The organism is Clostridium budayi (assembly GCF_055396605.1).
Window position 1 is genome coordinate 2,200,486 of record NZ_AP042456.1, and the last position, 57,671, is coordinate 2,258,156.

Annotated in this window: 56 protein-coding genes and 1 other annotated feature (2 of these 57 only partly in view); of the genes, 21 read left to right on the top strand and 35 right to left on the bottom strand. The window is 27.9% G+C overall.

Going from position 1 to position 57,671, the window contains the following annotated elements; genetic code table 11:
* Positions 1-326, bottom strand: partial view of an ABC transporter permease gene (locus ACZ5TJ_RS10555; RefSeq protein WP_464199494.1) — the 5' portion only. It extends 436 nt beyond the left edge of the window; the window shows 326 of its 762 coding nt (coding positions 1-326); its start codon is at positions 324-326; the stop codon falls past the left edge of the window.
* Positions 301-1,281 carry an ABC transporter substrate-binding protein gene (locus tag ACZ5TJ_RS10560; protein WP_464199496.1) on the bottom strand — a complete coding sequence of 327 codons (981 nt, stop codon included), beginning with the start codon at positions 1,279-1,281 and terminating at the stop codon, positions 301-303. Before ACZ5TJ_RS10560 ends, ACZ5TJ_RS10555 begins: the two co-directional genes overlap by 26 nt.
* 222 nt (positions 1,282-1,503) lie before the next feature.
* On the opposite strand from ACZ5TJ_RS10560, the gene ACZ5TJ_RS10565 reads away from it, so the two are divergent.
* Entirely contained in the window at positions 1,504-4,110 is a 2,607-nt protein-coding gene (locus tag ACZ5TJ_RS10565) for a cation-translocating P-type ATPase (RefSeq protein WP_464199498.1), read from the top strand.
* A gap of 98 nt (positions 4,111-4,208) precedes the next feature.
* On the opposite strand, the gene ACZ5TJ_RS10570 is transcribed toward ACZ5TJ_RS10565, so the two are convergent.
* Both ACZ5TJ_RS10570 and ACZ5TJ_RS10575 read right to left on the bottom strand, forming a co-directional pair.
* Positions 4,209-5,036, bottom strand: a complete 828-nt coding sequence (locus ACZ5TJ_RS10570) for a CvfB family protein (protein ID WP_464199500.1) — start codon at positions 5,034-5,036, stop codon at positions 4,209-4,211.
* A gap of 15 nt (positions 5,037-5,051) precedes the next feature.
* Positions 5,052-5,552 carry a gamma carbonic anhydrase family protein gene (locus tag ACZ5TJ_RS10575; RefSeq protein WP_464199502.1) on the bottom strand — a complete coding sequence of 167 codons (501 nt, stop codon included), beginning with the start codon at positions 5,550-5,552 and terminating at the stop codon, positions 5,052-5,054.
* Positions 5,553-5,673: 121 nt separating this feature from the next.
* On the opposite strand from ACZ5TJ_RS10575, the gene ACZ5TJ_RS10580 reads away from it, so the two are divergent.
* Positions 5,674-6,681: a histidinol phosphatase gene (locus ACZ5TJ_RS10580; RefSeq protein ID WP_464199504.1), complete on the top strand. Its 1,008-nt coding sequence runs from the start codon at positions 5,674-5,676 to the stop codon at positions 6,679-6,681.
* A gap of 61 nt (positions 6,682-6,742) precedes the next feature.
* Here the strand turns inward: ACZ5TJ_RS10580 and ACZ5TJ_RS10585 are convergent, their stop codons facing one another.
* Positions 6,743-7,066, bottom strand: coding sequence for a hypothetical protein (locus ACZ5TJ_RS10585; RefSeq protein WP_464199506.1), 324 nt, complete (start codon positions 7,064-7,066; stop codon positions 6,743-6,745).
* A 261-nt stretch (positions 7,067-7,327) separates the two neighbouring features.
* Between ACZ5TJ_RS10585 and ACZ5TJ_RS10590 the strand changes: the two genes are divergently transcribed.
* From ACZ5TJ_RS10590 to ACZ5TJ_RS10600, 3 genes are all read left to right on the top strand, one after another.
* Positions 7,328-7,795, top strand: a complete 468-nt coding sequence (locus ACZ5TJ_RS10590; protein WP_464199508.1) for an Lrp/AsnC ligand binding domain-containing protein — start codon at positions 7,328-7,330, stop codon at positions 7,793-7,795.
* A 69-nt stretch (positions 7,796-7,864) separates the two neighbouring features.
* Positions 7,865-8,068 carry a DUF378 domain-containing protein gene (locus ACZ5TJ_RS10595; RefSeq protein ID WP_464199510.1) on the top strand — a complete coding sequence of 68 codons (204 nt, stop codon included), beginning with the start codon at positions 7,865-7,867 and terminating at the stop codon, positions 8,066-8,068.
* 57 nt (positions 8,069-8,125) lie between these two features.
* Positions 8,126-8,674 carry a putative ABC transporter permease gene (locus tag ACZ5TJ_RS10600; protein ID WP_464199512.1) on the top strand — a complete coding sequence of 183 codons (549 nt, stop codon included), beginning with the start codon at positions 8,126-8,128 and terminating at the stop codon, positions 8,672-8,674.
* A gap of 25 nt (positions 8,675-8,699) precedes the next feature.
* On the opposite strand, the gene ACZ5TJ_RS10605 is transcribed toward ACZ5TJ_RS10600, so the two are convergent.
* Together ACZ5TJ_RS10605 and ACZ5TJ_RS10610 are read right to left on the bottom strand one after the other, a co-directional pair.
* On the bottom strand, positions 8,700-10,451 hold the full coding sequence (locus ACZ5TJ_RS10605; RefSeq protein ID WP_464199514.1) for a phosphoenolpyruvate carboxykinase (ATP): 1,752 nt from the start codon (positions 10,449-10,451) through the stop codon (positions 8,700-8,702).
* 328 nt (positions 10,452-10,779) lie between these two features.
* Positions 10,780-11,490, bottom strand: a complete 711-nt coding sequence (locus tag ACZ5TJ_RS10610) for a lysophospholipid acyltransferase family protein (protein WP_464199516.1) — start codon at positions 11,488-11,490, stop codon at positions 10,780-10,782.
* A 112-nt stretch (positions 11,491-11,602) separates the two neighbouring features.
* Here ACZ5TJ_RS10610 and ACZ5TJ_RS10615 point away from each other — a divergent pair, with 112 nt between their 5' ends.
* Positions 11,603-12,469 carry a ComEC/Rec2 family competence protein gene (locus ACZ5TJ_RS10615; RefSeq protein ID WP_464199518.1) on the top strand — a complete coding sequence of 289 codons (867 nt, stop codon included), beginning with the start codon at positions 11,603-11,605 and terminating at the stop codon, positions 12,467-12,469.
* Between the two features lie 104 nt (positions 12,470-12,573).
* Here the strand turns inward: ACZ5TJ_RS10615 and ACZ5TJ_RS10620 are convergent, their stop codons facing one another.
* Both ACZ5TJ_RS10620 and ACZ5TJ_RS10625 read right to left on the bottom strand, forming a co-directional pair.
* Complete coding sequence (locus tag ACZ5TJ_RS10620; protein ID WP_464199520.1) at positions 12,574-13,359, bottom strand: ribonuclease H-like domain-containing protein; 786 nt, start codon at positions 13,357-13,359, stop codon at positions 12,574-12,576.
* A gap of 14 nt (positions 13,360-13,373) precedes the next feature.
* A complete protein-coding gene (locus tag ACZ5TJ_RS10625) occupies positions 13,374-14,105 on the bottom strand; it encodes an HAD-IB family hydrolase (protein ID WP_055207183.1) in 732 nt (243 codons plus the stop codon).
* Positions 14,106-14,317: 212 nt separating this feature from the next.
* Here ACZ5TJ_RS10625 and ACZ5TJ_RS10630 point away from each other — a divergent pair, with 212 nt between their 5' ends.
* From ACZ5TJ_RS10630 to ACZ5TJ_RS10640, 3 genes are read left to right on the top strand one after another with little or no spacing between them, the layout of a single operon-like run.
* Positions 14,318-14,539: a FeoA family protein gene (locus ACZ5TJ_RS10630; protein ID WP_464199523.1), complete on the top strand. Its 222-nt coding sequence runs from the start codon at positions 14,318-14,320 to the stop codon at positions 14,537-14,539.
* A 12-nt stretch (positions 14,540-14,551) separates the two neighbouring features.
* Positions 14,552-16,315, top strand: coding sequence for a ferrous iron transport protein B (feoB, locus tag ACZ5TJ_RS10635; RefSeq protein WP_464199525.1), 1,764 nt, complete (start codon positions 14,552-14,554; stop codon positions 16,313-16,315).
* Positions 16,316-16,331: 16 nt separating this feature from the next.
* Positions 16,332-16,463 (top strand): FeoB-associated Cys-rich membrane protein, encoded by a 132-nt coding sequence (locus tag ACZ5TJ_RS10640; RefSeq protein WP_077229529.1) that lies wholly within the window; start codon positions 16,332-16,334, stop codon positions 16,461-16,463.
* Positions 16,464-16,511: 48 nt separating this feature from the next.
* On the opposite strand, the gene ACZ5TJ_RS10645 is transcribed toward ACZ5TJ_RS10640, so the two are convergent.
* Together ACZ5TJ_RS10645 and argS are read right to left on the bottom strand one after the other, a co-directional pair.
* On the bottom strand, positions 16,512-17,654 hold the full coding sequence (locus tag ACZ5TJ_RS10645) for an AI-2E family transporter (protein ID WP_464199528.1): 1,143 nt from the start codon (positions 17,652-17,654) through the stop codon (positions 16,512-16,514).
* A 599-nt stretch (positions 17,655-18,253) separates the two neighbouring features.
* Positions 18,254-19,948, bottom strand: coding sequence for an arginine--tRNA ligase (gene argS, locus ACZ5TJ_RS10650; RefSeq protein WP_464199530.1), 1,695 nt, complete (start codon positions 19,946-19,948; stop codon positions 18,254-18,256).
* Between the two features lie 76 nt (positions 19,949-20,024).
* Positions 20,025-20,248 (bottom strand) — a binding site (T-box leader).
* A 148-nt stretch (positions 20,249-20,396) separates the two neighbouring features.
* Here argS and ACZ5TJ_RS10655 point away from each other — a divergent pair.
* Positions 20,397-21,905, top strand: coding sequence for a Ppx/GppA phosphatase family protein (locus tag ACZ5TJ_RS10655; protein WP_464199532.1), 1,509 nt, complete (start codon positions 20,397-20,399; stop codon positions 21,903-21,905).
* 39 nt (positions 21,906-21,944) lie between these two features.
* Here the strand turns inward: ACZ5TJ_RS10655 and ACZ5TJ_RS10660 are convergent, their stop codons facing one another.
* The 4 genes from ACZ5TJ_RS10660 to ACZ5TJ_RS10675 form a co-directional block, all read right to left on the bottom strand.
* Positions 21,945-22,589, bottom strand: coding sequence for a site-2 protease family protein (locus ACZ5TJ_RS10660; RefSeq protein WP_464199534.1), 645 nt, complete (start codon positions 22,587-22,589; stop codon positions 21,945-21,947).
* 85 nt (positions 22,590-22,674) lie between these two features.
* Positions 22,675-24,174 carry an LCP family protein gene (locus ACZ5TJ_RS10665; RefSeq protein WP_464199536.1) on the bottom strand — a complete coding sequence of 500 codons (1,500 nt, stop codon included), beginning with the start codon at positions 24,172-24,174 and terminating at the stop codon, positions 22,675-22,677.
* Between the two features lie 347 nt (positions 24,175-24,521).
* The gene (gene asnA, locus ACZ5TJ_RS10670; RefSeq protein WP_039314432.1) at positions 24,522-25,535 is read right to left on the bottom strand and encodes an aspartate--ammonia ligase; all 1,014 of its coding nucleotides are present in this window, start codon (positions 25,533-25,535) and stop codon (positions 24,522-24,524) included.
* 110 nt (positions 25,536-25,645) lie between these two features.
* Positions 25,646-26,596, bottom strand: coding sequence for an L-lactate dehydrogenase (locus ACZ5TJ_RS10675; RefSeq protein WP_039314429.1), 951 nt, complete (start codon positions 26,594-26,596; stop codon positions 25,646-25,648).
* Between the two features lie 243 nt (positions 26,597-26,839).
* Between ACZ5TJ_RS10675 and ACZ5TJ_RS10680 the strand changes: the two genes are divergently transcribed.
* The gene (locus tag ACZ5TJ_RS10680; RefSeq protein ID WP_039314426.1) at positions 26,840-27,457 is read left to right on the top strand and encodes a 3'-5' exonuclease; all 618 of its coding nucleotides are present in this window, start codon (positions 26,840-26,842) and stop codon (positions 27,455-27,457) included.
* A 96-nt stretch (positions 27,458-27,553) separates the two neighbouring features.
* The gene (locus ACZ5TJ_RS10685; RefSeq protein ID WP_464199540.1) at positions 27,554-27,826 is read left to right on the top strand and encodes a hypothetical protein; all 273 of its coding nucleotides are present in this window, start codon (positions 27,554-27,556) and stop codon (positions 27,824-27,826) included.
* 37 nt (positions 27,827-27,863) lie between these two features.
* Here the strand turns inward: ACZ5TJ_RS10685 and pflA are convergent, their stop codons facing one another.
* The 15 genes from pflA to ACZ5TJ_RS10760 form a co-directional block, all read right to left on the bottom strand.
* Entirely contained in the window at positions 27,864-28,574 is a 711-nt protein-coding gene (gene pflA / locus ACZ5TJ_RS10690) for a pyruvate formate-lyase-activating protein (RefSeq protein ID WP_464199542.1), read from the bottom strand.
* A gap of 167 nt (positions 28,575-28,741) precedes the next feature.
* The gene (pflB, locus tag ACZ5TJ_RS10695) at positions 28,742-30,973 is read right to left on the bottom strand and encodes a formate C-acetyltransferase (RefSeq protein WP_464199544.1); all 2,232 of its coding nucleotides are present in this window, start codon (positions 30,971-30,973) and stop codon (positions 28,742-28,744) included.
* A 231-nt stretch (positions 30,974-31,204) separates the two neighbouring features.
* Positions 31,205-31,882 carry an orotate phosphoribosyltransferase gene (gene pyrE / locus ACZ5TJ_RS10700; protein WP_464199546.1) on the bottom strand — a complete coding sequence of 226 codons (678 nt, stop codon included), beginning with the start codon at positions 31,880-31,882 and terminating at the stop codon, positions 31,205-31,207.
* A 25-nt stretch (positions 31,883-31,907) separates the two neighbouring features.
* Positions 31,908-32,804, bottom strand: coding sequence for a dihydroorotate dehydrogenase (locus ACZ5TJ_RS10705; RefSeq protein ID WP_464199548.1), 897 nt, complete (start codon positions 32,802-32,804; stop codon positions 31,908-31,910).
* An 11-nt stretch (positions 32,805-32,815) separates the two neighbouring features.
* Positions 32,816-33,556, bottom strand: a complete 741-nt coding sequence (locus ACZ5TJ_RS10710; RefSeq protein ID WP_464199550.1) for a dihydroorotate dehydrogenase electron transfer subunit — start codon at positions 33,554-33,556, stop codon at positions 32,816-32,818.
* 11 nt (positions 33,557-33,567) lie between these two features.
* Positions 33,568-34,437: an orotidine-5'-phosphate decarboxylase gene (pyrF, locus tag ACZ5TJ_RS10715; protein ID WP_464199552.1), complete on the bottom strand. Its 870-nt coding sequence runs from the start codon at positions 34,435-34,437 to the stop codon at positions 33,568-33,570.
* 13 nt (positions 34,438-34,450) lie between these two features.
* Entirely contained in the window at positions 34,451-35,647 is a 1,197-nt protein-coding gene (locus ACZ5TJ_RS10720) for a dihydroorotase (RefSeq protein WP_464199554.1), read from the bottom strand.
* Positions 35,648-35,667: 20 nt separating this feature from the next.
* Positions 35,668-36,093, bottom strand: coding sequence for an aspartate carbamoyltransferase regulatory subunit (locus ACZ5TJ_RS10725; RefSeq protein WP_464199556.1), 426 nt, complete (start codon positions 36,091-36,093; stop codon positions 35,668-35,670).
* A 1-nt stretch (position 36,094) separates the two neighbouring features.
* Complete coding sequence (gene pyrB / locus ACZ5TJ_RS10730) at positions 36,095-37,018, bottom strand: aspartate carbamoyltransferase (protein ID WP_464199558.1); 924 nt, start codon at positions 37,016-37,018, stop codon at positions 36,095-36,097.
* Positions 37,019-37,360: 342 nt separating this feature from the next.
* Positions 37,361-38,344: a linear amide C-N hydrolase gene (locus ACZ5TJ_RS10735; RefSeq protein ID WP_464199560.1), complete on the bottom strand. Its 984-nt coding sequence runs from the start codon at positions 38,342-38,344 to the stop codon at positions 37,361-37,363.
* Positions 38,345-38,789: 445 nt separating this feature from the next.
* Positions 38,790-39,569 carry a serine hydrolase gene (locus ACZ5TJ_RS10740; RefSeq protein WP_464199562.1) on the bottom strand — a complete coding sequence of 260 codons (780 nt, stop codon included), beginning with the start codon at positions 39,567-39,569 and terminating at the stop codon, positions 38,790-38,792.
* Between the two features lie 142 nt (positions 39,570-39,711).
* Positions 39,712-40,812, bottom strand: coding sequence for a 6-phosphofructokinase (locus ACZ5TJ_RS10745; protein ID WP_079286456.1), 1,101 nt, complete (start codon positions 40,810-40,812; stop codon positions 39,712-39,714).
* A gap of 282 nt (positions 40,813-41,094) precedes the next feature.
* Entirely contained in the window at positions 41,095-41,955 is an 861-nt protein-coding gene (locus ACZ5TJ_RS10750) for an undecaprenyl-diphosphate phosphatase (RefSeq protein WP_079286455.1), read from the bottom strand.
* 156 nt (positions 41,956-42,111) lie between these two features.
* Complete coding sequence (gene manA, locus ACZ5TJ_RS10755) at positions 42,112-43,092, bottom strand: mannose-6-phosphate isomerase, class I (protein WP_464199565.1); 981 nt, start codon at positions 43,090-43,092, stop codon at positions 42,112-42,114.
* Between the two features lie 31 nt (positions 43,093-43,123).
* A complete protein-coding gene (locus tag ACZ5TJ_RS10760; protein ID WP_464199567.1) occupies positions 43,124-44,851 on the bottom strand; it encodes a tetratricopeptide repeat protein in 1,728 nt (575 codons plus the stop codon).
* 300 nt (positions 44,852-45,151) lie between these two features.
* On the opposite strand from ACZ5TJ_RS10760, the gene ACZ5TJ_RS10765 reads away from it, so the two are divergent.
* Both ACZ5TJ_RS10765 and ACZ5TJ_RS10770 read left to right on the top strand, forming a co-directional pair.
* Positions 45,152-46,510, top strand: coding sequence for a MurT ligase domain-containing protein (locus tag ACZ5TJ_RS10765; RefSeq protein WP_464202319.1), 1,359 nt, complete (start codon positions 45,152-45,154; stop codon positions 46,508-46,510).
* 15 nt (positions 46,511-46,525) lie between these two features.
* Positions 46,526-47,257, top strand: coding sequence for a type 1 glutamine amidotransferase (locus ACZ5TJ_RS10770; RefSeq protein WP_464199569.1), 732 nt, complete (start codon positions 46,526-46,528; stop codon positions 47,255-47,257).
* A gap of 39 nt (positions 47,258-47,296) precedes the next feature.
* Here ACZ5TJ_RS10770 and ACZ5TJ_RS10775 read toward each other — a convergent pair whose 3' ends face one another.
* Entirely contained in the window at positions 47,297-48,049 is a 753-nt protein-coding gene (locus tag ACZ5TJ_RS10775; protein WP_464202320.1) for a polysaccharide deacetylase family protein, read from the bottom strand.
* Positions 48,050-48,223: 174 nt separating this feature from the next.
* Between ACZ5TJ_RS10775 and ACZ5TJ_RS10780 the strand changes: the two genes are divergently transcribed.
* Positions 48,224-49,516 carry a D-alanyl-D-alanine carboxypeptidase family protein gene (locus ACZ5TJ_RS10780; RefSeq protein ID WP_464199571.1) on the top strand — a complete coding sequence of 431 codons (1,293 nt, stop codon included), beginning with the start codon at positions 48,224-48,226 and terminating at the stop codon, positions 49,514-49,516.
* Positions 49,517-49,549: 33 nt separating this feature from the next.
* Here ACZ5TJ_RS10780 and ACZ5TJ_RS10785 read toward each other — a convergent pair whose 3' ends face one another.
* The 3 genes from ACZ5TJ_RS10785 to ppaX are packed head-to-tail and all read right to left on the bottom strand — an operon-like array spanning position 49,550 to position 51,207.
* Positions 49,550-50,206 carry a flavin reductase family protein gene (locus ACZ5TJ_RS10785; protein ID WP_464199573.1) on the bottom strand — a complete coding sequence of 219 codons (657 nt, stop codon included), beginning with the start codon at positions 50,204-50,206 and terminating at the stop codon, positions 49,550-49,552.
* 7 nt (positions 50,207-50,213) lie between these two features.
* Positions 50,214-50,552 carry an arsenate reductase family protein gene (locus tag ACZ5TJ_RS10790; protein WP_464199575.1) on the bottom strand — a complete coding sequence of 113 codons (339 nt, stop codon included), beginning with the start codon at positions 50,550-50,552 and terminating at the stop codon, positions 50,214-50,216.
* Between the two features lie 19 nt (positions 50,553-50,571).
* The gene (gene ppaX / locus ACZ5TJ_RS10795; protein ID WP_464199577.1) at positions 50,572-51,207 is read right to left on the bottom strand and encodes a pyrophosphatase PpaX; all 636 of its coding nucleotides are present in this window, start codon (positions 51,205-51,207) and stop codon (positions 50,572-50,574) included.
* A gap of 167 nt (positions 51,208-51,374) precedes the next feature.
* Between ppaX and ACZ5TJ_RS10800 the strand changes: the two genes are divergently transcribed.
* The 6 genes from ACZ5TJ_RS10800 to ACZ5TJ_RS10825 all read left to right on the top strand — a co-directional run bounded on the left by ACZ5TJ_RS10800 (position 51,375) and on the right by ACZ5TJ_RS10825 (position 56,420).
* Positions 51,375-52,352, top strand: a complete 978-nt coding sequence (locus tag ACZ5TJ_RS10800) for an acyltransferase family protein (RefSeq protein ID WP_464199579.1) — start codon at positions 51,375-51,377, stop codon at positions 52,350-52,352.
* A 137-nt stretch (positions 52,353-52,489) separates the two neighbouring features.
* Positions 52,490-53,521, top strand: coding sequence for an ABC transporter substrate-binding protein (locus ACZ5TJ_RS10805; protein ID WP_464199581.1), 1,032 nt, complete (start codon positions 52,490-52,492; stop codon positions 53,519-53,521).
* Positions 53,522-53,602: 81 nt separating this feature from the next.
* A complete protein-coding gene (locus ACZ5TJ_RS10810; protein WP_464199583.1) occupies positions 53,603-54,370 on the top strand; it encodes an ABC transporter ATP-binding protein in 768 nt (255 codons plus the stop codon).
* Positions 54,363-55,148, top strand: a complete 786-nt coding sequence (locus ACZ5TJ_RS10815; RefSeq protein ID WP_464202322.1) for an ABC transporter permease — start codon at positions 54,363-54,365, stop codon at positions 55,146-55,148. The genes ACZ5TJ_RS10810 and ACZ5TJ_RS10815 overlap by 8 nt, the downstream gene beginning before the upstream one ends.
* Positions 55,149-55,333: 185 nt before the next feature.
* On the top strand, positions 55,334-55,720 hold the full coding sequence (locus ACZ5TJ_RS10820; RefSeq protein WP_464199585.1) for a CidA/LrgA family protein: 387 nt from the start codon (positions 55,334-55,336) through the stop codon (positions 55,718-55,720).
* Complete coding sequence (locus tag ACZ5TJ_RS10825) at positions 55,704-56,420, top strand: LrgB family protein (RefSeq protein ID WP_464199587.1); 717 nt, start codon at positions 55,704-55,706, stop codon at positions 56,418-56,420. Before ACZ5TJ_RS10820 ends, ACZ5TJ_RS10825 begins: the two co-directional genes overlap by 17 nt.
* Positions 56,421-56,547: 127 nt before the next feature.
* Here ACZ5TJ_RS10825 and ACZ5TJ_RS10830 read toward each other — a convergent pair whose 3' ends face one another.
* Positions 56,548-57,671, bottom strand: partial view of a type IA DNA topoisomerase gene (locus ACZ5TJ_RS10830; protein WP_464199589.1) — the 3' portion only. Its footprint extends 1,036 nt past the window's final position; 1,124 of the gene's 2,160 nt are visible here — the last part of the coding sequence; its start codon lies off the right edge, out of view — the gene reads right to left on this strand; the stop codon is at positions 56,548-56,550.

Consider the following 57,671-nt stretch of genomic DNA (forward strand, 5'->3'; position numbering starts at 1 on the left):
AATACTAATGTGGGAATTGTTTTACCTATAGAATTCAAAGGTTTTAAAAGATTATTTATAAAGGGGTACAAACTAGATAGTACCCCTATTATAGTTGCTAAAAGAAGTGCAATAGAAAAACTTACTAAACTTCTATAAAAACTACTTAGTACAGTTTTTACAAAATCTTTTCCTGTTACTATTTCAACTAGTGAATTATACACTTCTTGAAGCTTTGGAATATATATATCATTATTTATTTTATATGCAACAAGTTGCCATATAACTAATAATAAAATACATCCTAATATTATCTGTATTTTATTGTTCCATGTAGATTCCTTCATTTGGAATCTTTCCTCCTACTGATTTTTTATCAAAATCATATAACTTTTTAAAGTAAGTATTATATTCGTTCTTTGAATCCTTGATTGGTACATATTTTAAATTAGCTTTTTCCATAGCTTTTCCTATTATATCTTTATTTGCTGATACTCCTATTTTGCTACAGATTTCACCTATCTTATCTTTATTATCTACTGCAAAGTTTACACTTTCTTTTAATTCATCTAAGAATTTATCTACAAATTCTTTATTATTTTTAATTAAATCTTCTTTAACTATTACTGTTGCTTGAGGGAATCCATATTCTGTTTTATTTAACTTCTTCCACTCATCATTTATGTTCATAACTATATTTAAATTTGGTTTTTTAGCTAATACTTGACTTAAAGCTGGTTCTGGTATAACTGCAAACTTAGCTTTTCCTGAAAGAATAGTAGGTGCAAGTTCTGTTACTCCATTTAAGTAGCTAAATGTTACATCTTTGTTAGTATCTAATCCAAGTTTATTTAATACATCCCTTGTAACTATGTCTGGTGTAAGTCCTTTACCTATGTTATATATATCTTTTCCTTTTAATTCTTTTATATTATTTATCTTTTCAGTTGATACTAAATAGAATGATCCCCAACCTGTTGTTGCAGCGATTTTATATCCTGCTCCCTTATTATATTGAGTTGCAGCAACATTTGAAGGTACTATTGCAATATCAGCATCACCTTTCATAACATCCGTTACAAGTGTTTCAGGCGTCTTCTCTATTGTATAGTTTACCTTTATTCCTTTTTCAATTTCTTTATTATCATTTATAAGTTTAGCTGCAGACATTGCAGGTAATCCATCTGGAACAATTACTTTAATTTCTTTTGCAGGTTCTTCTGCTTTCTTTTCTGTTCCACATCCAATTAGTGTGAAAACTGAAAGCATAACAATTAAAATACTTGCTATTTTCTTTTTCATAATATCTCCTCCTTATATTTCTACATATATTATTGTGTTATTAAACTGAAAAAATGTATATAGTATATAGACTTACTAATTTTTTCTTTATATTAAATTATATCAAAAAAATTTATATATCTCTATAAATTTACCATGTATTTAATTGCACTATTATGATTACTCTATATTTTAGTAGGTATATTAAATTTTATAATATTTTTGTATTGAGGTGATAAGTTTATGTATAACAAAAGTATTGATACTGTATTAAAAGAAGTTTCCTCTGATTCTATTAATGGTCTTACTAAAACTGAAGCAAATAATAGGCTTCAAAAAAATGGACCAAATAAATTATTAACGGCTAAACCTAAAACATTACTTAGTATATTCTTTGCACAAATAAATGATGCAATGATTTATATACTAATTGGTGCTGCAATTATTTCTGCTATTATGGGTGAATTTAGTGATTCTATAATAATTTTAATAGTCATATTTATTAATGCAATAATTGGTGTAGTTCAAGAATCTAAAGCTGAAAAAGCTCTATCTGCCCTTAAAAGTTTATCTACACCTAAAGCTCTTGTAAAACGTGATGGAGAAATTATTGAAATTCCATCTGAAGACGTAGTAATTGGTGATATTGTCGTAATAGATGCTGGTAGATATATACCTTGTGATCTTAGATTAATAGAAACTGCAAATTTAAAGATTGAAGAATCCGCATTTACTGGTGAATCTATACCATCAGATAAAGATGCTAATATAATTATAGAAGATGCTGATGTTCCTATAGGCGATAGAAAAAATATGGCTTATATGTCTACTCTTGCAACCTACGGAAGAGGACTAGGTGTCTGCGTTGGAACTTCAATGAATACTGAAATTGGTAAGATAGCTAAAATGTTAGATGAAGAAAAAGAAGATTTAACTCCACTTCAAAAGAAGTTATCTTCTCTTGGAAAAACTCTTGGTATTGCTGCTGTATTAATATGTGCTTTAATACTTATAATTGGTGTAATACAAGGAAGAGACTTATTTGAAATGCTACTTACTTCTATAAGTTTAGCTGTTGCTGCAATTCCAGAAGGACTTCCTGCAATAGTTGCTATAGTTCTTGCACTTGGGGTTCAAAGAATGATTAAACAAAATGCAATTGTAAAAAAACTACCTGCGGTTGAAACTCTAGGTTCAGTAAATATAATATGTTCAGATAAAACAGGTACACTAACTCTTAATAAAATGACAGTTAGAAAAATTTATGATAATGAAGATATTTATTCTGTATCAGATGTTAAGGAACTAAATTTAAATTCTAAAATTTTATTTGAAACTATGATTCTTTGTAATGATGCAACCTCTTCAGATAAGGGTGCAACTGGTGATCCAACTGAAGTTGCTCTTTTAGATGTTGGAGTAAGATTTAATCTTTTTAAAGATGATTTAAATTCAAAATATAATAGAGTTAATGAAGTACCTTTTGATTCTGACAGAAAACTTATGAGTACATTAAATGAGTATGAAAATGGATATAGAGTTCATACAAAAGGTGCCATTGATTCATTATTTAATGTATGTAATTCAATACTATTAAATGGAGAAGTTGTTCCTTTAACAACTGAAATAAAGAATGAATTATTATCTAAAGCAAATAGTATGTCTGATGATGCTCTAAGAGTACTTGGAGGGGCTTATAAAGATTTATCTTCTAAAGATATTGCTGTAGATCATATAGAAAAAGATCTTATCTTTGTTGGACTTATGGGTATGATAGATCCACCAAGAGAAGAAGTTAAAGATTCAATAGCACTTTGCAAAAAAGCTGGTATAAGAACAATTATGATAACTGGTGACCATAAAAATACTGCTTATGCAATAGGTCATGAACTTGGTATTTCTGATAATTTTGATGAATGTATTGAAGGTAGTGAAATAAATAAATTAAGTGATGAAGAGCTTACTAAGAATATAAATAAATATAGAATATTTGCTAGAGTTTCCCCTGAGCATAAAGTTAAAATTGTTAAAGCATTTAAATCTTATGATAATATTGTCTCTATGACTGGAGATGGTGTAAATGATGCACCTTCCCTTAAGAGTGCTGATATAGGTGTTGCTATGGGTATAACAGGTACTGATGTAGCAAAAGGTGCAGCTGATATGATTTTAACTGATGATAACTTTACAACAATTGTAGGTGCTGTAGAAGAAGGACGTAATATATATACTAATATAAAGAAAGCTATTACTTTCCTTTTATCTTGTAATTTTGGAGAAATAATCGCCTTATTTGTTGCAATACTTTTAAATTGGGCAGCTCCATTACTACCTATACACATATTATGGGTAAATTTAATAACAGATAGTTTCCCTGCACTTTCTCTTGGAGTTGATCCATCTGATAAAGGTGTTATGGATGATCCACCTAGAAGTCCAAAAGAAAAAATATTTAATAAAGAAAATACTTTTATTTTAATTTTAAATGGAATAGTAATTGGTGCTGTTACGCTTATAGCTTTCCAAGTTGGACTTAATTACTATAATGACTCATTAATCCATGCTCAAACTATGGCATTTGTAGTTCTTAGTGTTTCACAACTTTTCTTATCACTTTCTATGAGAAGTTTAAGAAAATCAGTATTTAAAGTTGGTATATTTAAAAATAAATATTTATTACTTTCAATACTATTAGGAATTGCACTACAAATTATAATAATTTCAGTTCCATTTTTAGCATCAGTATTTAAAGTTTATCCTCTTAATATTGGAGATTTTGAATTTGTCTTCTTAATCTCACTTGTTCCATTTGCAGTAAATGAAATAGTAAAACTTTTTATAAAAGATTAGAAAAATATTAAATATATTTCTTTAATTAATAAGAGCTATATAATAAACTAAATTGGATTTTTTAAGAATCCTAAAAGTTTATTATATAGCTCTTTATATTACTTTAATTTTGTTCCTTTTTCATTTTGCTCAATTAAGCCTTCCTTCATTAAGCCACCAAGTGCCATCTTGAAGTAATTTTTACTTACGTTAAAAGTTTCTCTTATTTCTTCTGGTGTTGATTTATCGTTATATGGCATAACTCCACCATTTGATTTTAGATAATTCATTATATCGTTTTTGATTTCTTCTCTTGCATCTAGTCTTTTCTTTCTAGTTGATAGTCCTATTGTACCATCTTCATATATTCTTTTAACTCTAGCTTCTACTTCTTCTCCTGGATATATAGTTTCAAAATGCTCATTACCAAGTATTATCCCTCTATATTTCCCATCTATTGCAACCTTTATTGTAGTTGAAGTTCCTTTTCCATATGAAATTGCCTTAACCATTTGGTCTACTTCAAATCCTTCACCTTGATCTAAGTATCCATCTACATCTGTTGTTGCTGCAAGTCTTCCTGTCTTATCTAAGTAAGCATAAAATAAATATTTCTTACCAACTAGCATCTTAAATCTTTGTTCTTTAATTGGAACAAATAAATCTCTTTCAAGTCCCATATCACAAAATGCACCAAAATCATTTTGATGAACTACTTCTAAATATGCAACTTTACCTACTTCTATTAGAGGCTTTTTCATTGTAGCTACTGGTCTGTTTTTTGAGTCTAAGTATATAAATACTGTAACTTCATCTCCAACTTCTATCTCATTACCATCTAATAATGCTTTTGGAAGTAATATTTCTTCCCTTTTGTCTCCTACAAAGAAACCAAAGTCTCTTTCTTTTAAAACTTCTAGTGTGTTATATTCACCTATTTTTATCATTTTTCCTCCTGTATTTTAAGCATACTCCTTGCTTAAACTTATGTAATGTTTAGCTGATTCTTTTATGCTATCTATTTCTTCTTGTTTTAATTTTCTAACAGCCTTTGCTGGATTTCCAAGTATTAATACTCCTTCTTCAAATTCTTTATTTTGAGTAACTAATGCTCCTGCTCCAACAATTGAATTTTTCCCTATTTTTGCACCATTTAATATTATTGAACCCATACCGATTAATACATTGTCTGAAATAGTACATCCATGTACTATAGCACCATGTCCTACAGTTACACCTTCTCCAATAATAGTTTCATAATCATCATCTACATGAACAACAGAATTTTCTTGTATATTAGTTCCCTTTTTAATCACTATTTTATTCATGTCCCCTCTAAGTCTTGCTCCAAACCATATGTTGCAATCTTCTTCTATTAATACATCACCTATTATTGACGTATCTTCAGAAATATATGCCTTTTCACTAATTACTGGTGTACTTTCTTTAAATTTTTTAATCATAATCCTCATCTCCAAGTTTAAATTCTCCTATTATTTTATCATTTAAATAAATTATTGTCATTATTTTATACTCTTTACTACTATATATAAATAATAGCAATTTTAAAGGAACATTAATTGTATGGGTAAACATGATAAATGTAGTATGAATATTTTCAATTTAAAAGATATCAATATATATTATGGCATTCCAAGCTGTTATACAAGTTACTCTAACGGCGCTGGAAATCCTTATGAAGCCTTTTCACATGGATATCATAATAAATTGGATTTTTTATTTATTACAGATATTAATGACTATCTAGTAAAAAATATATCTTATAACTCTAAAACCTTATCTAGATGGAACTTATCATCATATTTTTGCAGAAGGTTTTCAAGAAAAAAAGAAAACTTTGTGCCACTAATTGGTTTTGAAACAAAAACAACTCCTTATGGTGATATTAATATTATTAATTCTAAAACTTTCTTTGTTGGAGATGTTACTAATATAGACCTACTAATTATATGGATGTTAAATAATAAGGACGCTTTTGCCATTTTAAAACATCCATTAAAAAATACTTTGTCACTTCCTTACAATGATGTATTAAATAAAATACTAACTTCCGTTGAAGTTTGTTACGGCTCTTTTGGCGGTAGATATATAAGAAGAGATAAGTTTTTCTTTAAATTATTAGATAATGGATGGAAGCTTGGAACAATAAACAGTCAAAATAATCTAAAGATGGATTTTGGAGATTATGATAATATTACAGGTGTTATTGCATCAAAGTTATCAAAACAAAACATAATACACAGTTTTCGCAATAGACTTACTTTTTCTTCGGAATCTAGAAGCTTAAAATTATGCTTTTTTGCTAATAATCTTATTATGGGTAGTATACTTCCTAAAGAAACTTCTTCAATAAAATTTTCTATATTAATTGAGGATAAGTATTATTCAATAATTAAAATTGAAATAATCTCAAACGGAGGCAAAGTAATACATTCCATAGATAACTTAAATTTAAATAGAATAAAGTATATTTATGAACACACTGTTACCGAAAATCAAAACTGGTTTTTAATTAAAATTTATCAATCTTCTGATAAAATAGCTTTAAGTTCTCCTATTTTTATAGAATAAAAAAGAAATCCAAAAGGGATGGCTATATTATATGTTGCTATCACACTTTGGATTTCTTTATTTATTTTTTTAAATGCTTGGCTCTATTTGGCTTAGCTTTTGGCTTTATAACAATCTTCTTTTCAGCCTTCTTTGGTCCACCAGTTTGTTGTATATCCATAAACCATAAGAAAGATAAAACTATAACTGGAGTTGCTATCATTCCAACAATTGAATTTGGCATTTTACCAGTCATTTGTATAATAAGTAATATTACCGCTACTGCAAGTGGTATATATTTATTAATACGCACCTTTGGAAATACATATTTTTTAAGTAAAAAGTACAGCCCAGTTACTATAGCTAGCATTACTAAAAAAGAAAATATAGTAATTAATATACCCATATAAAGTCCTCCTAATTAGATTTATATAATTAATATTAATTTAAATTGCTAATCTTTTCAAGTAAAATAAGTAAAAGATTAATTTTTTTTGAATTCTACAAGTATTATATTGACTTTCCTCTCATTTACTGTAAACTTTATTAAACTAATAATATTTGTGAATATTTTTAAACATTTCACATTACATCCTTTAATTAATAAGGATCTTTTGATAAAATATATGTTGATTTATAAATTTATTAAATTCATAGAGGTGATTTAATGGCTGTAAACCCTAATTTACAATTAGATGATTTAGATCTTCAAATATTAGATTTATTAATAAAAGATTGTAGAACACCATACTTAGAAATAGCTAGAATATGCCATGTAAGTGGTGGTACAATCCATGTAAGAATGAAAAAGATGGAGGATATGGGTATCATAAAAGGAACTCGTATAATATTAAATCTTCCAAAACTAGGTTATGACGTTTGTTGTTTCGTTGGTGTCTTTGTTGACAAGACATCTTCATTTGAATACGTTATTGAGGAACTTCAAAAAATAAAAGAAGTTGTTGAATTACACGTTACAACTGGAACATATTCAATATTTACAAAAGTTATCTGTAAAAATATTGCTGACTTACAAGAATTATTAATGAATAAAATAAATACTATAACAGGTATTCAAAGAACAGATACAATAATATCATTATCACAACCAATAAATAGAAATATAACACTATAATACAATGCATAATACTTTCTTAAGATGTTAATAATAAGTCATGAAAATATTTTAAGGAAGTGTTTTTTTATGAAATTTATCGACAAAATAGCATTATTGTTAGTAGTTATTGGTGCAATAAACTGGGGAATGATTGGAATATTTGATTTTGATTTAGTAGCTATGCTTTTCGGTGAAATGAGTACAGTTAGTAGAATTGTTTATACACTTGTAGGTATTGCTGGACTTTATTCTATATCATTCTTTGCTAGAAATAGTGCTGTAAATGATTAATTAAATAATATATTCAGTATATCTTCTATACTAAATATATAAATTTGGAGGGATTTAATGAGTTTTTCAAATCTCATGATTTTATTTACTATATATTCTTTTTTAGGCTGGTGCGCCGAAGTAATATATCAGTATTTTACTCAAAAGAAATTTATAAATAGAGGATTTTTATACGGTCCATTTTGTCCTATATATGGGATATGTATTTTATTAGTTATTCACTTATTAGAAGGTTTTAGTGGAAATTTATTTATTCTTTTTATTGTATCAACTATATTAATATCATTTATAGAATATGTAACAAGTTATATTTTAGAAAAGCTTTTCCATCTTAAATGGTGGGATTATACAGATGATCCTTTAAATTTACACGGAAGAATTTGTTTTCACTTTTCACTAGGCTGGGGACTTGCAACTATTTTTGCAATAAAAATCGTACATCCACTTCTTACAGGTTTTACTGAACTTATTTCTGAACATTCAGCTAAATTAATATCAATTATTTTATTATGTTACTTTGTATTTGATTTATTAGTTACACTTGGTAAATTACTTGTACCTAATAAAACTTATTCACATTTTAAAGATTATTTAAAAAGAGGATGATTTAAATCATCCTCTTTTTTATAAACTATAGCTTTTTAATTTCTTCAAATAATTCTAATGCTGCATTTCTTGGTCCTACTTTTTCTTGTCCTTTTACCCCAAGACATGTTCTTAATTGTCCAACTTTAACAGTTCCATCAAACATAGCATTAAAGTATTTATCTAATAACTTATCTGTTTCTTCCTGCTTTTGAGCAGGTCCGAAAGGATTTGCAAAATATGATTCTACTAAACCTTTTTCTGATGTTGTTCCTTTAGCCATTCTAGCACCTGATTTAAATACTTTAATTGCATCTTTAGCATTTTCAAAATAGCTAATTGAGTTTCCACCTTCTTCTACTTCATCATAATTGTTTGCATAGTAGAATAAATCTATTTCGTATCCTTTAATTATTTCATTATAAGGTGCAACTGGCATTACTAATCTTGCATTTGTTTTGTCTGGATTCATAAATATACTTCTATCCATTTCTTTAAATGCATATCCTTGATCTAAGTCATCTAATCTTACAAATGCACCTGTTTCTGTTCCATATCCAAATATTTTACCGTCTTTAAGTTTAAATGTTCCCATATCATCAAATATAATAGTCATATTTGAAATATGCTCTTCTCCAAGTGTTCTAAATGCTTCTAAGCTTTCTGATTTTCCAGCTCCGCTATCTCCCATTATAGCAACATTTGCAGTTTTTCCATCTTTAAGAGTAATATTTACCATAGCCCCATGTATTGGTAAGTTACCTCTCTTAATCATTATTAAATTGTGAAGAGTTAATGTCATCTTCTTCATGTAACCAAAGTAATCAATCTCTTCTGAATGATTTACATATCCTAGCATAATGTCATTTTCTTTATCATCATAGAAAACAGTTTTTAATCCTTCATCTCCATCTTCATCATTTGCTCCAAATACATATATCATATCTGGTTTTCTTCCTCTACACTCTTCTTTTCTTGCCATTTCAAAAAGATTACATAATGTAATTCCGTGAGCCATATAATCTCTATGGAAGTAAATATATGCTAAAAGTTCTCCAACCTTTGCAGGATAACAGAACCAATGATCTTCATTTATATTTGCATATTTTAATGGATTTTCATAAACTTCACTAAACATACCTGTTCTTGTATTTCTCTTTGGATATGTTATAAATGGAGTTTCAAGAAGTATGCTATCGATAAATGGTATATTTTCTAAAGCTTCATACCCATTTGGTATTGGCCAAAGTATTTTATTTATCATAATACATGAATTTCCACCTGCTGGTATTTGTCTAAATACTTTAGGCTGCTTATCTAATATATTTTTTTCGACTTTTCTATAAAGACGAAGTATAAGTTTTGATAAAGCATCATTAGCTTCTGTAAAACTTATTCTAGCTAAGCCACTATCAACCCTTCCTCCATTTATTAATGTATATCTTTCAAGCCTTCTCCAGAAAAGATATAACTCTTCAACTAATCCTATTAATTCCTCTTTTTGTGTTAATAATTCAGTGTACTTTTCATTAAACTCTACTATTTCTTTAACATTCATAACTGTTAAGAATTTAAATGCTCTCATAAGATCTCTTCTTAACTCTAGAATATCTTCTGAATTTAGCGCTTTAGATAAATATCTATAACTTAAAGTTCTTTTATTTTGTATTCTTCTTAAATAACTATCTAAAACTCTTCTAAACCCTTCACTTTCAAGTACCCCTTCAAATGTAGAACAGTACTTAGCTGTAAAATTAATTATTACTTTATCATTGCTCATCGAAAACTCTTTTTTCATAAATTATTGCCCCCTAATGAAATTTTTTCGTTTTGAAAATTGCATTTTTTATATCATTTCAATCATTTAAAGCCATTATATCATATTTTCTGCAATATTGATAATATTATTTTTTCATTTTTTAAAATTTTTATTCTGAAAATCTTTACTTCCTAAATTTATTATATTTTTTATTTTTTTCAAGTTTAACAAATTATTGTATTCTTGTTTAAGAAAAACTTTCTAAATAAAAAATAAACTATAATTTAATTATATAATTTATAAATAATATCTGTTCATGAAATTTAATATAAAGAGAGAACTATAAAGACTTATAGTTCTCTTAAAATTATACTCTTATCATATTTTTAATTACTTCATCTCTAACTTTAGAAGTTAAAGTTTTTTCTTCTTCTTTAGTTAAATTTTCTGTATAAATAGGTTTTCCAAATACTATTGTAACTTTACCTTCTTTAAATTTTCTATCATCCTCAAAACATTTAGAAGTTCCATAAATTGATACTGGAACTATTGGGGCTTTTGCTTTCACTGCAAGCTTCATACTTCCCTTTTTAAATTCACTTACTTCTCCGTTTTTTGAACGTGTTCCTTCTGGGAATATAGCCATATTGTATCCATCCTTTAAATACTGAGCTCCTTGTGCTATAACCTTAATTGCACTTCTTGGATTACTTCTATCTAAAGGTACACAGTTCATGTGTTTAACCCAAAATCCTAACACCGGCACTTTTAATACTTCTTGTTTTGCAACAAATCCAATATCTCTGTTTGCTGCATATCTTAAAACTGGTATATCTAATATACTAAGATGATTACCAATAAAAGCACATGCTTCATTTGGTATATTCTCATACCCCTTAATTTCAATATCCATTCCTACAGTTTTTATAGTATAAACACACCATTTATAAAAGACATTTTGTCCATACATAAATGCCTCTTTTTCACCTTTAGTTTTATATATATATTTAAACTTAATACCTTTAAGCCAAACAAACATCATATATATAAAGTAACCAATGTATTTAAATATTCTCATCTAATCACCTCATTTGCTATTTAATTATATTATATCATACTGTAATTCTTTATTATTATATAATATGATGTTAAACTATTACAGTATATAAATAAATTTTGGGAGGTTTATAATGAAAAAAACTTTTAAATTACTTTTATCACTTCTAATTATTTTTACTATGACAACTTTAGCTAGCTGCAGTACTTCTACTACTTCAAAGAAATCTACTAACACTGATTCTGATATGTTAGTTCATTACATAAATGTTGGTCAAGGTGATGCAGAACTTATACAAGTAAACGGTCTTAACATGCTGATAGATGCAGGTCCTGGTTCAAATCAAAAAGACTTAATATCTTACTTAGATAAATTAAAAATTAAAAAGTTAGACTACGTAATAGCTACACATCCACATGAAGATCATATTGGAAATATGGATGATGTTATAAATAAGTATGAAATTGGAAAGTTCTATGCACCTAAAGTTGAACATACTACTAAAACATTTGAAAAAATGGTTACTGCACTTAAGAAGAAAAATTTAAAAATAAATGTTATAAAAGAAGGTACAGACTCTATAGACCTTGGTGAAAATACTAAAGTTTCTGTATTTTCTCCAAAAGCTAATTTTAATGATAAAAAAGATTTAAATAACTACTCTCCAATAATGAAGATACAATATGGTGATACATCATTCTTATTTACTGGAGATGCTGAAAAACTTGAAGAAAATTATGTTTTAGATAAAGGTTACGACATAAAAGCTGATGTTTTAAAATTAGGTCACCATGGTTCTACAACTTCAACTACAGAAAAGTTCTTAAAGAAAGTTAATCCTTCAATTGGAGTTATATCTTGTGCCCCTAATAACGACTATGGACATCCTCACAAAGAAACTTTAAAGAAATTAGAAAAATATAAAGTTAAAGTTTATAGAACTGATAAAGACGGTACAATAACTTTATGTAGTAACGGAAAAACAATTACTAAAGAATAAAAATAATCGTAATCTTTAAGATTTAATATATCTTTTTTATAAGATATTACATTAAATCCACTAAAAATATATAAGAAAAGAGATTATTCCTAAACTTTTTTAATTTATTTAGGAATAATCTCTTTAACTTTTTTTCTTGACTCTTCATTTTCGGATATATTTTCCGATTGTTCATTATTACCTAATGTATCATCACTAAAATTATTATCATTAGCTTCAGCCTCTTTTAAAATATCCTCTTCTTCTTTTATAACTATATACTTTTTCCAATTAGTAAATATATAAAATAAATTTACAACATCCTGTTCATTATAAAGAAGTATATTTTCAATTTTTTCTTTAGGCATTCTTTTTATATAATCACTATCTTTCATTATCTTATGAAATGTTTTGGCAAGGTTTGAACCACTTATAACTTCTCCTTGCCTTTCTATATCAAAAATCTTTTCAAGCTTTTTAAGACCTATTGATGTTTTAATATCTCTTTCATAAGCTTTTTGAAGGTCTATTGATAAAAATTCTTTGCTAAAATCATAGGAAATATTATACTTATTGAATAAATAATTTATTACTGTAAAATCATTATTACCTGAAAAAGTAGATATTGCTTTTTTACCATTCTCTTTCATTCTTTGAAAATATCTAAGTGCTAGATTAAGTATATCTAATCCTTCTTTTCTATTTTCAAGCATATATTGAGTTACTTCTAATACTCTATTTTTTTCATTATAAATACAAGCACCAAAAACCCCTATGCATTTAGGCTTCTTATAAACATAGTGTTCTAAGTCGAAAAATATAATTTCTTCTGGTAAAACCTCTTCATCCATTTTCAAAAATTGTTTATTATCTATTTCATCTACAGGTATAACATTTTCTTTTATAATCACAGAATCACTCTTTCTTATTCAAATTGGATATCCCCTACATTTAGATTATACGTTACATCTTTTCTTTCTACAATAATATTTATTCTATCTCTTAAAGCTTTATCATTTAAAATTTTTTTAAGTAACTCTTTTGTAGGGTTCATTCCATATGGATTACCAACTTTACTAAGCATTGTATAATCTCCTGCAGTATCCCCATAAGCGTAGCTATTTTCTAAATCTATATTATATTTTTCTTCTAGTTCTTTTATTGCTTTTTCTTTACTTTCACTATCCCACATAGGAATTACATCGCCAGTATATACACCATTTTCATTTAAAGTATATTCTGCACCTTTATAATCATCAAATCCATGCTTTAAAGACATTTCTTTTACAAGTTCTTTAGGTGAACCTGAAACAGTAATTAAAATATGTCCTTGTTTTTTGTGCCATCTTATTCTGTCTCTAGTAAAAGTATATACTCTGTCTCCCTTTTGTTCTATTACCCTTTTTGCTATAAATTCTATTTGATCTTTCTTTAATCCTTTTATAGCATCCATATAAATGTCAATCATCTTTAGAAGATAAGTATCATAATCCCCTTCTCTTCTATCCCATTTATCAAAATCTTTTCTTACATCGTTATACCATTTTTCTGGTTCAATTATTTCATATTTAATCATCTTCTTAAAGACTTCTGTTATAAGTCCTTCTCTATATAATGTTCCATCGATGTCGAAAAATGCTGCTATTCTTTTTTCCATATAAATTCCTCCTTCGTATTTAATATTTCTTACTATTATACATACAAATTTTTCTTTTGCAAAACAAATAATTTACTTTAAAAATATTATCCCATTATATTGTTGCCAAAAATTTTAATTTATATAAATTTACACTAAACATTGACTTCTAAATTCATATAGTGATATTATAATAATATGATAATGATTTTCATTGTGAGGTGTGAAGGAAAATGGAACTAATAAATTTAAAACCAGGAGAACACGGAATTATAGATAGAATAAAAGGTGATAGTAAATTAACTAAACGTCTTTTAGCACTTGGTTGTATAGAAGGTACTGAAATAATAATGAAAATGGCAGCGCCTCTTGGAGATCCACTAATAATTAATTTTAGAGGATTTGATTTAGCTATAAGAAAAAAAGATGCTAAAAATATTATTTTGCTAGCATAAGGAGGAATTTAAATGACAACAATAGCACTGCTTGGGAATCCTAATGTGGGTAAAACAACATTATTTAATGCATTAACGGGATCAAAGCAATATGTAGGTAACTGGCCTGGAGTTACTGTTGAAAAAAAAGAAGGATACTATAAAGATTATAAAATAGTAGACTTACCAGGAATATATGCAATGGATACATTTTCTAATGAAGAAATTGTAGCTAAAAACTTTTTAGAGAATGATGATGTTGATCTAATACTTAATATAGTTGATGGTTCAAACTTAGATAGAAATCTTTATTTAACAACACAACTTAAGCAATTTAATAAGCCAATAATTCTTGCAATAAATATGATTGATGTTGTTAATAGCAAAGGTTATGAAATTGATTATGACAAGCTTTCTTCTGAACTTGGAGTTACAGTAATTCCTATAATTGCTGCTAAAAAGCAAGGAATTGACTTAGTAAAAGAAGCTATAGAAAAAAAAGATTATAAAATTTTAGATGATAGTAAGAAGTTTAACTTTTATGATGAGAAAGAAGCTTACAAATACATAGAAAAAGTTACGCAAAACTGTTTAAATAAAAAAAATGCTAATAAAAAAGATTTAACTGAAAAATTAGATAAAGTGTTACTAAATCCATTTTTAGCTTATCCATTATTTATTCTAATTATGGCATTTATGTTCCAATTCACTTTTGCTTGGGTTGGACAACCTATATCTGACTGGTTAGATGGATTATTAAATAATTCGTTTATACCATGGATGCATACATTACTTGCAAATACATCTCCTTGGTTCCAATCATTATTAGTTGATGGTATCATTGGCGGTGTTGGTGGTATATTAGTACTTTTACCTGTAATTCTTGCACTATTTGTTTGTATAGCATTCTTAGAAGATAGTGGATATATGGCAAGAGTAGCATTCTTAATGGATAAGTTCATGAGAAAGATGGGACTTTCAGGAAAAGCATTTATACCTATGATTGTTGGATTTGGATGTTCAGTTCCTGCAATTATGTCTGCTAGAACTTTAGAGAGTGAAAAAGATAGAAAGCTTACAGCTCTTCTTGTTCCATTAATGTCATGTAATGCAAGACTTCCTATTTATGCATTATTTGCTTCAGTATTCTTTACTGAACATAGAGGATTAGTTGTTGCATCACTATACTTACTTGGAGTAGTTATAGCATTCTTAATAGGTATTTTATTTAAAAAGACTATATTTAAAAAGGATGAGGAACCTTTCATCATAGAACTTCCAAACTACAAAATTCCTCAATTAACTTCAATAATCAAACAAACTTATGATAAAGCTAAAGGCTTTATTAAAAAGGCTGGTACTATAATATTTGCAATGACTGTAGTAATCTGGTTCTTATCAAACTTTAATTTACATGGATTAGTTGAAAATGTTGATGAAAGTATGTTAGCATCTATTGGATCATTTATAGCTCCAATATTTACGCCACTTGGATTTGGTAACTGGCAATCAGCAGTATCATTACTTAGTGGATTGCTTGCAAAAGAAAGTGTTGTTTCTTCAATGGAAGTAATATTTAACGGAGACTTAAAGGTTATTCTACCTCAATTCTTCACAGCAATTTCAGCTTACTCATTCTTAATATTCACTTTACTTTATGTACCTTGTGTATCAACTGTAGGTACTATGAAGAAAGAGTATGGAACAAAGATGACAATTTTTTCAGTTTGCTATCAACTGGTACTTGCATGGGTAGTTGCATTTATATTCTACAATATAGCTTCAATATTTATTTAAAATGAAGGTGATATAAATGGAAATTGCAATAGCAATAGGAATCGCAGCAGTAGCTGTATATATAATATATAAAAATATTAAAAAGTCTTCTAAAGGACATTGTAGTGGCTGTAGCGGATGCAGTAAAAAGTGTCCATCTAGAAAGTAAAAAGTAGCAGAGGGAAATAATTCCCTCTGCTACTTTTTTATTTATATTCTAATTATCTATATCTTCTACATCTTCTATGTCTTCTAATTCTCTTCTTCTTTTTTCTTCCTCTGTAAACTTCTTAACTTTTTTATCATAATATATTTTCATTGTTGCTACAGTTGGAGATGCTAAAAGCATTCCTATGGCTCCGAAGAATCCTCCACCTACTGTAACCCCAAATACAATAAGAAATGGTGTTACTCCAACTTTTCCTCCTACAATTTTGGGCTCTAAATACCAAGCATCAAATTGTTGAAGTGCAAGTAAGAATATAAATACTGCAAGTGCTTTCCAAGGTGAAACAAATATAGCTACAGCTGCACATACTAATTCACCTACAAATGGACCAAAGTATGGAATCATATTTGTAAAGCCAACAACAATTGCAAGAAGTATTGCATAAGGTACTTTAAGTACAATAAGTCCAACTAGTGACATAATACCTATTATTAGCGAATCTAATGCTTTACTACCAACATAAGCTCCTATCATACTGTTGTATGTTCTAACTAAGTTTATAAGTCCATTTCCTTTTTTCTCCCCTAATATCATTTTAGTTAATATCTTAGATTGCTTTATAAATCTTTCTTTATCAAGCAATACATATATTGAAATTAAGAATCCAAAGAAAAACATTATTATGTCAGTTGTTATTGTTAACAATGACCCTGCCATATTTTCTAAAATACTCATAATCACAGTTCCAACCTTACTAGATAAAGTAGTTAATGTACTTAATACTCCAGCATCTTTCATTATGGCATAAATCTTATCATTTTTAAGAGCTGAATTTACCCATTCTTGAACCGTATTAACGTAAGTTGGAATTTCTTTAGTAATAGATATTATACTATCTATTAAACTTGGTATAACAAATATCCCAACTAATGCTAATATACCTGCAACAATTATATATGTAATTGCTACTGCTCCTCCACGATTAAACTTAAGCTTCTTCTCAAAAAACTTCATAACTGGATTCAGTATATATGCAAATATAAAAGCATATATAAAAGGTGTTATAACTACTAAAAATTTCTTTATAAAAGAAAAGTAAACTGAGTAATTATCTACTATTTTATATGCTACAAATGCTAAAAATACGACTATAAGAATATCTTTATATTTAAAAACTCTATTAAAATTCATCTCAATCTAACCTCTCCTTCCTTCTATATTACTATAAATTATAACATATATATTTATGAAATTATTATTCTAAATATATTATTAATATTTTTTTATAAAATTTAAAGCCATACAATTAATAAATTGTACAGCTTGTATTAAGTATTATTTTTAATTAATTTACATTTTAATAACAGTATAATCCCTACTATAATTAACCTATAACCATTTCTATATATAATCTCATCTCAAAAATTTCTCATAAAACCTTTACCAAATAAAACTCCGCTAATTATACTCTTATAAAAATACACTAATACTTATATTAATTGTTATAGAGATTTTATTATAAAATCTATTACTAAATATACTGTGATCACATTAGGAAGTTTAGAGGATACCTCTTATAAGTAATATTATAAACTATTTATAATAAAATTCTCGTCTAACTTTTATCGATATTATATAACAATTATAATGTCATTGTAATACTTTTTGGTATATTTTTCAGCCAATTAATATTATTCATATTTTCTTTATTTTTTTAACCTCTAATTAACTTTACTTTTTTATTAAAATAGTACTAGAAAATTTTTCTAGTACTATTTTATAATTTGATATTACATTTTTTCTACAACTTCTATTCCAAGTAATCCTAATCCGTTCTTTATTACTTGTAAACTTGCTTTTACTAATGCAAGTCTTGCTTTTTTAAGTTCTTCATCTTCTAAGTTTAATACTGAGTGAGCATTGTAGAACTTATTAAATAACTTAGCAACTTCAATAACGTATCTTGACATAACTGAAGGCTCAAACTTCTCAATAGCTAAGTGAATATTTTTCTTAAAGCTTTCTAGAGATTTTATAAGTTCAAATTCTTCTTTTGAATTTAACTTGCTATAATCAATATTAGTTAAATCTACTTCTCCAGCTCTTTCTAATATACTATTTCCTCTAGCATATGAATATTGAACGTATGGACCAGTTTCCCCTTCAAATGAAAGTATTTCTTTCCAATCGAAGATTATATCCTTTTCTCTTGAATTCTTAAGATATGTGAATATAACCGCACCAATACCTATCTTCTTAGCAACTTCTTCTTTATTTTCAAGTTCTGGATTCTTTTCATTTATTATTTCAAGAGTCTTTGAAACTGCTTCACTTAATAAATCATCTAAAAGAACAACTTTTCCTTTTCTTGTTGACATTCCACCGTCTGCAAATTTAACTAATCCAAATCCTACATGAACGCAATCTTTAGCCCAGTCTTTACCTGCAAGTTCTAATGTTTTAAATACTTGTTTAAAGTGTAATGCTTGTGGAGTACCAACTACATAAACACACTTATCAAAATCGTAAGTATTCTTTCTATAGTTTGCAGCAGCTAAATCTCTTGTTGCATATATTGTTGCTCCGTCTCCCTTTAATACTATACAAGGAGGCATGTTATATTCATCTAACATAACAACTTGAGCACCATTACTCTCAGTTAAAAGATTCTTTTCTTTTAATTCATCTATAACAACTTGCATTTTATCATTATAGAATGCTTCCCCAGCTAAAGAATCAAATTTAATTCCTAATAAGTCATAAACTCTATTAAATTCTTTTAAGCTAAGTTCTCTAAATCTCTTCCATAGAGCAGTTTCTTCTTCTGCACCTTCTTCTAGTCTCTTAAAGTGCATTCTTCCTTCATCTACTAATGATGGATCTTTTTCTGCTTCATCATGGAATTTAACGTATATTCTTAAAAGTTCTGATATTGCATCTTTTTCTAATGCTTCTTCATCAACCCATCTATTATAAGCTGATATAAGCTTACCAAATTGAGTTCCCCAGTCTCCTAAGTGATTTATACCAACTACATTGTAACCTTCTTCTTTGAATAATTTATAAAGTGAGTTACCAATTGATGTTGAGAAAAGGTGACCAACGTGGAAAGGCTTTGCTATATTTGGTGATGAGTATTCAACACATACAGTTTTTCCTTCTCCTATATTTGATTTACCGTAATCTTCACCCTCAGTTAAAACTGTTTCTATTGCATTTTTTGTAAATGCTTCTTTATCAACAAAGAAATTAACATATGGTCCTAAGTTTTCTATTCTTTCGAATCCTTCTTTGTTTAATTTTGAAGCTAATTCTTCAGCTATCATATTTGGAGCTTTTCTCATAACTCTAGCTAATTGGAAACATGGGAATGCAAAATCTCCCATATCTGATTTTGGTGGTATTTCAATAAGTTTTTTAATGTCTTCTATTTCTAAGTCAACATGTTCTTTTATTAACTTTGCAATTATTTCTTTATAATCCATTTAAATTCCTCCTGTAATTTTCTGTATATTTTGTAAAACATAATTTATGAGCATAAAAAACCGCCTCTTATATATAATAAGAGACGGAACAATAACAAATTTCCGCGGTACCACTCTATTTGCATAAAGAAATGCCACTCTATTTTGATAACGCAAGCGATTAATTCTTGCGGCTCTCCCTACTCATTTCAGGCGCTTCTTAAAGGCTCTGTTTCAAATAATTTATCTTATAAGGCTTACACCAAACTCCTTACTCGCTAAAAGAATCAATTATCCTACTTTCCTCATCACAGAATTTTATATTTTACTTTTCTTTCATATATTATACATACTTTACTTTGTTAATGTCAATAAATACTTAAATATTATTATATTTAATACAATTTAATAAAAAATGTTGTATAATAGTTTTAATATTTAAATTTAATTGATATTTAAGGAGTTTGTTATGAAAAGAATTGGTGTCATTGATATAGGAGCAAATTCAGTCACCCTAACATTAAATGAAGTTGAGGAAAATGGCTATTTTAGACCTATAGATGAACTTAAAACATCAGTAAGATTATGTCAGGATCTTGTTGATAATGATAAAATCTCTGAGGAAAAATTAAATATTACATTATCAAATCTTAGAGTTTTTAAGTCTATGTGTCAGGTATCTGGCGCAGAAAAAATTATCGCTATAGCTACAGAATCTTTTAGAAGTGCTTCTAATAGTGATTATCTTATTAATTTAATTAAAGATGAATTAGATATTGATGTAACTATACTAAACATAGAAAAAGAAATTTATTATAATTTCCTTGGTATATCTAATACTATATACTTTAATAATTCTCTTATAGTTGATATAGAGGGTACTGCTACTCATCTAGCTTGGGTAAAGAATAGAAAAATAGAAAAATATCATTCTATTCCTGTTGGTACATTAAACCTTACATCTGAATATCATTTACAAGATAGAATCTTAAGAGAAGATTTAGAAAATACAGTTTCTAAAATAAATAATTTATTAAACGAATGTACTTGGCTTAAAGAATATAAATTTGATTCTATAATTGGTGTTGGTGGTACAATTACATGTCTAGGTCAAATTGATAGAATAAGAAAACGCTATCCTTTTGGGGTTGCACATAATTACACTCTTAATGATATAGATGTTCATGACATATATAATTTATTAAAATCTAAAAATCTTAAACAACGTAAAATGGTTGAAGGACTTCCAAGGGAACGTGCTGATATAATAGTTGCAGGACTTTGTATATTCCAAAATATACTTACACATACAGGAGTAAGTGATATTATTACATCTTCTAGAGGTTTAAGAGAAGGTATTATGTATGAGTATATTGAAAATAAATACAATTATAATAAAGATATGCTAACATTTAGTATAAACGGGATTATGAATAAATTAAATATTAATAAAAACCATGCACATCATGTTTACTCTATTGCACAAAAATTATATGAGGAACTTAAACCTCTTCATAAATTAAATGATTGTTATTTAAAAGTTTTAAAAACAGCTTCACTTTTGCATGATTGTGGAATTAGTATAGATTACTATAATCATCATAAGCATAGTTTTTATATAATTTTAAATTCTTATATAAATGGATTAACTCAAAAAGAGTTATTCTTGAGTGCTTCTGTTGCAGCTTGTCATAGAAATAATCAATACCATATACCATTCCCTCAATTTTGTTCTATAATAAACAAAATTGATGTAAATACAATCGAGTATATGGGAGCAATACTTAGAATAGCAGAAGGCCTAGATAGAAGCCTTGAAGGTGCTGTTAAAGATATAAATGTTATTATAACGCAAGAAAGTGTTAAATTAGAATTAAAATCTAATTTAAACTTAGAACTTGAAATACGTCAAGCTATGAGAGGTGCTTATTCATTTAAAGAAATCTTTAACAGAACATTGTTAATAGAACAAGTTTAAAAAAAGCATTCAATGCAAGTTACATGCATTGAATGCTTTTTAAAATACAGCCATTAACAATAATTGTACTATATTAATTATTTGAGTAGATATAAATCTAACTGGTATAGATATAATTGGTGCTCCTATTATGACTATAGCTATTAAAATTATAAATTGGTATTGATATATTTTATCTGATACTCTATAAAAATGTTTTGGACTTAAATCTCTAAATACACTCCATCCATCTAGTCCTGGAAGTGGTAATAAGTTAAATATAAATAACATTACATTTATATAAATAATTTGCATTGATATATCATATAAAATTTGACTTAATGCACCTGTAAGAATATTAGAAAAAACAAGTGCCATAACTATAAATAATAATATTCCCCCAAATAAAGCTACTCCTAAGTTTGCAAGAGGTCCTGCAAGGCTCACCTTTAAATCATCCTTATATTTATCTTTAAAAGCTGCTGGATTTACTTGTACAGGTTTCGCCCACCCTATTCCAGCGACTAGTATCATTAAAAATCCTAGAGGGTCCACATGTGTAAGTGGGTTTAAATTTAACCTTCCTTGGAATCTTGCTGTTTTATCTCCTAGTTTATCTGCCATTTTTGCATGAGCATACTCATGAAAAGTAAATCCTAATAATATGGCTGGTATCATTAATATTTTTGAATATATATATCCCATAAAATTTTTCTCCTTTTCCATTTTAAAGTATTATAACACAAAACACAGTTTGAAAAAACAAACTGTGTTTTTAATTATTGTTATATTATCTTCTATAAGCTTTATTTAGCTGATGATTAGCTTCTGAAGCATTTGCAGAACTTTGATTATTTTCTTCTTTATCTGTTGTTCCATTTCCTGAACCTGAGCCAGTACCACTTCCTGGTTTATTGTTATTATTGTCATTATTATTATTATTATTATTATTATTATTATTATTATTATTATTGTTGTTATTATTATTATTATTATTATTATTATTGTTATTATTATTATTGTTATTATTATTGTTGTTATTATTATTATTATCTGTTTTATCTTCTTCTTTATCAGGTTTATTTATTGTATCCTTTGGTGGTGTAGTTACTGGTTTTTTATTTTGAGTACTATTTTGAGTACTATTTTGAGTACTATTTTCATTTTTGCTACTAGTTACTGGTGGAATATAGTCATCATCATAATCCTTAAGTGGACCATTTTCCTTAATGTGTTCATTATTTTCATTAAGGTATGAAGCTAACTTTTCTTTCCATTCCTTTACACTATAACTATTTGCATCTGGTGTTTTATCATCAAATATAAATTCACGCATAATTTTAGCATTTTGTTCTCTATCAACTATAAGTACCCATCCTTTATTTTTGTAAAGACCTCCCCATGATATTTCATCACTAAATGGAACTCTTAACTGTTCAAATGTTAAACTTGGGAACTTGGAAGCTGTATACGCATAATTAAGCATCATAAATGGCTCTATGTTTGTTTTGATATATGGTAATAGTGAAGACATTACTGATGGATATTTAAGAGGACTTAGATCTTTAAATTTCTGAGTAACTAAGTCTATAACTCTTCTTTGTCTTTCAGTTCTTTCATAATCTCCATTACCTACTTTTCTTATTCTTGCATATGCTAATGCTTGTTGTCCATCTAACTTTTGCATTCCTGTTTCAGTTATTTTTGGTGATTTAACTTTTTCATATTCTCCAATAAATTTATTAAGTTCTGGAATTTCATAATCATGTATGTCCACTTCAATTCCGCCAACTTCATCTATTATCTCTTTGAATCCGCCAAAGTTTACCATAACATATTTGTTTAAATTTAAATTAAAGTTTTCGTTTATAGTTTTCATAAGTAAATCTGGACCACCATAAGCTAATGCCGCATTAATTTTTTGCTCTCCGTGATCTGGAATTTTTGCTAATGTATCTCTCATGATTGATGTTAACTTTAGTTTCTTATGATTATTATCTATTGTAGCTATTATAATAGCATCTGCTCTTGCAGCTTCATCTAGCTTACGAGCATCAGTTCCTATTAATAATATGTTTGTTATTCCTGGTTGTTCTTCATATGTTACATCCTGTGAGGCACCTGGGTTTTGTTGATATATTTTACCTCTTACATAAAAATAAAATACTCCTGCACTAACTAATATAAGAAGTAATATTATACTTATTGATATTAATACTTTTTTCTTTTTAGACATTTTCTTTTTTTCTTTATTTTTATCTTGTTCATTATTTTTTTCCTCGTGTCTCATCTATACCTCCTTAAAATATAAAACTATCACTATATTAACCATATTATTTATTAAGAAAATAAATCAAATGTAAAATTTATTTTAATAATTATATTATAATAGACTTTCTTTACTTATACTAGTCTAAATTTTTTCAAAATTCTAACCATTCTCATATTTATCTTCATTTTTTACCAAGAATGTCTATAATTTTTGTTAATTTATTCTTATTTTTTTGTAATTTAAATTAAATTTTGTAACAACTTGTTTAAATAGTTAATAAAATTATATATTTAGTAAGGATTTTATAAATTTATTTTAATTAATAAAAAAGAGCCACTTAAAAAGTGGCTCTTTTAGAAATATTATTATAATAATACTATTCCATTTTCTTCACATATTTTATTATTTAAATCATCCCATACAGATGCTTGAACTTCTCCAATATGTGCTTTTCTTAAAAAGTACATACATATTCTTGATTGTCCAATTCCTCCACCTATTGTATATGGAAGCTTTCCATCTAATAATGCTCTATGGAATTCTAAATTTTCTCTTTCTTCACAATTTGCTTCTTTTAATTGAGCTCTTAATGACTTTTCATCAACTCTTATTCCCATTGATGATAACTCTATAGCTCTATCTAATACATTATTCCAGAAAAGTATATCTCCATTTAAATTCCAATCATCATAATCTGGAGCTCTACCATCATGTTTTTCTCCTGATGCTAGATCTTTTCCTATTTGCATTATAAATACTGCACCTTTTTCCTTGCAAATTGCATCTTCTCTTTCTTTAGGAGTTAAATCTTTATACATATCTTCTAATTCTTGAGATGTAATAAAAAATATTTCCTCTGGAAGTTCTTCATCTATTTTAACTAAATTTTCTCTTACATAATTTTCAGTATTTTTAAATACACTGTATATCTTCTTTACAATATTCTTTAAAAACTCTAAATTTCTATCTTCTTTATTTATTATAAGTTCCCAGTCCCATTGGTCTACATATATAGAATGTATATTATCAAGTTCTTCATCTCTTCTAATTGCATTCATATCTGCGTATAATCCTTTTCCTACTGGGAATCCATATCTATGAAGACTCATTCTCTTCCATTTTGCAAGTGAATGAACTATTTCAACATCTTCATTTGAAGCTAAAAGATCAAATTTTACTGGTCTTTCTACCCCATTAAGATCATCATTTAACCCTGAATTTGAATTTACAAAAAGAGGTGCTGAAACTCTAATTAAGTTTAACTCTTCTGCTAAATTTCTTTCAAAATAATCCTTTATGCTTTTTATAAATACTTCAGTTTCTATTAATGTAGAACTGCTTTTATAATCTTTTGGTATAATTATGTTGTTTTTTTCCATAAATAAATAGCCCTCCTTAAATTTATATATTATTATATACAACTTCAAGGAGGATTACAAATACTATTTTATAAAGTTTTTAAAATATTCAATATTTTTTTTATTAAACTCTAAACATTACATTCATTTAAATGTTTCTTTAATATTGTTGCTGATTCTTTTAATCTATTAAGTTCATCATCTGCTAATGAAATTTGAATTATTTCTTGCGCTCCACCTCTATTTACTATAGTAGGTATTGCAAGATACATATCTTCAATTCCATATTGTCCTTCAAATAATGAATCTACAGTTAATATACTATTTTCATTTCTAAATATAGCTTCAACTATTCTGTTAACTGCAAGTGCAACTGCAAAGTATGTTGCTTTCTTTCTACTTATTATTTCATATGCTGCATTTTTAACATCTTCTTCTATTACTTTCTTTATATCATTATCCCATTCAAGATCTAATTGTTTTGCATACATATCAAAGTCTTCTCCACCGACTCTTCCGTTGCTCCATGTTACAACTTCACTATCACCATGTTCACCTATTACATATGAGTGAATATTAGTGTTGTTTACATTAAAGTATTTACCTAATACATATTTTAATCTTGAAGTATCTAATACAGTACCTGAACCTATTACTCTTTCTTTAGGGAATCCTGATAACTTATAAGTTATATAAGTTAAAACATCTACTGGATTTGAAACTACTAATAAGATTGAATTAGGACTTAATCTTGCAATTTCAGGAACGAAACCTTGGAATATTTTATAGTTCTTATCGATTATATCTAATCTAGTTTCTCCTTCTTTTTGTCCTACTCCTGCTGTAATTATTACTATATCTGAATCCTTTGTTTCTTCTAATGAACCAGCATATACATTTACAGGCTTTACAAATGATGTACCATGTACTAAATCCATTACCTCGCCTACAGCTTTATCCATGTTTATATCATATATGCATATTTCTGTAGCTATACCACTATTCATTAATGCATAAGCTGTTGTTGCTCCAACGAATCCTGCTCCTATTATTGAAACTTTTCTTTTGCTATCACTTATCATAAAAATTCCTCCTAGTCCTATATATAATCTATATCTTTCCCAAAATTCAGACTATTATTATATTTCATATTATTCTTAATAATTCATAGTATTTTTGTCAGAATTATTTTCTTCTATTATACTATTTTTCCATATAAAATTCAATAATTCTTACCAATTCACTAAGATTTAATTTTATTTTAATATTTTTAAAATGTAGTATATAATTATTTTATGCCCATAAGAAATTTAGGAGGATGTTTAATGAAACTATTATTTTTTGATACAGAAACAACAAGCATAAGACCTGGCCATATATGCCAATTAAGTTATATAACAGTTGATACATCAACTAAACCTCAAAAAACTGTAGGGAAAAACTTTTTCTTTGCTGTAGATGAAATGGATCCAAATGCTGAAGCAGTACATGGATTTTCCTTAGAAAAATTATATGAATTATCTTCTGGTATGTATTTTGAAGATTCAGTTGCAGACTTTATCGATGATTTTATGGAAGCTGATTTCGTAATTGGTCATAACGTAAATTTTGATATAAAGTTTATGCATAGTGAACTTTTATATCTTGGTGCAAACTATGAACCAAAGAGAACATTCTGTACTATGGCTTATTATAAAGATATTTGCAAAATATTAAAGCCAAATGGAACTTACAAAAATCCAAAACTTGAAGAAGTTATATCATATTTAAATATTTCAAAAGAACAAATAGAAAATAAGGCTAATGAATTATTTGAAGGTAGTGGTAATTATCATGATGCAAGATTCGATACTGCCGCGACTTATTTAACAGTTATTGAAGGATTAAAGAGAAAAATTATACCTCATGGATACTTCTCTGACATAATTAAAAACGAAAATTAATTTATTTTTATAAACAGTTACAGTATGCAAATATTGTAACTGTTTCCATTATGCTGTATAATTTATATTGTATTTATTTGTGGGGAGGATTTATTTATGAATACTCAATTTAAAACTTTAATTAAATTTGTGCTTTCTTTGGTTGGAATTACAGTTGTTTTTAATTTCGTATTTAAAAATCTTGTTATTTCATTTCCAGCTGCATTTTTAATTTCAGTTACTTATTTCTATTCACCAGAGAAGCTTATTGCGAGAAGGGAAAAAGAAGAAGCAGAAAAAGAACTTGCTGCTACTGAAAATAACGATACTTTAGATAATAAAAATGGGAATTGTAAAGGGAATAATAAAAAATCTAAAAAAAATAAATAGCATAAAAATAGGATTGAGCAATTTATGCCCAATCCTTTTAATTTTCATCTAATATTTCATAGTATCTTTTTATAACTTCTTTATCCATTTGAGGTATTCCTTCTAATGGATATGCTAATCCCATATTCTCATATTTATTTACTCCAAGTAAATGATATGGAAGAAGTTCTACTTTCTCTACATTTTTTAAAGTCTTTATAAATTTCTTTAGTTCTCTAATATGTTCTTCCCCATCAGTTAATCCTGGCACAACAACATGCCTTATCCACATCTTTGTTCCACTATTTTGTACTGCTTCAAGGAATTTTAAAGATTCATCAATATTCATTAAAGTTACATTTTTATATCCTTCTCTTGTTAGATCTTTTATATCAAAAAGAACTAAATCTGTATGTTTTAATATTTCATCATACATCCCAACTCCAAATCCTGAAGTATCTATACACGTATGTATCCCCTCTTTTTTACATAATTTTAATACTTCAATTAAAAACTCTGGTTGTCTTAAAGGCTCTCCACCTGAAAATGTAACTCCACCATTTGAAGTGTTAAAATAAGGCTTATATCTTTTTATCTTATTTACTAATTGAGATGGTGTGTATTCCTCACCACATCCATATTCCCATGTATCAGGATTATGACAATACTTACATCTTAAAGAACATCCTTGCAAAAATACAACTACTCTTATACCTGGACCATCTACAAGTCCCATAGTTTCTATTGAATGAATTTTTCCTATAGTCATTAAAACTTCCTCCTTGAACAATTGATAATTTAAAGCTTATAAATAAGATTTATTTATAAATTTTAAATCATCAATTAATTATTTAAAATTATAATACATATCCCCTGCTAAGTATAAACCTAGCAGAGGATAATTTGAAATTTCACTAAATTTTAATAATATAAATATTACATTTTTGAGTGGAATGTTCTGTTTATAACATCAAGTTGTTGTTCTCTAGTTAACTTAATGAAGTTTACAGCATATCCTGAAACTCTAATAGTTAATTGTGGATATTCTTCTGGTCTTTCCATTGCGTCTAATAATGTTTCTCTGTTAAAGACATTAACATTTAAGTGATGAGCTCTTTGACCAAAGTATCCATCTAACATATTACTTAAGTTAGATATTCTCTCTTCTTCTGATTTACCTAAAGCATCTGGAACTATTGAGAAAGTATTTGATATACCATCTTGTGAATGTTCATATGGAAGCTTAGCAACTGAGTTTAATGATGCAAGTGATCCACTTGAATCTCTTCCGTGCATTGGATTAGCTCCTGGTGCAAATGGTTCTCCAGCTTTTCTTCCACATGGAGTTGTTCCTGTTTTCTTACCATATACTACATTTGAAGTTATAGTTAATATAGATTGAGTATGATATGAATTTCTATAAGTCTTATTTTTTCTGATCTTGTCCATCATATTCTTAACTAAGAATACAGCTATTTCATCTACTCTATCATCATCATTTCCGTATTTAGGGAAATCTCCTTCAACTTCAAAGTCAACTGCAATTCCTTCTTCATTTCTTATAGGCTTAACTTTAGCATATTTAATAGCTGATAAAGAGTCAGCACAAACTGATAAACCAGCTATACCACAAGCCATTGTTCTAAATACATCTCTATCGTGTAACGCCATTTGAAGTGATTCATATGAATACTTGTCATGCATGTAATGGATGCAATTTAAAGTATTAACATAAAGATTTGCTAACCAATCTGTCATTACATCAAATTTTTCCATTACTTCATTGTAATCTAAATATTCACTTGTTATAGGTGCCATCTTAGGTGCTACTTGTACTCCTGACTTCTCATCTTTACCACCATTTATAGTATAAAGTAAAGTTTTCGCTAAGTTAACTCTTGCGCCAAAGAATTGCATTTGCTTACCTATTTTCATAGCAGATACACAACAAGCAATAGCGTAATCATCTCCCCAATATTCTCTCATTAAATCATCATTTTCATATTGAACTGAGCTTGTATCAATAGATACCTTTGAACAGAAATCTTTAAAGTTTTGAGGTAATCTAGTTGACCATAATACTGTTAAATTTGGTTCAGGTGATGGTCCTAGTGTATAAAGTGTGTTAAGAACTCTAAATGAATTCTTAGTAACTAAGCTTCTTCCATCTATTCCAATACCAGCTATTGATTCAGTTACCCAAGTTGGATCTCCTGAGAATAAATCATTGTATTCTGGTGTTCTTAAGAACTTAACTAATCTAAGTTTCATTACAAAATGATCCATTATTTCTTGAGCTTCTTCTTCAGTGATTACTCCTGCATCTAAATCTCTTTGAATATATATATCTAAGAAAGTAGAAGTTCTACCTAATGACATAGCAGCACCATTTTGTTGCTTAATTGCAGCTAAGTATGCAAAGTAAAGCCATTGAACAGCTTCTTTAGCATTCGTTGCAGGCTTTGATAAATCAAATCCATAGCTTAATCCCATTTCTTTAAGTTCTTTTAAAGCTGATATTTGATCAGTAATTTCTTCTCTTAATTGAATTACATCTGAATCAATAGTGTTAACTTCTAAGCTCTTCTTTTGCTCCATTTTATCTTCAATTAATCTATCTACACCATATAAAGCTACTCTTCTATAGTCACCTATAATTCTTCCTCTACCATAAGCATCTGGAAGTCCTGTTACTATACCATATTTTCTAGCTAATCTCATTTCATCAGTATATACATCAAATACACCTTGATTATGAGTTTTTCTGTACTTAGTGAATATTTCTGATATTCTACCATCAACTTCATATCCATACGCTTTAGCTGCATTTTCTGCCATTCTTATACCACCTTGTGGCATAACAGCTCTCTTAAGTGGAGCATCAGTTTGTACCCCAACTATCTTTTCAATTGCTTTGTCTATATATCCAGGTGCATATTCATTTATTCCTGATACTGTTTTAGTATCAACATCTAAAACTCCACCATTTTCTCTTTCTTTCTTAAATAGCTCACTTACTTCATTCCATAACTTAGTTGTGTTTTCAGTTGCTCCCTTTAAGAAAGAATCATCTCCTTCATATGGAGTATAGTTATTTTGAATAAAGTTTCTGACATCAATTTCTTTTTGCCAGTTTCCTTCTTTAAAGCCTTCCCATCCTTTAAACATAATGTTTTCGCCTCTCTTTCACATCATTAATTATGATTTAATTATATTTGACTATGCACACATAGTCAATAAATATTTTCATTTGAAAAACGTTATCAATAATTAAATCTTCTCCCAATAACTATTTTAAACTAAAAGGCACCAAATGTAAAAGTTTTTTTAACATTCAGTGCCTTTTGTGTACATATTGTATATTAATTAGACTTTTTGTAAATAAAAGCCTTATCTATTTTATTCTTCTGCTCCATATTGTTCATAATACTTTCTTATTCTTTCCATTATGTCATCGTTTATTATTACTTTTCCATTTATCTCTTTATTATATAAATAATCTATTACTTCTTTCATTGTAACTATAGCGCAAGTTTTAAATCCAAACTTTTCTCTTATCTCTGTTAAGGCAGATTTATTTCCTTTTCCTCTCTCCATTCTATCTACTGATATAATAAGTCCTTTAACATCTACATCACCCTGTTCCTTTAATATAGGCATTGTTTCATATATTGATGTACCTGCTGTTGTAACATCCTCAACTATTAAAACTCTATCATTATCTTTTAAATTACTTCCTAGAAGTATTCCTTTATCTCCATGATCTTTAACTTCTTTTCTATTTGAGCAGTAACGAGCATCTATATTATAAATGTCAGATAAAGCTATAGTTGTTGTTACTGTTAATGGTATTCCCTTATATGCTGGTCCAAATAAAACATCATATTCATCATCAAACTTTTCTTTTATTGCTTTTGCATAAAATTCTCCTAATCTTTTAAGCTGACTTCCTGTTTTATAGTTACCAGTGTTTACAAAGAAAGGTGTCTTTCTACCACTCTTTGTTACAAAATCACCAAAAGTTAAAACTCCACATTCTATCATAAATTCAATAAACTCTTTTTTATAATTTTCCATGTTTAAATCCCTCCAAAACTCTCTTTTATATAATTCCTCTTATTTCATTAATATCCTTAATTCCTTCTCTGATTAAGAATTCTTCCATACCTTCTATAATTTCTTTTCCAGCCATTGGATTCATAAAATTAACTGTTCCAATTTGTATTGCAGTTGCTCCTGCCATTATAAATTCTATAGCATCTTCATATGTTGATATTCCACCAAGTCCTATAACAGGTATATCTAGCACTTTACTTACTTCATGTACCATTCTAAGTGCTACTGGTTTTACAGCTGGTCCTGAAAGTCCTGCATATACATTATCAAAGACAGGTTTTCTATTTTTTATATCTATAGCCATACCTTTTAAAGTATTTATAAGAGATATAGAATCTGCTCCAGCTTCTCTACATTTAACTGCCATATCAACTATATTTTCTGCATTCGGTGAAAGCTTAACCATTAAGTGCTTATTTGTAATATCTTTAATTTTTTTAACTACATTATATGCAACATCACTTTTTATTCCAAATGCCATTCCACCTGACTTTACATTAGGGCAAGATATATTAAGCTCTATCATATCTATATCTGTGTTATTTAATTTGCTTACAGCCATTTCATAATCTTCAATACATCCTCCACCTACATTTGCAATGATATTTGTAGATAACTTCTTCATTTTTGGAAGTTCATTTTCTATAAATCCATCTATACCTGGATTTTGAAGTCCAACAGAATTCATCATTCCACTTGGGGTTTCATAAACTCTTATTCCATTATTACCTTCTTTTTTATTTATAGTAAGTCCTTTAGAAGATATCCCTCCAAGTATCCCTACATCATAAAAATTATTGTACTCTTCTCCAAATCCAAATGTACCTGATGCAGCTATAACAGGATTTTTAAATTCTATTCCACCTATATTAACTTTTAGCATACTAACTCCCCCTATAACTCTACATAGTATCCATCAAAGACTGGACCATCTTTACAAGTTCTCTTATTTCCATCTTTAGTTTTACAAGTGCATACTAAGCATGCCCCAACTCCACAAGCCATATGTTTTTCCATTGATACATATACCTTTGTATTAGTTTCTTTGCACATTTCAATTACTTTTTTCATCATAACTTCAGGGCCACAAGCTAGTATTACATCATACATTTTTGTATCTAACATATCTGTTACGAATCCTTTATGTCCAACTGTGCCACTATTTGTTGCAATCTTCACATCATCAGAATATTTCTTAAATTCATCTATTAAATATACTTCATCTCTAAACCCTGCATATACATCAATACTTCTTGCAGTATTATTTTTTCTAAGTTCCTTACAAACTTGAATCATTGGAGCTGTACCAACTCCCCCAACAACTATTCCGACTTTTCCAAGATTTTTTGATACATCAAATCCATTCCCTAAGGGTCCTGTAATATTTATGTTATCCCCTTCTTTAAGTCTTGAAATTTCTTCTGTTCCCTTTCCAACTACTGCATATATAAAAGTTAGCTTGTCATTTTCTTTTTCACATATACTTATAGGTCTTGGAAGAAGTGCATTTTGAGTTTTAAGCATATAAAATTGCCCACATTTTATATCTCCCTTTGATTCAACAACTAATTTATAAATATCGTTAGTAATTCTTTCATTGCTTATAACATTAACATTCTCATATGATATACTCATTTAAACTCCTCCTAAACTTCGCAAGCTTTTCTTATTTCGTCTCTCATTTTAATAGCTTCTTCTCTTGCACATTTTGCAAAATTTTCTTCTCTTTCATTTCTCTTTTTATAAGCTAGTAAAATTCCTCTTGATGAATTAACCACTCCACCGTTACCGTTTCTTAAGTAAAGTGCTACATCTTCAGCTTTTCCACCTTGCGCTCCATATCCTGGTATTAAGAAGAACATTTCCTTTAAGTTTTCTCTTATTTTAGCTCCCTCTTCTTTATGAGTGCATCCTATAACTCCACCCATTGGAGTATATCCACAGTCTCCAACATATGGTTTTCCAAGTTCTAATACCTTTTCTCCAACAATGTCGTATACATTTTTTCCGTCTTTACTTTTTATATATTCGATATCTATTGCACCTTTATTGGATGTTCTAACTAAGCTAAATAATCCTTTTTTGCCACTTTCAATGTAAGGAATATATGGCATGATGCTATCCATTCCCATATAAGGACTTACTGTTATAAAGTCCGCCTCAAAATCACCTTCAAAATGTGCTTTTGCATACATTTTTGCTGTAGCATCTATATCTCCTCTTTTTATATCTGCAATTACTATTTCGCCCTTTTCTCTAAGATATTTTATAGTATCTCTATATGCTTCAAGGCCCTCTATTCCTAACGCTTCATAATAAGCTATTTGTACTTTAAAACATGCAGCTACATCAAAAGTCTCATCTATTATCCTTTTATTAAACTCAACTATTGCTTCTTTATTGCTTCTTCCATTCTTTATAAACTCAGGAACGTATGATATATCAGTATCAAGCCCTACACATACTACTCCTCTTTCTTCCACTCTTTCATATAATCTATCTATTATATTTTTCATAAATTCCCCTCACTTACTTTTTATATAGAACTCGTCCACCTTTTATTGTCATAACTACTTCACCATAGTATTTCATTCCTTCAAATGGTGTATTTTTTCCCTTTGAATAAAACTTATCTGAATTTATTATTATTTCCTTATTAAGATCTAAAAGCACTACATCACCATCTAATCCTATGCTAATATTTCCTTTATTCATCTTTAAAATCTTAGCTGGGTTTCTAGACATCATCTCTGATAACTTATTAATTGTTATAACTCCTTCTTTTACTAGTTTTGTGTAGCAAATTGGGAAGGCTGTTTCAAGTCCAACCATTCCTGGTGAACCCTTTTCTTTATCTTCTGTAGTGTGTGGTGCATGGTCTGTGCCAATACATTCAACATCTCCATGACTTATTGCTTTTAGTAAGAAATCCACATCACTTTTCTCTCTAATTGGTGGATTTACTCTATAATTATTTTTATCATTTGTTAAAGCTATATGATGAGGTGTTACTTCACATGTAACATTAGCCCCGCTACACCTTCCATCTATAATATATTTCATTGCTTCTTTTGTGCTAACATGAGCCATATGAAGCTTAGCCCCCGTTACTTTTGCTAAAGTTATATCTCTCCATGTCATCATATTTTCTGCAAGTCTCATATCAATATCTGAAAATTCATTTGATTCTGCATGTGACATTATTACCCAATCATTTTCTTTTGCTATTTTCATAGCTTCCATCATAATTCTTGAGTCAGAAACTCCAACTCCATCATCTGATATTGCTTTAACTCTTTTATCATTTTTAAAATCTTCTAAGTGAGATAAAGTTTTTCCATCAAAATTTTTTGTTATAGTAACACATTGATGTATATCTATAAGTTTTAAGCTTTCTTCTTTACTTTTTACATAGTCTAACACTTCTTTTGTTGAGCAAGTTGGACTTGTATTTCCCATAAGGCATACTCCAGTATATCCACCTCTAAGTGCTGCTCTTGATCCTGTTTCTAAATCTTCTTTATAAGTTAATCCTGGATCTCTAAAGTGAGCATGTGTGTCAACAAATGCTGGCATTAAAGTAAGTCCTTTTGCATCTACAATATCCACATCATTTTTATTTATGCTTGTTCCAAGTTCTTTTATCTTTCCATTTTCTATATAAACATCACCAATAAAATTTTGGCTTGAATCTACTACATTTGCATTTTTTATTAATATATTCAAATTAAACACCTCTTTTTAGATTATTTTAATTTACAAATATGATCGCAATATTCACATCTATAAGTTGCTTCTTTTTCATCTACTAATATGAAACTTTGAGGCACATAATCTTCGTTTTGTGTTATACATCTCTCATTTTCGCAAACTATTTTATTTTGAGCCTTTTTAGGTAAGTTAGGGACTATTTTATTAATTATTTTTTCATCTCTTACTTCATTAATTGTTATATTTGGAGATATCATTGCTAAAATTTCATAATTAATTTCTTCTATGCCCTCTACTTTTATAATATCTTTTCTACCGCCTCTATTACTCTTAACATTCATTATTAAAGCTACGCTTAAATCTGATTTTTCTAAATTTAAGTGATTAAATATTTTTATTCCAAATCCTGCTTTTATATGATCTATTACTAGTCCATTTTTAATACTTGTTATTTCTAGCATACTAACATACCCCCAATAATCTGCATATTAAAGCCATTCTTACATACATTCCGTATTCTGCTTGTTTAAAATATGCTGCCCTATCATCATTATCAATTTCTATTGATATTTCATTTACTCTTGGTAGTGGATGCATAACTATCATATCTTTTTTAGCAAAATTCATTTTTTCTTTATCTAATATATAGCTATCTTTTAGCCTTAAGTATTCTTCCTCGTTAAAGAATCTTTCTTTTTGAATTCTAGTCATATAAAGTATGTCTAGTTCTTCTATTACATCTTCAAGTTTTTCAACTTCTCTAAATTCTATATTATTTTTTCTTAATACTTCATCTCTTATATAATGTGGTATTTGAAGTTCTTTTGGTGATATAAGTATGAATTTATTTCCTTTATATCTTCCCATAGCTTTTATTAAAGAATGGACTGTTCTTCCAAATTTTAAATCTCCACATATTCCTATAGTGTGATTTTCTAATCCTTCCTTTAATGATTTTATTGTTAAAAGATCTGTTAATGTTTGTGTTGGATGTTGATGTCCACCATCACCTGCATTTATTATTGGTACACTTGAATATAAACTAGCTACTTTTGCTGCACCCTCTTTTGGATGTCTCATTGCAATAATATCTGAATATATTGATACCATTTTTATAGTGTCTGCAAGGCTTTCACCTTTTGATGCTGAACTTGAATTTGGTTCTGAAAAACCTAAGATATTCCCACCTAGTCTCATCATTGCTGATTCAAAACTAAATCTTGTCCTAGTACTAGGCTCATAAAATAGAGTTGCTAGAATTTTGCCATCACATACTTTGGCATATTCTTTTGGATTTTTTATTATTTGATGTGCTAATTCGAATATTTCTTCTAATTGATCTACTGTAAAATCTCTAGGATCAATTAGATGTCTGTTTTTTAACATAATATCACTCCTTCTTAACCTCTCTGTGTTAAATTTAAAGGTATCATTTTTAGTTTTATATTATAAAAAAAGCCTTCCTTAATGTAAAGGAAGGCATAATTATCCCAATTATAATAATACTTATTAAAATAATATAACTTCCTTACTGATCTCTCTGTATCAAATTAAAGGTTATCTTTTCTGTAAGAATACCATGTAAAACATAATCTGTCAATATTATGTTTCTATTTTTAATTATAGTTATCAATTATATTCTCTCACGCAATCTCTAAACAAAATCTCAAACTATTTCTAAGTCTTAAATAGCTTGAGATTTTGTTTTATATAATAATTTATTTCTTTCTATTTAACTGAATAAGTTACTAATTCACCATTTTTAACATTTTCTAAAGAGAATTCCATTGTATCTATATGATTGAAAACGCGTAAATATAATTTTCCTAAACTTTGATCATATGCACACATATAACTTGAGAAGTCTGATTCCTCTTCATTTTCATTGAAATGTTCAACACCCTTTGGAACCCAAACTGAATTTAAAACACTAAATAAATAAGCTGGTGCTTCTTCATCACTAACGTCATCTATAAGATTTCTTAAATATGCTGCACGTACAAATCTTGATGGTGAAGTATAATCACCTGGTAATCCAAGAAGTCCTGTACCATTTGAAATTGGTATAATTGTTGTTTTTTCATTTAATTTATTTTGCTTTCTATTAAATCCTTGCACTTGCATATAATTTGCTAAATTAGTCATATGCCAATCAAATGTTGGATCATTTGCCATTACCCCTACCGTATTATCGAAAACACGAAAATGTCCATGATTTGTTGGTTCTAATACAACTGAATCACCTTTTTTATCTGTAAATGTATAATGAACAGTAAGAGGATGTCCTTTTCCTAATTCTCCTAATGAAGGAATATCTTCAGATGTAACTACAACCTTTGATATGTTTTCCTTTATATCACTTACACTTTCAAAATTACTTAAAATCCAGGGAACTATTTCACCACTATTAATTGGTATAAGTCCTTCTTTTTCTATATTCTCTTTCTTGTCCCATGTACATGCATTTAAAAATAAAAGTCCTCCAGCAAGACCTTTTTCATTAACTCCATCAAAAAATACAGTAGATCCTACTAAGTTTATACCTAAAAAAGCATATTTTGTTTTCCAAGGGTTACTTTGTGTTTCTAATGTAAAATTTTTAGGCACAATAGTTATTTTTGAATCGACATCAAAGGGATTAAATCCGGTATCTAAAGTCCTTCCCCAATAAAGATTATTTTTGTTACTTGAAATATGGACGTGAGTACACACTTAAAACATCTCCTTAAGAATAATTTAATTTACATTTTTAAAATATACTCATCCATATTTGATGTCAATTCACTAAAAGTTCATATATGAACAGTAAAAATTCAAGAAATATTATTGAACTTTATTATGTATAAATTCTATAATATTAACTTATATCTATAATATTTATTGCTTTAATTTTTAAATAAATAATTACATTTATTTAAACAATATTTTAATATTTCGATATTTTAATTTAACTTAAAAAGTAATTGTTTACTATTAATTTTTATTATTAACAAATTCATTTTTCTTTTATCAACTCTAAATTCATACCTCTGATATTGGTACCTAAAAGCACAGTTATTCTATTTATAATGTTATAATATTCTACATAAATGTATTATGCATAAAAATAGAATAATAGACAAAAATTAAAACCCTTGTATTTACAAGGGTTTTATTATTAGTGCCAGTTATTCATTATATCATCCCACATCATTTTGCCTGACTTAGCAAGTGTTACTGTTCCATAGACACTATTTGGAATTCCCATTGAAAGAACAGTAAATGTGAAACTTCCTTTTGATAATTGAATTAACGCAGTATCATTTTCAACTCCAGGTTTATCCCCAGTTTTACTTGAAATTTCATATTTTAAGTCATCTGGTATATAAAGTGCTAATTTATTTTTTATTTGTTGTCTTCTAAGTATATCTATAAGCATTGTGCTATTTTCTTTACTTAAGAATGTAGCATCATATAATATTTTCCAAGCCATTGATAAATCTTTTGCAGTAGTTAGATTCTCAACTTTTGGTTTCTCTTTTCTTTCATCAGCTGTTTTTCTATTTAGGACAGTATTCTTAAGACCCATTTCTTTCAAGTAATCATTTATTCTTTCCATACCTACGATGTCTATAATTTTATTAGCTGCCGTATTATCACTTTGAATAAGCATAGCAACTAAAAGTTCAAATATTGTATAATCTCTTGCATCAAATTCATGTATTATTCCAGTTCCGTAAACTTTATCAGCTCCATCTATTCTTATTTTATCCATAAATGTAACTTTTCCAAGTTCAACGTCTTTTATAAGTGCCATGGCAACAGGTAACTTCATACATCCAGCAGCAATCATTTGAACGTTTTCATTATAGCCATACACAAATCCACTATTTAGGTCTTCAAAAAAGAAGCCATAAGTTCCAATTCTTGATTCTAAATATTTTTTAATCTCCTTCATAATACCCTCCAGCTTTCAAATTAAAATCTGCCCTAATATTAATAAAATTATACCATATTTTCATAAATTTTAGAAGATTTTAAATTTTTTGTTTTTTATAACAAACAAGGACTTAGCAATAGGCTAAGTCCTGTATTTTTAATTAATCTCCAAAAGAAATGCCTATTTTTTTAGCTATATTAACTAATTCACATTCCGGATCAACTTGTTTTGTCTTTTGACCTATAACATTCTCTAAACTATCATAAGTTATTTTATCACCCTTTAGACAAACCATGTTTCCAAATAATTCTTTATTTATCATCTCTACAGCACTAACACCGTATCTTGTTGATAATATTCTATCAAAAGTTGAAGTATTTCCTCCTCTTTGTATATGACCAAGAACAGTACATCTTACTTCATGATCTTTTATTACCTTTTCTAAATCATCCGCTAACTTATTTCCTATACCACCTAATCTTATTGGATCTGGACTATCTTCCACAATCTTTGAAACTACAACCTCTCCATCCTTTGGCTTAGCACCCTCTGCCACAACTATTATAGTAAACAGTTTACCTTCTGCTTTTCTCTCATTAACTTTTTCTACTATTTTATTTATATCGTAAGGAATTTCAGGTAATAAAATTACATCTGCAGATCCTGCTATACCTGATTCTAATGCTATCCATCCAGCACCTCTTCCCATAACTTCACATAACATTATTCTGTGGTGTGATTCAGCTGTTGTATGAAGCCTATCTAAAGCTTCTGTTGCAACATCTATTGCAGTATTAAATCCAAATGTTACGTCTGTTGATGCTAAATCGTTATCTATAGTTTTAGGAACTCCTATTACTTTTATTCCTTTTCTTGAGAAATCTCTAGCTGAAGTTAAAGTTCCATCCCCGCCTATAACGACTAATACATCAACCCCCTCCTTTTTTAAGTTCTCAACTGCTACATCCGATACATCTTTCTTTACCATTTTTCCGTCTTCTTCTACTAGGTAATCAAAAAGGTTGTCTTTATTTGAACTATAAAGAATTGTTCCTCCTCTATGAAGTATTCCTGATACTGACTCTAAAGTTAATGGTATAAAATCATTATTATATAATCCACGATACCCAAACTTATATCCTATAACTTCATATCCATAATTTAAAATGGCAGTTCTAGTAACAGCTCTAATTACCGCATTTAAACCTGGGCAATCTCCTCCACCAGTTAATAAAGCTATTTTCTTTATTGCTTTTGTCATCTCACAAATCCCCCTCTACCCGTTTATACAAATATTATTAATTAAATCTTCTTTATTTTCTGACAATTTAAAACAAAAAAATTTAATTAACTTTGCTAAAAACAATCTCGCGACATCAATTGCAATTGTTTTCATTTTTAGCATAAAAAGTAAATTGTCCTTTTTCTTATAATATCATAATTCATTAATATATTAAAGATATTTTTTTAACATATTACAGTAATTTTAAGTAACTTATAAAAAAGCTTAGCAAAAATAAATTTGGCTAAGCTTTATAACATTCTATAATGGTGGTAATGAAATTATGTTTGTAAATACTAGTATAGCAAGTAATACTCCAACTATTACTCTATATACTGCAAATACTCTCATAGGTTTCTTCTTTAAGTAGCTTACAAATTTATTCATTACTACTAATGCAACTATAAATGCAACAACAAATCCTACAGCTAAAGCAACCCAATTTGTAGTATCCATTATTGAATAATCAAATTTAATCATATCTAATAATGTTGATCCAAACATAGCAGGTATTGCTAAGAAGAATGAAAATTCTGCTGCAACAGGAGTTGATAGTCCACCTATCCATCCCCCCATTATAGTTGAAGCACTTCTAGACATTCCAGGCCACATAGCAAAACATTGAGCTACCCCAACAACTAGTGATTCCTTTGGTGTAATATCATCTATATTAGTTGCTTTTGGTCTTCTTTTTCTAAAAATATTTTCTATTACTATTAAAAGTATACCTCCAACTATAAAACCATATATTACAGCTACTGGCGTAAATAAACCTTTAATTGCATCATGTAATAAAAGTCCAATTATCATTGCTGGTATTGACCCAACAATTACATTTATTCCAAATCTAAAACCAGTTTTACCTTCTTTTCCACCTGTAAATATATATTGGAAAAATTGTACCACACTACTACTAATCTTCTTCCAATATAACACTACTACTGCAAGTATTGCACCTAGTTGTATTACAACAGTAAACATATTAGCAAACTCGCCCTTAAAATTAATTAGTTCTCCAACCAAAATCATGTGCCCTGTTGAAGATACAGGAACAAATTCTGTAAGGCCTTCTACAATAGAAATAATAATTGCTTTAAGTATTAAAATTAAATCTAACCCCACCAATTCTCACTCACTTTCAAAAATTATTGACTTTTTAATTATAATTGTTATTTAATATATTGTCCATATTATTCATGTAATAGTAATATTTAAAAACATAATAAAAAAGTAGAGGTGTGCCCCAAATACGCATACCTCTACTTTTTTTAATTTATATTATTTTAAAACACTAGCTAAGATTTTTTCTTTTTCTTCTGAAACATCTGGAACGTAACTCTTAAGAAGAGTAAATTCTCCTTTTAGTTCATATTCTCCAAGATAAGCAGGTATTAATATACTATCTCCCATTTTAATTTCTAAACTTTCTCCATTAGAAATTATTTCTCCATTTCCTTCAACACAAGTGAATAAGAAGAATCTATTTTTATCACTTTGTTCTTTTGCGTTAGTTTTAATTTCATACTTTTCTATTGCAAAGTATTCTCCAAGGCAAAGTATTGTTTTATCATATCCATCTTCATGAATTGTTATTCCTTTTATGTTTTCTCCCTTTAATGAGAAATCTATAACATCTAGAGCTTTTTGCACATGAATTTCTCTTCCTCTATTATAATCATAAACTCTATAAGTTGTATCACTATTTTGTTGAATTTCTGCAATTACAACCCCTTCACAGATAGCATGTACTAATCCACTCTTTACATAGAACATATCGCCTTTCTTTACTGGAATTTCATTTAAATAAGGTGATAGGTTTCCTTCATTTATTGCTTTTTCAAAAATTTCTTTGTCACAATCTTTTGTACCAACTATAAGTGTAGCACCTTCTTTTGCATCAACAACATACCAAGCTTCAGTTTTTCCAAGGTCATTTTCTTCTCTTTTTGCATACTCATCCCCTGGATGAACTTGAACTGATAATTTATCATTTGCATTAATAAGTTTTATTAATAATGGGAAATTTTCAGTTTCTATTTTATTACCAACAAGTTCATGACCCAATTTTTTTATAAGGTCATCAAATCTTGTACCTTTAAACTCACCATTCGCTACTACTCCAGTCCCATTTCTATGACATGCTATATCCCATGACTCTCCAATAAGACCTTCTTTTGGCATATTGTCCCTAAACTTTTCTAGGTCTCTTCCTCCCCAAATTTTATCATAGTATAAATTTTTAAATTTAATTGGATACATATTCTTCTAACTCCTTCTTCTAAGCTGTGTTTTAATATAATATTTCAACTTGAGATATGTCTATCTTTTTATAGTTACCATCTTCAAGCTGTTCATTAGCTGATTTTATTGTATCATAATTGTTCTTTATTGAACTTTCAATTAAAAGTTCTTCTAATCCACCTTTTAATTCTTCTGCTGATTTTATATTTTCATAAGCTCTTCCTATATCTTCTACATGAATAGCATAATATATTGCTGCATTATTTAGTACTTTTACATTATTTTTATTTATGTTATAAGCTTTCTTTAAATTTTCTATAGCCTTGTCCATATTATTATTTTTTAAATAATATGCTCCAAGCAGGTTGTAATAATCATCATTAGAATTATCCACACTAACTAAATGCTCTAAATTTTCTATAACAGATTCATCATCTTCTTTTTTAATATTTATAACTGCCATATTATAATAATTATTGGCTCTTTTTTCTTCTATCTTAGAGGCTAATTTATAATAATCATATGAAGTTTCTATATCTTGTTTTGTCTCATCATAAAATTTAGCAGTGTTTTCTATAATATTATAATTAAATGGTTCATAATAAATACTTCTTCTTAAATATGATGGTGTGGCTTCTATGTTATTTTGCTTAATTAACATATTACTAAATAATTCCCCATATACTTTACTATACTCACCATTTAACTCTAAACATTTCATTCCATACTCAATTGTCTTTTCAAAATTCTCATCTTTAAGATAATCTTCTGCAATAATATAATTTGCTCCATAATTATCTTCAAATTCTTCTTTTAAATATTCAATACTATCTTTATAGTCTTTATTTAATTTTTTATTTATGTCTATTTTTATAGCATGTACTAATAAACAATCTTTATTTTCATCACTAACAGAATCTATTATATTACTAGCCTCTTCTAATTTATTCTTATCTGCTGAATATATTCTTGATATAAATATTTTATTCATATCACTATCTTTATCATTGTTATAACAGTCTTCAAATTGGCTTATAATCTCCTCTTCTTTACATTCTGTAAATTGATCGATTACATCTAAAAGTCTAATATCACTGTTATCCTTTTCAAAAGATTTTTTTAGTAACTTATATATTTCCTCATTATTATCTAATATTAAATTTAAATTTGCAAATATTGAAATGTCATAAGCAGTATCTTCTAAGTTAATATCCTTTAATATATTTTTAGCTTTTTCTTTTTCTCCCTTTGCTAAATATACAGATATCATTGTTTCTTTTAATTTTTCATTATCACTATCAGTCTTTAAAAAATCTTCTCCATATTGCTTTGCTTTCTCATATTCTCCATTCATCAGATAAGTAAATGTTATGTAATTTCCAAGCTTTTTATCTTCCTCTTTAAACTTAGCTTTTCCTTTCTTTTCTATAAGATCGTTTCTTTGTCTGTAAGCTTTTTCTAACAATGAATTTGATAATGCTTTCTCTCCTTTTAATGAGTATATTTCAGCTTTTTTTACTGTCCATATTGGCCATTTTTTATCTGATTCTTTTTTTGAATACTCCTCTAATGCGTCATCATAATTTCCTAAATAGTATGAATACTCAACTTCATTTGGCATAAGTTCAATCTTTTCACCTACTAATAACTTAGATGTTAAAACTACTATAAGTGCAAATATCATAGTATATGAAATTGTTATTATGCTTTCAACAAAAGGTCTTTTTTCTACTATTTTAGTATACTTTTCTCCTAACTTATTAACAAGACTTTTCATAAAAAATCCCCCACAACTTAACCCTTTAACTAATTTATTAATCTTTAGTTAACCCTTTATTTACATATTTAACATTTTATCAAATTTTTTCTAAAAATTCCACACAACTTCTACTTTTAAAGAAAAATTTCTCTTCATAATATATTAATTTTATTGTCTTTAAAAAGATTTCGATGTAATATATTTTTGTGATATACTAGTTATTATTTATGTAATAATGTCTATAATCCAAAATAAAATCCTTCTTTATATAAGATAGATATTTATTTTTTTAACTTTTACAGGATAAAATTTAAGGTGGTGAGTACTATTAATATAAAATCATTTATTAGTATTATTTCAAGTAAAGTAGTACTATTTATATCAAAAAATTTCTTAAAAGGGGGTAGTACCTTCCCAGGAAGAGTTGCTTTAAAATTAGATAGAAATATTTTAAAAACTGTTTCTAAAGGATATAAGGTTATTTTAGTAACTGGTACTAACGGAAAAACAACAACTACTAGTATGATTACAAACATACTAAAAGAAAATGGATTTAAAGTAATTACAAATAACACAGGTGCTAACCTTTTCCCAGGTATAGTTGCATGTTTTATTGATAACTTTAAATTCTCAGATAAAAATTCTTCTAAATATGCAGTTATAGAAGTCGATGAAGCAAACGTTAAGTTCATTACTGAATACATAAGTCCAGAACTTCTTACTGTAACTAATTTATTTAGAGATCAGCTTGATAGATACGGAGAAGTTTATACTACTCTTACAAAGATTCTTGAAGGTGTTGTTAAATCTCCTAATACAAAACTTGTATTAAATGGTGATGAATCATTGCTTGGAAAACTTGATCTAAAAAATCCTACAGATTTTTATGGCTTCAATATTCCAGTTAAAGAAAATACTAAACTTGATGTTAACGCTGACTCTAAGTTCTGTAAGTTCTGTAAATCTCCATATGAATATAATTTTATAACTTACAATCATTTAGGAGACTTCTATTGTCCTAGCTGTGGATATAAAAGACCTAATCTAAAATATGCTGTAGATGAGATTGTAAATATAACTCCTGATTCTTCAGAAGTTATAATAAATGGAGCTGATATAACAATTAGTCAATCTGGAGTTTATAATATTTACAATGGACTTTGTGCATATGCAATTTCAAAGGAACTTGGAGTTTCTGATGAAGTAATTGCAAAATCTTTAGGTAAGCAAGATTCTAGCTTTGGTAGACAAGAATCAATTAATATTGATGGTAAAAATGTCAAAATAATTCTTGTTAAAAATCCAGCTGGATATAACCAAGCACTTGATACTCTTTGCTTAAATAAAGAACCTTTCTCTGCATTATTTATGTTAAATGATAACTATGCAGATGGTAGAGATGTATCTTGGATTTGGGATGTTGATTTTGAAAAATTAAAGACTTTACCAATAAACAATGTTTTTGTTTCAGGTATGAGAATGTATGATATGGCAGTTAGACTTAAGACAGCTGGACTTAATAAAGATACATTCATAGTAGAAGAAGATTATGAAAAATTAACTGAAAAGATTAAAGAGTGTAATGATAATAATATTTATGTCCTTGCAACATACACTGCAATGATTAACTACAGAAAATATCTTCACTCAAAAGGATACATTGAAAAACTTTGGTAAAAGGAGGATTTACCTATGGAATTAAACATTTGTCATCTATATCCAGACCTTTTAAATGTTTATGGTGATGTTGGAAATATATTGATTTTAAAATCTAGAGCTGAAAGCCGTAATATAAATGTTAATGTTCATAATGTTTCAATTAATGATGATTTTAACGCTGACGATTTTGATATAGTATTCTTCGGCGGTGGTCAAGATTATGAACAATCTATAGTTTCAGATGATTTAAAAAATAATAAAAAAGAGGAACTTACAAGATATGTAGAAGATTCTAAAGTTCTACTTGCTATCTGTGGTGGATATCAACTTCTTGGTAATTATTATAGAGCTCCAAATGGCGAAAAGCTTGAAGGATTAGGTATACTTAATATTTATACAGAAGGTGGAGACACTCGTTTTATAGGAAACACTATAATAAAAAATGAAGAATTCAATCAAACATATGTTGGATTTGAAAATCATTCAGGTAGAACTTTCATAAACGATTTAAAACCTCTTGGAAAAGTTATTGAAGGTTATGGAAATAATGGTCAAGATGGATATGAAGGATGTATATACAAAAACACATTCTGTACTTACTTCCACGGATCACTACTTTCTAAAAACCCAGAACTTGCAGATAAGTTATTAGAACTTGCCCTTTCAAAAAAATATGATGAAGTTTCATTAGAACCTCTAGATGATACTTTTGAACTTAAAGGGAAAGAATGCATATTAAAAAGATATGAAAATAAAGATAAATAAAAAAATACCTACAAAGAAAACTTCTTTGTAGGTATTTTTTTACTCCCTATTAATTACTTTGCTGTTTACTAAATATTGAATTTCTTCATTTGTTATGTTATCTAAAGTTTTAAACTCATAATTTAGCAATTTGTATTCTTGTATTATACTATCTAATGTATCTGCTGTACTCTTCTTGCCTTCGGCATCATGCATAAGTACAACTTCTATCTTATACGTTCCTGCACTATTCTTTATATTATTCCTAATTGATTCACTATATACTTTTGCTGCTGATGCATCACCTGAGTCAATATTCCAGTCCACATACATAATATTTTTACTTTTAAGCCCTTTCTTTATATTATTTAAGACTTCCTTTTTACAAACTAAATTTGTTGACCCTCCGGGCATCCTTACAAATTTATAGTTCTTATTTTGATTTAATACTCTGTTTAATTTGTTTTGACAAACTTCTAAATCTTTAAAATATGTGTCTGAACTTTTATAAATTTGGTTATACTCATGAATATTACAGTGTGGGTAAATGGCCATTCCAGATTTTTTTAAATTTCTTATATTTTCTTTGTTATTTTCAACATTTTGTCCTACAACAAAAAATGTTGCTTTTACATTATTCTTTTTTAAGACATTTAAAATTTTTGCAGTATTTGCTCTAGATGGCCCATCATCAAATGTTAGATATACTACATTTTTTTTGATAGTGGTGCTTTTTGCAGGAATACAAGTCCAACCAGTAGTGATAGTTAGTATAATTGCAATTATTATTGATATTTTATTTATAGTTTTGATACTATCACCTCCTTATTTATAGTTTACCTACAAAATTAATTTTTATTTAATTATATTGTAATAATTTAAATGGCTATTTTTAGCTATTGTTTATTGTTATTAAATGCTTTAGATGTTATACTTTTTTTTAGGCAAGTCCATTTATTTATATCAAAAAACAAACGAGGTGGAGAAATGAAGTTTACTAAGAAAGGATTACTATTAAAAACAATGGCCGTTGTTTTTGTCATATCTTTATTAACTCCTTTTGGAATTATGAAGTCATATGCAGATACACAAACGCCTGAACCATCAATAACAGCAAAATATGCTATTACTATGGATTTAAAGACTGGAGAAGTTATATATTCAAAAAATGCAGATGCTAAAGCGTATCCTGCAAGTATAACTAAATTACTAACTGCAATGATCTTTGCAGAAAATGCACATAAAACTGATACTATTAAATTTACTGAGTCTGCAAAAGCTCAACCTCAATATTCACTACACTCAAACTGGCCAGGAGTTACAATGAAAGTTGGAGACACTATGTCAGCTGATGATGTAATGAAGGGATTATTAATGTTCTCAGGAAATGATGCTGCTTATATGATAGCTGATCATGTTGCTGGAAATGCTGAAAGCTTTGCAGATCTTATGAATAAAAAAGCTCAAGAAATAGGCATGAAAAATAGCCATTTTGTAACACCAAATGGTCTACATAACGTTGATCACTATACAACTGCATATGATTTAGCATTACTTACTAGAGCAGCTTTTAATAATCCTTGGGTTAAAGAAGTTATGGAAACTAAAAATGCAACTATAGCAATCGGTGGAAAAACTGTAAACCTAGAAAACAGAAATAGAACTTTAGGTAAATACGGAAATGAAGCAGGTAAAACTGGTACAACTAATCAAGCTGGTGAATGTTTAGCTGCTGTTTATAACAGAGATGGAAGAGAAATAATAGGTGTTGTATTAAATTCAGCTGTAAGTGCTAATGATACAACAAGATATAATGACATGAATCAAATAATGGATTATAGCTACAATGCAAAACCTGCTGTAATTAAATCTGCTGGTGATTCAGTTGACAATGTTACTTTAAACTATAAAATGTTTAAGTTCTTTGGACCTGAAAAGACAATTGAAGCACCTGTAAAGTTATCAGAAGATGTTATGCTTTATAAAAATTCATTTAATGAAAAGAATTATAAAATAGATTTTAATTCTGATAACCATGATGCATGGTCAGTTGCAACACATAAAAATGTAGATCTTAATCTTAATGTTAAAAATTATAGCACTACATTAAAAGGTACTATTGGTGTATCAGTAGGACAATTATTAAAAGCTAATATATTTGCATACCTTGGAATAGTCTTAGCTATCGTAATAATTGTTTTAATAGTAATATTCCTTATAAGAACTATTAATAGAAGACGTTATCGTAAGAGACGTTACGGAAACTACAGAAGATATTAATTTGTACTAAAAAAGTAGAGAATTTTAAATTCTCTACTTTTTCTTAAATTTATTTGACTTTTTTAATTTATTTTTTTGAGTATTTTTATCTATGTTTTTTTCTTTATTCTTTTTCTTTTGAACTTTCTTTTTCATAACAGAATATCCAAATGAACCAAGTGAAGTTCTAGGTAACTTATAATATTCGCCATGACAGTATGCTAGAAGGTCTCCTTTTTCAAAGTGTATCTTACCTTTATCATCAATTAACTCTTCATTTATATGAGATCCTAAAACTTCTGCAACAAACATATCATGACTTCCAAGGGCTGTTATGCTTTTAACCTTACATTCAATATTTATTGGACATTCTTCTATATATGAAGCGTCTATATGAGCACATTTTTTCATAGTGAAATTCATTTCTTTAATTTTATCTACTTTTCTTCCACTTCTAACTCCACAGTAATCTACCTGCTTTGTCATTTTAGCACTAGGAATATTAACTACAAATTCCATGCTCTCTTTTATGTATTCATAAGATAATCTTTCAGGTCTTATTGATATTGATAACATAGGTGGTCTAGTACAAACAGTTCCTGCCCACCCTACTGTAAATACATTTTCTTTTCCTTCTTTATTTTTTGAAGATATAAGTACTACTGGTACTGGATTTAAAACTACGCTACCTTTAAAAATTCTTTTTTCCATTCTTTTGTTACTCCCACTCTTTCCATACTTCTGGTTTATATCCAACAGTCGCATCTTTTCCATTTCTAACTATTGGCGTATTTATTAAACTTTGATCCTTTAAAAGTAATTCAAGTTTCATTTCACTACTTCTAATTTTATCTAAATTAGACTTTTTATATCCATTAGCCTTTACATTAATAAGTTCATTTAATGATACTGAATTCTTTATATTATTTAATTCTCCCTTAGAAATCCCCTTTTCTTTCATATCTCTAAAAGAATATTTTATATTTCTTTCTTTAAAGTATCTTTCCGCTTTCTTTGTATCAAAACATTTTTTAGTTCCAAAAATTTGTATATTCATTATATATAACCTTTCATTACTATTTTATAAAATTTAATAAATCCATAGGTTCATCTATAAAATAATCTGGATTTACTTCTTCTAATCTTTTTATATCAAGTGCAGTATATTTAACTCCACAAGTTTTACATCCAGCATCCCTGCCGCACATTAAATCAAAATGACTATCCCCAATCATTATAACTTCTTTAGGATTAATATTTAATTTATTACAAGCATATATAGCTGGTTCTCTATTTGGCTTATGTTTATCTGTACATTCTGGAGTAACTATTACATCCATATAATCTATTATATTTGCTATTTCCATTCCTCTTCTAGCAAGTATATCCCTTTTTGATGTAACTATTCCTATTTTTATGTTTCTTCTTTTAAGCTCATTTAAAAGCTCATTAACACCTAAAAAAGCATCACACATATTATCATGTAAACTTTCATTATATTCTCTATACATCTTTATTAAATTATCTATTTCTTCCTCTTTTGCGTAATCTTTAAAACTATCTTGAAGAGGCTTACCAAACATACTAGTAATTTGATCTTTTGATAACTCTAAATTTAATCCTTCTTTAAAAGTATAATAAAAAGATTTATAAATAAGTTCATTTGTATCTAATAATGTTCCGTCTAAATCAAATAAAACCGCCTTAATCATTTTTCATCCTCCTTAGCATATAATCGTTATTATATCAAAAATTTAACCCTTTTACTATGCTACATAAATTCTCTTATGCATATAATAATATTACTTATATAGATTTAAATTGTATTCTAAATTCTTTTATGCTATTATTTTTAACGTAGATGAGATGGAGGTTTTTTATGGAAGTACAAGCTAAACATAGAGATTTTTATTTTGATACGCTTAAAGGATTTCTAATTCTTTGTGTTATTATCGGCAATTCTTTAGAACTTGCTGATCCTCAAAATATAAATATTCACTATTTTATTTTATTTTTATATGTTTTTCATATGCCACTTTTTACATTTATATCAGGCTATTTTTCAAAATTAAGTAGAAGAACTACAGTCCAAAAAGTAAAAGAAACCTTTAAAATATATTTCTTTGCACAATTAGCATATTCTATTTTTTATAGATATATTTTAGGTAATACAGGTCATAAGTTTGAGTTACTCTACCCTAAATGGACTCTTTGGTATCTTTTATCACTTACTTGTTGGTATGTGTTATCTGATTATGTAACTAACAATAAGAAATGGCTTATCGGTTCAATTGTTGTTTCACTTTTAATAGGATTTGATGATACTATAGGTTCTCTTGGAAGTGTATCTAGAACAATTTTCTTTTTACCATTTTTTATTGCTGGTATGACATTTGATAAAAAATATATTGATATTATAAAAAAACATTTAGGTAAGCTTTTAACTTTATCTATTGCTATTTTAGTTATATTATATTTTTTATCGCCTTATATAAAAATAGAATCATTCTTTGAATATTTAAGTTACTCTAATAATGAATATTCAAATTTAATTTTTCCATTATGTATTAGAGCATTTCATTATATTGCTGCATTTACAGTAGGTGCACTTATTTTGGGCTTAGTTCCAAATATAAAAACAATAATTACACCTATAGGTAGAAGTTCATTAATTTTATACCTTTTACACTCTGGGGTAAGTGATGCATTAATATATAGCGGAATTGCACGATATGATAATATTTTTTATTTACTTATATCTGAATTTATAATAGTTATTATTACTGTTATTTTAACATTCTCTTTCTTAAAACTAAAAAAAATATATTATAATAAGAAGATATCTACACAAAATTAATAGAAAAGGTCTAAAATATTTAGTTTTCCTAAATATTTTAGACCTTTTTTCTTTTTAATCGATTCATTTTAACATTATAAGATATATTGTCATACTATAAATCATGATTAATTATTTTGTATTGAAAGGACTGTAATATGAAGAAAAAATCTAAAATTGCATTATTTTTATCAGCTATTTTTGCTTTTTCAATTTGCTTTGCTGGCTGTTCTAAAAATGGTGGTAATAATTCCGAACTAAAAACTGTTCGTCTTAATGAAGTTGTCCGTTCTATTTTCTATGCTCCTATGTACATTTCTATAAATGAAGGCTTCTTTGAAGAGGAAGGACTAAACATTGACTTATCAACAGGTCAAGGTGCTGATAAAGTTATGCAAAATGTTTTATCTAAAAACTCTGATATAGGTTTTTGTGGACCTGAACAAGTTATTTATATTTATAACCAAGGAAGAGAAGATTACCCTGTTCTTTTTGCAGGGCTTACTAAAAGAGATGGTTCTTTCTTAGTTGGTCGTAAAGATGAAACTGACTTTAAATGGAGTTCATTAAAAGGAAAAGACATAATAGGAGGAAGACCTGGTGGTGTTCCTGAAATGTCTTTAGAATATGTAATGAAAAAAAATAATATAGACCCTAAAAAAGATGTAAATATGGTAACTAATTTAGATTTTACTGCAACAGCTGGTGCATTTAAAGCGGGAACTGGTGAATATGTTTCTTTATTTGAACCAACAGCTTCAATGCTTGAAAAAGAAGGTACTGGTAAAATCGTTGCATCTATTGGAGAATCTTCTGGTGAAATGCCATATACTTCATTCTTTGCAACAAAATCTTATATAGATGCTAATCCTGAAGTAATTGAGAAATTTACTCGTGCAATTTATAAAGGACAACAATGGTTTAAAAATCATTCAGCAGAAGAAATTGCTGATTCTATAATTTCATTCTTCCCTGGTACTGATAAAGATTTAGTAGTATCAGTTATTGAAAATTATAAAGAAATTGATGCTTTAGCCGATAATCCTACAATTACAGAAGAAGGCTTAAATCATCTAATGGATATAATTACTGACTATGATAAATCCCTTATAGAAAAGAGACCTGAGTTTAATAAGATAGTAAATACTGATTTTTCAGAAAAAATATTATCAGAAGGAAAAGATAATTAATACTAATATTTAGGGGCTACCTTCTAAAGGCCCCTACATATTATTTTTTACATACTATAAATTCAAGGTGGTGAAATTAATTTGGCTTTACTAAATATTAATAATATATCTATGAATTATCATTCACTAAAAGGTGAAACGAAAGCTTTAAAAGATATTAATTTTTCTGTAAATGAAAAAGATTTTTTAAGTATACTTGGACCTTCTGGCTGTGGTAAATCAACCTTATTAAATATTATGAGTGGACTTATACATCCATCAAGTGGAACTATCACATATAATGACACTCCAATTGAACAAAACTTAGATAAAATAGGCTATATGTTCCAAAAAGATCACCTATTTGAATGGAATTCTGTTTGGAATAATGTAACCCTTGGATTAAAAATTAAAGGGTTGTTAAATGATGAAAGTATAAATCGAGTAGAAACTCTTTTAGCTAACTATGATTTAAGTAAATTTAAGGATCATAAACCTTCTGAATTATCTGGTGGTATGCGTCAAAGAGTTGCTTTAATTAGAACTTTAGCACTAGATCCAAAAGTTCTATTTTTAGATGAACCATTCTCTGCACTAGATTATCAAACAAGATTAAATGTTTGTGATGAAATATATGAAATAATTAAACATGAAGGAAAAACAGCTGTTATGGTTACTCACGATATAAGTGAGGCAATATCAACTTCAAATAGAATTTTAGTTCTCTCTAGAAGACCAGCTATTATAAGGAAAGAATTTGACATAGAATTTAAAGCAAAAAATATAACTCCTTTTAAGAGAAGAACTGAAGGTGAATTTAAGGAGTATTTTGATTTATTATGGAAGGAGCTTGATAATTATGATGAGTAATGAACATTCACTTTACTTAAAAAAACTAAAGCATGATAAAGTTAAGCTTGCCTTCTTTAGATTGTTTATACTAGTTGCATTTATTATTTTATGGGAAGTTGCAGCTTCATATAAATTAATTGACCCATTTTTAACTTCCTCGCCTAGTAGAATATTTGATTCATTAGTTCAATTTATAAATGAAGGCACTCTTTTGACCCATATTGCAGTTACTTGCTATGAGACTGTACTTGGTTTCTTACTTGGAACAATTCTTGGTTCTTTAATTGCTGTAATACTTTGGTGGTTCCCTTTTACATCAAAAGTTTTAGACCCATATTTAGTTGTTCTAAATGCACTTCCTAAAGTTGCACTTGCACCAATAATAATATTCTGGGTTGGAAATGGAACATCAGCTATAATTGTAATTGCTCTTTTAATTTCAATAGTTACTACAATAATAAGCGTTCTAACAGGATTTAATGAAGTTGATAAAGAAAAATTACTTCTTATGAAGACATTCCAAGCATCTAAGTTCCAAATTCTTAGGTATTTAATATTCCCATATACAATTCCAGTTTTAATTTCAGCACTTAAAATAAATGTGGGTCTTTCTTGGGTTGGTGTAATTATGGGAGAATTCTTAGTTGCAAGAGAAGGCCTTGGTTTCTTAATAGTTTATGGAGGACAAATTTCTCAACTTAATATGGTAATGATGAGTATCGTTATACTTTCTCTAATAGCTTTTATAATGTATAAATTAGTAGCTATTCTTGAGAGTCACTTTGTAAAAAATTAATTAATATTATATTCATTTTTCATTAATACAAATTTTAACGATAACATTTACATTGGCATGACCAGTAGATTTAAAGAATTCATCTCTTTATAGATCTACTGGTTTCTTTTTATAACACTCTGTTTACTTAATTGTATTAAAGTGATACATTAATATGGTACTAATGTTACTAAGGAGAGATTAACTTGAAATTATTTAGAGAAGCACTCATAATATTTGGAATATACTTAGTAGGAGAAGTCATAGTCTCCTTAACGCATATACCGATACCAGGAAATATAATAGGTCTCTTATTACTTTTATTAGCACTTTGCACTAAAGTAATAAAAGTTAGTCAAGTAGAAACTATAGCAAATTTCTTTTTAGATCATTTAGCCTTCTTCTTCTTACCTGCAGGAGTAAGCTTAATGAACTCATTTGGAATAATAAAAGCTAACATTATTCAAATAATAATAGTATGTATTATAACTACTGCAATTATTATTGCTTCTACTGGATTAATTGTACAATTCATTGTTAATTTATTAAATAAAGATAAGAAAGGAACTGAAGAAAGTGAGTCTAATAACTAATAATATACTTTTTAGCATAGTTCTTTCTCTTGTAGCTTTTGAGATTGGATTATTAATAAGTAAAAAAACAAATATACCAATATTTAATCCTTTACTTGTTGCTATAATAATAGTAATAGCATTTTTAACAGCATTTCATATTGATTTTGATGTATACAATAAAGGAGCTCAATTTATTAACATGTTCTTAGGACCTGCAACTGTAGTTCTTGCAGTTCCACTTTATAAACAAATTGAACTTTTAAAGAAAAATGCAATAGCAATATTTATCGGAATATTTTGTGGTACTTTAATTGGAATTTTCTCAATAATATTCTTATCACATATTATTGGACTTAATGTACCTATGATAGTTTCACTAATACCAAAATCAGTTACAACACCAATTGGTATTGCAATAAGTGAACAATTTAATGGTATTGTACCAGTTACTGTTCTTGCAATTATTTTATCTGGAATAATTGGTGCAATAATTGGACCAACTATATGTAGAATATTTAGAATAAGAAATAGAATTGCAATCGGTATTTCACTTGGTACAGCATCACATGCTGTTGGAACTACTAAAGCACTTGAACTTGGCGAAACTGAAGGTGCTATGAGTTCACTTTCAATAGGTATAGCTGGTATGATGACAGTATTTGTTGCACCACTTGCCTTTAATATAGCAATGTTTGTATATAATTTAATATTCCATTAATTATATTATATAAATACTGTCTTTAATTAAGTTAAAAAAAGTCTAAAAATATTTATTAAAATATTTTTAGACTTTTTTATTAGTTTTGAAACTTTATTATATAAGTTAATATAAATTATATAACTTCCTACTTAATAAACTCTATTTTCCAATTAAAGTATCCTGTTTTTTCATCTTTTTCATATCTAAAATATGCTGAAAAAACATTTCCTTTTTTACTTTTTAAATTTCTAAATCCAACTTTTCCATTCTTTAAAAGTAATGATACCATTTCTTTAGATACAGTTTTCCCAAATGAAGTTATGTATTTATCATCTTTCCAAATAGTATATTTGCATCCATTTTTCCAGTTAGAACATCCAAAGCCTTTTTCACCTTCAATAACTGGATTACCACACTGTGGACACTTACCTATTTCTTCTACATCTTCAGGTAATTCTACTTTAAACTTACTAAGCATTGATGTATCATTTTTTATAAGATTAACACTATCTACTGTAAAATCTTTTATAAGATTTAAAAATTCCTCTTTTTTAACCTTACCTTTTTCTATATCAGATAATGTTTTTTCAAGTCTTCCTGTATATTCCAAATCAAGAAGTTCTTTTGCTGGGAAGATTTCAACTATTGTTCTACCAAGTTCTGTACAAGTTAAACTCTTTCCTTTTGTCTCAATATATCCAACATCAATAAGTTTCTTAATTGTCTCTGCACGGGTAGCCGGTGTACCTATACTAAATCCACTTAATATAGATTCCATCATTTCACTACTATCTTCCTCATCTTTAAAACTTTTACCGCAAGTTTCCATAACCCTTAAAAGAGTTTTTTCAGTATGTTTCTTTGGTGGTTTTTTTGTTACTGAATTTATCTTATTAGAAGTAACATCTACTACCTCTTTAAGCTCAACCATTGGAAGTATAGTATCTTTACTTTCTATTTTTTCAACAACTCTCCAACCTTCTTCTAATTGAACCTTACCTTTTGAAATAAAAATACCTTTTATTTCTTCATCATATACTTTGTGTGTTATTTTAGTTTCTTCAAATTCAGCAACTTTCATAAATTGCATTATAAATCTATTTTTTATTGCTTCGTAAACTACTTTTTCATCTACACTTAATTTAGTAGGTTTTATATATGTTGGAACTATAGCACTATGGCTTTCAACTTTTGAATTATCAAATACCCTTTTACTTTTTGTAAATTTTATTTGATCTTCATATGGTAAGCCTTTTTTTAGTGTTTCTA

Excerpts from the sequence above, each read along its gene's own strand:
- ACZ5TJ_RS10560 (WP_464199496.1), bottom strand. The coding sequence starts at position 1,281 with ATGAAAAAGAAAATAGCAAGTATTTTAATTGTTATGCTTTCAGTTTTC.
- ACZ5TJ_RS10565 (WP_464199498.1), top strand. The coding sequence starts at position 1,504 with ATGTATAACAAAAGTATTGATACTGTATTAAAAGAAGTTTCCTCTGAT.
- ACZ5TJ_RS10570 (WP_464199500.1), bottom strand. The coding sequence starts at position 5,036 with ATGATAAAAATAGGTGAATATAACACACTAGAAGTTTTAAAAGAAAGA.
- ACZ5TJ_RS10575 (WP_464199502.1), bottom strand. The coding sequence starts at position 5,552 with ATGATTAAAAAATTTAAAGAAAGTACACCAGTAATTAGTGAAAAGGCA.
- ACZ5TJ_RS10580 (WP_464199504.1), top strand. The coding sequence starts at position 5,674 with ATGGGTAAACATGATAAATGTAGTATGAATATTTTCAATTTAAAAGAT.
- ACZ5TJ_RS10585 (WP_464199506.1), bottom strand. The coding sequence starts at position 7,066 with ATGGGTATATTAATTACTATATTTTCTTTTTTAGTAATGCTAGCTATA.
- ACZ5TJ_RS10590 (WP_464199508.1), top strand. The coding sequence starts at position 7,328 with ATGGCTGTAAACCCTAATTTACAATTAGATGATTTAGATCTTCAAATA.
- ACZ5TJ_RS10595 (WP_464199510.1), top strand. The coding sequence starts at position 7,865 with ATGAAATTTATCGACAAAATAGCATTATTGTTAGTAGTTATTGGTGCA.
- ACZ5TJ_RS10600 (WP_464199512.1), top strand. The coding sequence starts at position 8,126 with ATGAGTTTTTCAAATCTCATGATTTTATTTACTATATATTCTTTTTTA.
- ACZ5TJ_RS10605 (WP_464199514.1), bottom strand. The coding sequence starts at position 10,451 with ATGAAAAAAGAGTTTTCGATGAGCAATGATAAAGTAATAATTAATTTT.
- ACZ5TJ_RS10610 (WP_464199516.1), bottom strand. The coding sequence starts at position 11,490 with ATGAGAATATTTAAATACATTGGTTACTTTATATATATGATGTTTGTT.
- ACZ5TJ_RS10615 (WP_464199518.1), top strand. The coding sequence starts at position 11,603 with ATGAAAAAAACTTTTAAATTACTTTTATCACTTCTAATTATTTTTACT.
- ACZ5TJ_RS10625 (WP_055207183.1), bottom strand. The coding sequence starts at position 14,105 with ATGGAAAAAAGAATAGCAGCATTTTTCGACATCGATGGAACATTATAT.
- ACZ5TJ_RS10630 (WP_464199523.1), top strand. The coding sequence starts at position 14,318 with ATGGAACTAATAAATTTAAAACCAGGAGAACACGGAATTATAGATAGA.
- feoB (WP_464199525.1), top strand. The coding sequence starts at position 14,552 with ATGACAACAATAGCACTGCTTGGGAATCCTAATGTGGGTAAAACAACA.
- ACZ5TJ_RS10640 (WP_077229529.1), top strand. The coding sequence starts at position 16,332 with ATGGAAATTGCAATAGCAATAGGAATCGCAGCAGTAGCTGTATATATA.
- ACZ5TJ_RS10645 (WP_464199528.1), bottom strand. The coding sequence starts at position 17,654 with ATGAATTTTAATAGAGTTTTTAAATATAAAGATATTCTTATAGTCGTA.
- argS (WP_464199530.1), bottom strand. The coding sequence starts at position 19,948 with ATGGATTATAAAGAAATAATTGCAAAGTTAATAAAAGAACATGTTGAC.
- ACZ5TJ_RS10655 (WP_464199532.1), top strand. The coding sequence starts at position 20,397 with ATGAAAAGAATTGGTGTCATTGATATAGGAGCAAATTCAGTCACCCTA.
- ACZ5TJ_RS10660 (WP_464199534.1), bottom strand. The coding sequence starts at position 22,589 with ATGGGATATATATATTCAAAAATATTAATGATACCAGCCATATTATTA.
- ACZ5TJ_RS10665 (WP_464199536.1), bottom strand. The coding sequence starts at position 24,174 with ATGAGACACGAGGAAAAAAATAATGAACAAGATAAAAATAAAGAAAAA.
- asnA (WP_039314432.1), bottom strand. The coding sequence starts at position 25,535 with ATGGAAAAAAACAACATAATTATACCAAAAGATTATAAAAGCAGTTCT.
- ACZ5TJ_RS10675 (WP_039314429.1), bottom strand. The coding sequence starts at position 26,596 with ATGATAAGTGATAGCAAAAGAAAAGTTTCAATAATAGGAGCAGGATTC.
- ACZ5TJ_RS10680 (WP_039314426.1), top strand. The coding sequence starts at position 26,840 with ATGAAACTATTATTTTTTGATACAGAAACAACAAGCATAAGACCTGGC.
- ACZ5TJ_RS10685 (WP_464199540.1), top strand. The coding sequence starts at position 27,554 with ATGAATACTCAATTTAAAACTTTAATTAAATTTGTGCTTTCTTTGGTT.
- pflA (WP_464199542.1), bottom strand. The coding sequence starts at position 28,574 with ATGACTATAGGAAAAATTCATTCAATAGAAACTATGGGACTTGTAGAT.
- pflB (WP_464199544.1), bottom strand. The coding sequence starts at position 30,973 with ATGTTTAAAGGATGGGAAGGCTTTAAAGAAGGAAACTGGCAAAAAGAA.
- pyrE (WP_464199546.1), bottom strand. The coding sequence starts at position 31,882 with ATGGAAAATTATAAAAAAGAGTTTATTGAATTTATGATAGAATGTGGA.
- ACZ5TJ_RS10705 (WP_464199548.1), bottom strand. The coding sequence starts at position 32,804 with ATGCTAAAAGTTAATATAGGTGGAATAGAATTTAAAAATCCTGTTATA.
- ACZ5TJ_RS10710 (WP_464199550.1), bottom strand. The coding sequence starts at position 33,556 with ATGAGTATATCATATGAGAATGTTAATGTTATAAGCAATGAAAGAATT.
- pyrF (WP_464199552.1), bottom strand. The coding sequence starts at position 34,437 with ATGAAAAATATAATAGATAGATTATATGAAAGAGTGGAAGAAAGAGGA.
- ACZ5TJ_RS10725 (WP_464199556.1), bottom strand. The coding sequence starts at position 36,093 with ATGCTAGAAATAACAAGTATTAAAAATGGACTAGTAATAGATCATATA.
- pyrB (WP_464199558.1), bottom strand. The coding sequence starts at position 37,018 with ATGTTAAAAAACAGACATCTAATTGATCCTAGAGATTTTACAGTAGAT.
- ACZ5TJ_RS10740 (WP_464199562.1), bottom strand. The coding sequence starts at position 39,569 with ATGAAGGAGATTAAAAAATATTTAGAATCAAGAATTGGAACTTATGGC.
- ACZ5TJ_RS10745 (WP_079286456.1), bottom strand. The coding sequence starts at position 40,812 with ATGACAAAAGCAATAAAGAAAATAGCTTTATTAACTGGTGGAGGAGAT.
- manA (WP_464199565.1), bottom strand. The coding sequence starts at position 43,092 with ATGTATCCAATTAAATTTAAAAATTTATACTATGATAAAATTTGGGGA.
- ACZ5TJ_RS10760 (WP_464199567.1), bottom strand. The coding sequence starts at position 44,851 with ATGAAAAGTCTTGTTAATAAGTTAGGAGAAAAGTATACTAAAATAGTA.
- ACZ5TJ_RS10770 (WP_464199569.1), top strand. The coding sequence starts at position 46,526 with ATGGAATTAAACATTTGTCATCTATATCCAGACCTTTTAAATGTTTAT.
- ACZ5TJ_RS10780 (WP_464199571.1), top strand. The coding sequence starts at position 48,224 with ATGAAGTTTACTAAGAAAGGATTACTATTAAAAACAATGGCCGTTGTT.
- ACZ5TJ_RS10785 (WP_464199573.1), bottom strand. The coding sequence starts at position 50,206 with ATGGAAAAAAGAATTTTTAAAGGTAGCGTAGTTTTAAATCCAGTACCA.
- ACZ5TJ_RS10790 (WP_464199575.1), bottom strand. The coding sequence starts at position 50,552 with ATGAATATACAAATTTTTGGAACTAAAAAATGTTTTGATACAAAGAAA.
- ppaX (WP_464199577.1), bottom strand. The coding sequence starts at position 51,207 with ATGATTAAGGCGGTTTTATTTGATTTAGACGGAACATTATTAGATACA.
- ACZ5TJ_RS10800 (WP_464199579.1), top strand. The coding sequence starts at position 51,375 with ATGGAAGTACAAGCTAAACATAGAGATTTTTATTTTGATACGCTTAAA.
- ACZ5TJ_RS10805 (WP_464199581.1), top strand. The coding sequence starts at position 52,490 with ATGAAGAAAAAATCTAAAATTGCATTATTTTTATCAGCTATTTTTGCT.
- ACZ5TJ_RS10815 (WP_464202322.1), top strand. The coding sequence starts at position 54,363 with ATGAGTAATGAACATTCACTTTACTTAAAAAAACTAAAGCATGATAAA.